Genomic DNA, 55,694 nt, shown 5'->3' on the forward strand with positions numbered 1-55,694 from the left:
CGCACAGGCTTCCGCCGCGCTTTTTTCCTCATCGCTGGCTTCGGTGAACAGAGAGACCAGTGCAAACACCAGAACGTTAGCGGCCAGTGACGCCAGGGCTGCCAAGTGCCAGTTGGTGGCATCGATGTAGTAGGAGAAAGGACCGACTTCGAAGCCTTTCATGAAGCCAAGCGCCGGCAGCAGCATGGTCAGCGTCCACAGGCCCATGCCGGTCAGAAGGCCTGCGATGAAGCCGCGGTGATTGGCGGTCTGCCAGTAGAGAACAGATAATGCGCCTGGTAGAAACTGCACCGTGGCCACAAAGGCAACAATGCCAAGGCTCGACAGGTCGCTATGATTACCGATCAGACGGTAGAACCCATAGGCGGCCATGATGATGGCTGCAATCAATCCGCGGCGCGTCCAGCGTAACCAGCGATAGATATTGCCATCGGTAGGTGGCTGATACAGGGGCAGCACCAGGTGGTTGAGCACCATGCCAGACAAGGCCATGGTCATCACGATGATCACGCCGCTGGCGGCGGACAGGCCTCCTACAAACGCTACCAGCGCCAGCAGCGGTTTATCCAGCGCCATGCCCACACCCAATGTGAAATATTCCGGGCTCGTGGGCGCTCCAAGAGCAAGACCGCCCCAGAGAATCGGTGGAATAGCCAGGCTCATCAATAACAGGAATAACGGAAGGCCCCAGCTGGCGCTGACAAGGGCACGGGGGCTCAGATTTTCCGTGAACGCCATGTGATACATGTGTGGCATCACGATGGCCGCCGCAAAAAAGACAAGGAGCAGGATCCGCCAGGGGCCTTCCTGCAAGGGTGTATGCAGTGTGGAAAGTGCTGTCTGATTCTGGGTCAGCCAGGTTTCAAGCCCAGAGGGACCATCGAACACGGTATAGAGCGTTACCAGGCCAACAGCACCTAGCGCGATGAGCTTGACCAGCGATTCGAAAGCAATCGCTACCACGAGTCCTTCATGACGTTCGCGAGCGGTAATCTGTCGCGCGCCAAACAGCATGGCGAACAGCGTAATCAGAAAGCAGAAGGCCAGTGCCGGGCCGTCCTGTGCCGGTGCGCTGATCAGAATGCCGGTGCTGGTAGCGACCGCCTGGATCTGAAGGGCCAATAATGGCAGAACGGCAACCACCATCAGCAGGGCCGTGAGTGCGCCTGCCCAGGTACTTCGAAAGCGAAAGGCGAAAAGGTCTGCCAGTGAAGACAGCTGATAGACACGGGTCAGCCGCAGAATGGGGTAGAGCAGCACAGGCGCCAGCAGAAATGCGCCACATAGACCCAGATAATAGGAAAGAAAGCCGTACCCATAGTCATAAGCCAGGCCAACCGTTCCATAAAAGGCCCAGGCACTGGTATAGACACCTAACGACAGGGTATAGATGATCGGATGTCTGACCAGGCGGCGGGGGACCCAGCCTCGCTCGGTCATCCAGGCTACGCCAAAGAAAATCAGCAGATAACCTGCGCTAATGGCAAGCAGTTGGGAAATACTAAAGCTCATCGGCATCGCGTTGGCTCTGAAGAATAAAAGTAACCACGATCAGAATCAGCCAGAGCAGGTAAGGGCGATACCAGGCACCAGTCGGGTCGATCCACCAATCCATGATGGCAGGGGAAAACAGGTAGATGCCCACAACCAGGAGCAGGACCAACCGGTAGATATACATACTGCATTCTCAAATAGGCCTTGGCTCGATGGTAGCCGATGGACGGGGGGCCTGCATCCGTTAACGCAGGTCTGCCTTATCCGTTTTGAGACAATCTGCGTTGTTACCGGAGTTCAGCTTCGGCAAGTGTATGGGTATGTGGTATCCGGGCAGGCTGCCAGGATTGTATACCCCAGGTCAGAATCTCTCCGGCGCTGGCGCCATGGAGCTCGGAGGATGGCTGCTGGCCTAGCGCACGCAGGGCTCTGAGCAGTAGCGGTCCGGCTTGATCGTGCGGAAGAGGCGGGGAGCGGTACGATTTGCCCAGCTTGTGTCCGTCAGGCTGAATGATCAGCGGGACGTGCAGGTAGCGAGGCTGGGGAAAGCCCAGCAGTTCCTGCAGATAGAGCTGACGCGGCGTGGAGTCGAGAAGGTCTGCACCTCGGACGATATCGGTAATGCCCTGCCAGGCATCGTCCAGTACCACGGCGAGTTGATACGCAAACAAGCCATCACGCCGACGGATAATAAAGTCGCCTACGTCCCGTCCTAGATGCTGGCGGAATTCGCCTTGTACCCTGTCGGTAAAGGCATATTCGAGCTCAGGAACCCGGATGCGTATCGCGGCCATGTCATGGGCATGCTGGGCGTTACGGCAGTGGCCTGGATACAGTCCCCCATAGCCTTCCAGCTGTTTGCGCGAGCAGGTACAGGCATAGGCCAGGCCGCTATGCAGCAGGCGCGCTACGGTAGCCTCATAGGCATCATGACGATCACTTTGCCGCTCTACGGCGCCATCCCATTCGAAGCCATAGCGTTCCAGCGTGTCGAGAATGGCTGTTTGGGCGCCTGGAACCTCACGAGGCGGATCGAGATCCTCCATGCGTACAAGCCAGCGCCCTCCTGCGGCACGGGCGTCCAGATAAGACGCAACGGCTGCAACCAGTGACCCGAAATGCAGGTAACCGCTAGGTGTCGGGGCAAACCGGCCTATATAGGATGAGGTCGTCATGGTGGGGAATGACAATCGTTAAAAAGCAAGCGGGGCGCCTGAGCGCCCCTTGATCGATCAGGAACCGATCTGCTTTTCCTTGATTTCCGCCAGTGTCTTGCAGTCGATGCACAGACTGGCAGTCGGACGGGCTTCAAGGCGGCGGATACCTATTTCGATACCGCAAGAGTCGCACCAGCCGTATTCGTTGTCTTCGATCAGCTGAAGCGTCTCGTCGATCTTCTTGATCAGCTTGCGCTCACGATCACGGGTACGTAGCTCGAAGCTGAACTCTTCTTCCTGGGTCGCACGGTCGGCCGGGTCGGCATGGCTGCCGGCATCTTCCTTCATGTGACTTACAGTGCGGTCTACTTCTTCCCGCAGTTCCTGCTTCCATTTATTCAGGATGTTAGTGAAATGGGCGCGCATGCGCTCACTCATGTACTCCTCGCCAGACTCCTCCTGATAAGGTTCGAAGCCACGGGTCAAAGGGGTGTTTTGCTGTTTTTCGTCGGTCGCCATGGATGACCCTCTCACTTTCGCTAATCCTGTCCGCAGGCTGGATACGTCTACTGGGCAAGAGGCCCCCGCGGATGCAAGCGGGCGAACTTACCAGAAGCCTTGGTGCGGCGCTACTACCTGAAGTCCTTGTTATCAAGCCCCAAGGCATATCTTGTGGGTCTTGCTCGAGTTATATGTATTGGTGCCGTCTTTATAGCCTTGGTTAGAATCCCCTCTCTCTAACAAGTTCGGATAGACCATGACCAAATCATTTAGTGCGCGTAGCCGTGCCATTGAGCCCTTCCATGTCATGGCCCTGCTGGCTCGTGCCAATCAGTTACAGGCCGCTGGACATGATGTCATTCACCTGGAGATCGGCGAGCCGGATTTCACGACAGCAGAACCCATCGTCCAGGCTGGGCAGGCGGCGCTGGCGAATGGTAATACCCGTTACACCGCTGCGCGAGGTCTGCCTGAGCTGCGCGAAGCCATTGCCGAATTCTATGCCAAGCGCTATGCCGTCAATATTGATCCCGAACGCATTATGATTACGCCCGGAGGCTCAGGCGCACTTCTGCTAACCAGTGCGCTTCTGGTCGACCCGGGCAAGCACTGGCTGATGGCTGATCCCGGTTATCCCTGTAATCGCCATTTCCTGCGCCTGATCGAAGGGGCGGCCCAGTTGGTCCCGGCTGGTCCGCAGACGCGCTACCAGTTGACGCCCGAGCTCGTCGACGCCCATTGGACGCAAGACAGCGTAGGTGCTCTAGTAGCATCGCCTGCCAATCCCACGGGAACGGTCCTGCACAGGGATGAGTTGGAGGCGCTCTCCAGGAGTCTATCCACGCGAGGCGGTCATCTGGTAGTGGATGAGATCTACCATGGTCTGACCTATGGGTTGGACGCGGCAAGCGTGTTGGAAGTCGATGACGAGGCCTTCGTTCTGAACAGTTTTTCCAAATACTTTGGAATGACCGGCTGGCGCCTGGGCTGGCTTGTCGCACCGTCGGAGGCTATTCCAGAGCTCGAGAAGCTCGCACAAAATCTTTATATCAGCGCACCCACGATTGCTCAGCATGCGGCCTTGGCCTGTTTCAAGCCAGACGCGATCGAGATTTTCGAGGCCCGGCGTACAGCGTTTCAGCAGCGTCGCGACTTCCTGCTGCCAGCCTTGCGGGCGCTGGGCTTTAAAGTTGAGGTCGAGCCGGAAGGCGCGTTTTACCTCTACGCCGATATGTCTGCCTTTGGCGGTGATGCGTATGCTTTTTGCCAGCACTTTATCGAGACCGAGCATGTAGCCTTTACTCCGGGGCTCGACTTCGGACGCTACCGTGCCGGTCAGCATGTCCGCTTTGCCTATACCCAAAGCCTGCCGCGGTTGGAGGAGGCCGTCACACGCATTGCTCGCGGCCTCAAAACCTGGCGTCCCTGATCATCGAAGCGGAAGTAGTCCATGCAGTTTGATCCACCTCTGGAAGAGGGGCTTTTGATCCGGCGTTATAAACGTTTTTTAGCTGATATCGAGACGGTGACGGGCGAGACTCTGACGATTCATTGCCCGAATACGGGATCAATGCTCAATTGTCAGGCAGAGGGTGCTCGTGTCTGGTTCAGCCGTTCCAATGATCCCAAGCGCAAGCTTCCTGGGACATGGGAGCTTGTAGAGACGCCTCACGGGCGGCTCGCCTGCATCAATACCAGCAGAGCGAACCGGTTGGTGGAGGAAGCGCTATTGGCTGGGGCAATTCCAGAACTTGCCGGCTTTAGCGCGTTGCGTCGTGAGGTGGCTTATGGCGCTGAAAATAGCCGGGCGGATTTTCGTTTGACGTATCCCTCAGGAGAGGTTTTTGTCGAGGTGAAGAGCGTAACGCTCGGCTACAACATGGACTGTGTGGCAGCTTTCCCGGACGCCGTTACGGTTCGGGGAGCCAAGCATCTACGTGAATTGTCGGCGCTGGCGCGTGAGGGCGCGCGTGCGGTGCTGTTGTATTGCGTCAATCTCACAGGTATCGAGGCGGTTCGTCCTGCCGATGATATCGATCCTGTCTACGGACGTGCATTGCGCGAGGCGCTGGAGGCCGGAGTCGAGATTCTGGCTTACGGTGCTGATGTTACGCCACAGGCCATACAGGTGACTCGTCGGCTTAAGGTCGTGATGTAACTCTCGGTGGGATGAGCTCGACCACGCCGTTGTGCCCTTCACAGGGCACGAATGAGTCATGACGGTGCAGCGACCAATGGATTCAGTAATGTGAGGCCGACTGATTCCGGTGTGCATGGGGAAAATGCGGGCCGGCAGCGGCTCTTGCCTGAATCCTGTTCAGCGAGTCAGGTTTGGCACATCCCGTGCTTACGCTCCCTCCCACTTTACAAACGTATCAATACGTAACCTTTTTGTAATGCGGTTACTCCGTACAGGGTAAAGCTTATGGCCTTCTGCTGTGCCTAATCTGGCGGGTGATGTAACCCTTCGAAGGAGTGCAACATTGGAGTACGCGGTTATTTCTCGTTTCTTCACCTGTTTACCTATGACCAAGCGGACTCAAAAGGTCTTGTTAGGTGTCTCGCTGACTGCAGGCATTGGCATGCCCGTGTTTGGAGCGACGCCACCTGCGCAAGGAGAGGAGAGTGCCCAGGGCGAGGACCTCAGCTACGAAGTCGCTCCGCCGGAGAAAGGAACCTATCTGTCCTCCTGGTATAACCAGAACGTGACACTGATCGGTAGCAAGGACATCAGCTTCGGTCCACGGCCCGTCGATGATATCTATCTCGAATATGAATATTTCGGGCGTAAAGGGCCTTTCGAGCTCTATGGGTATGTCGATATCCCCAAGGTGTTAGGGATCGGTAACAGTCACGACAGCGGTGTATGGGATAAAGGCTCTCCCGTGTTCATGGAGCATGAGCCGCGGGTATCCATCGATGAGCTGCTGGGTCGCAAGCTGGGGTTCGGCCCTTTCAAGGAGTTCTATGTTGCGTTTGACTGGATTTATGATCACGGTCATAACCGCGAGAACCGGGGCAACACGCTTTATAGCGGCCTGGGAACGGATATCGAGACGGGGACGCGTCTCAACCTCTCCGCTAACCTGTATGTGCGCCGTCAGTGGGAAAATTATGGCGCTGCCAATGAAAACTCCTGGGATGGCTACCGGGCGCAGCTAAAGTACATTCTACCCTTGGGGACGTTCGACAACGGAGCGTCCCTAACATATGTCGGCTTTACCAACGTTGACTTCGGCTCGGATCTGCATGACAAGGCAGGCCCTGCTCGTACCGCCAACGCGACCGTTGCTACCAACGTCCTTTTGTATTCCTTTACGCACCTGCGCCTGATGGCAGTGGGGCGCTATTTCCATAATGGCGGACAATGGAAGGATGGCACCGAACTGAATTTTGGTGACGGCCCCTTCAGGGCTCGCTCGAACGGTTGGGGCTATTACTTCGGCGTGGGTTATCAATTCTGATTCATAAAACGAGGCTGGAACGTTTAAAGTGCCGGCCTTTTATCTGCGAGGACCTCCTTATGAGCGAGCATGCCGCCACTGAGCATGAACAATTGTTGGAAGAAGCCAAGCTGGCTGCTGACCAAACTTACTCACCGTATTCTCAGTTCCCCGTGGGCGCAGCACTGCTGACCGAGAACGGACGCGTAATTCGCGGCGTAAACGTCGAAAATATTTCCTACGGCCTCACCAACTGTGCCGAGCGTAGCGCATTGTTTTCGGCCATCAGTCAGGGATTTGCTCCACGCAGCTTCAAGGCAATTGCCGTTTATGCTCCCAAGGTTCCGCTGATCAGCCCGTGCGGTGCCTGCCGTCAGGTCCTGCTCGAACTTATGGCGCCTGATGCAGTGATCATCTGCCAGGGTAGCGACGCGTTGGCCACCAAGGTCTGGACACTCAAGGAATTGCTTCCGGGCGCCTTTGATTCTTTCTAACGTCACCGAAGGCTTGCCGGCGTTCGAGTCGGCGCTTGAGGTCCTATTGTGTTCGGAGACAACACCATGATCAGTCTTGTCGGGATGGCTGTGCTCGTCGCTATTGCCGTCGTGCTATCCAGCCATCGCCGCGCCATCCGGCCGCGTACGGTTCTCTGTGCCTTTGGCATTCAGGTCGCGCTAGGGGCCTTTGCACTCTATATCCCCTGGGGCCAGACCGTGTTGGCATCGATCTCCAGTGGCGTCTCGTCGCTACAGCTCTATGCGGACAAGGGCATCGAGTTTCTCTTCGGCGGGTTGAGCAGTGCCCGCATGTTCGAGGTGTTCGGCAATGGCGGCTTTGTATTTGCCATCAAAGTACTGCCGGTCATTGTCTTCTTTGGAAGCTTTATCTCCGTACTCTACTACCTGGGGATCATGGGTTGGATCATTCGGCTGATCGGAGGGGGCTTGAGGCTGATGCTGGGGACCAGCCGGATTGAGTCGATGGCAGTAACGTCGGCCATCTTTATTGGTCAGTCTGAGGTACCGCTTGTCGTTCGGCCATTTATCGCCGATATGACCCGGTCAGAGTTATTTGCAGTGATGGTTGGCGGGTTTGCAGCCGTTGCCGGATCGGTATTGCTGGGCTATGCCGGGCTGGGTGTTGATCTCAAATATCTGATCGCTGCCAGCTTCATGGCCGCACCGGGAGGCTTGCTTATGGCCAAGCTGATGGAGCCTGAAACCGAGGCGACCCGGGACGAAACCATCGTGGGTAACCTGGGGCAGGGCGAGAATCGGCCAGCCAACGTTATTGATGCTGCCGCAGAAGGCGCTCAGGCGGGTTTGAAGCTTGCCGTGGCCGTAGGCGCAATGTTGCTGTCGTTCATTGCGCTCATTGCCATGCTTAACGGATTGCTCGGCTGGGCTGGCAGTTGGCTGGGTTATCCGCAGATCACGATGCAGCTGATTTTGGGTTATCTGCTGGCGCCTGTCGCATTTCTCCTCGGCGTGCCGTGGAATGAAGCGGTTCAGGCAGGCGGTTTCATCGGCCAGAAAATCGTTCTGAATGAGTTCGTGGCCTATGTGGATCTTGCCAACTATATGGATCCTGCCAAGGCGGCTGCTGCAGGCGTGCAGGTCTTGTCTACCCATACACAAATCATTGTGACTTTTGCTTTGTGCGGCTTCGCCAATTTGGCATCCATTGCCATTCAATTGGGTGGCTTGAGTTCCATTGCTCCGCAACGCCGCTCTGAACTGGCACGGCTTGGACTGCGCGCCATGATTGGCGGGACGCTTTCCAACTTCATGAGCGCAGCGATTGTGGGATTTTTCATCTCGATATGAACCAGGCGGCGCGGTAGTTATATGCTGCGCCTACCTCGTGATGGTGGATTAGCCCGGAGGACTGCCAGGATGTGGTTGGCTCAGGAAGTGATTCGTCGCAAGCGTGACGGCTTGGTACTGGAGCGCTCGGATATCAAGCGTTTCGTTGCAGGAATAACGGACGGAACCCTCAGCGAAGGCCAGATCGCGGCGTTCGCCATGGCTGTTTTTCTCAAGGGCATGACGGTCGACGAGCGCATTTTCCTTACGACTGCCATGCGCGATTCGGGACAAACGCTCTCCTGGATCCTGCCCGGTCCTGTAGTCGACAAGCACTCCACCGGCGGTGTGGGTGATGTGGTAAGCCTCGTTCTTGCGCCATTGCTGGCAGCTTGTGGCTGTTACGTGCCGATGATCTCAGGTCGCGGCTTGGGCCATACCGGCGGTACGCTGGACAAGCTGGACAGTATTCCCGGTTATAACTGCCAGCCATCGCCTGAACAGTTGAGGCGAGTCGTAGCTGAAGTGGGCTGCGCCATCATTGGGCAGACCGCTGACTTGGCACCGGCGGATAAACGGCTTTATGCCATTCGCGATGTGACCGGTACGGTTGAGTCCATTGATCTTATTACCGGGTCGATCCTGGCCAAGAAGCTGGCGGCAGGACTGGATGTTCTGGTCATGGACGTCAAGATGGGTAACGGTGCCTTCATGGCAGAGACTAGCCAGGCGCAAGCGCTGGCACAGAGCATTGTCGCGGTAGCCAACGGGGCAGGTGTCAAAACCCGGGCATTGGTTACCGATATGAACCAGCCGCTGGCACGCAGTGCGGGAAACTCCCTGGAAGTGGCTGAGGCTATCGCGCTTCTCAAAGGCGAGATCCGTAGTCAGCGACTTTGGGAGGTAACAATGGCCTTGGCTGCACAGGCCCTGGTTTTGGCAGGGCAGGCCAATACAATAGTCCAGGCCCATGAACAATTGCTCGGGGTCTGGAGAGACGGTTCCGCCCTAGAGTGTTTCGCTCGTATGGTGGCCGCGCTGGGCGGCCCGGTTAACCTGACCAAAGCACCGGAGCGGTATCTACAGCAAGCGCCTGTCGTCATGCCTGTTTTCAGTGAGCGACCGGGACGTGTGGTGTCCATCGATACACGTTCGGTAGGCCTGGCAGTTGTAGTCCTGGGTGGCGGTCGTCAGCACCCGGCCGATCAGATCGATCTGTCGGTTGGTTTAAGTGAGCTGGCTTTTGTGGGCGAGGCCGTAGACGAGCAGAAACCTCTCTGCTGGGTTCATGCTGCCAATAAGGACAAAGCCCAGGAAGCAGCTGTCTCGATCAAGCGTGCCTACCGCTTGGGAATGGAGAGCCCTGTGCCCGGCAGACTGATTCACGAGTACATCTGAAGGCTGGATAACCAGTTACGCACTCAGCGCAGTCGCTTTTCTCCAGACAAAAAAAGACCCGGCAGAGCCGGGTCGAAACCGTGATTAGCCTGATGAGGAGATAACCTGAAAGGCCGACCTGCTAGTCTCTCAGTTATCAGAGCCAGTCTCGCGACCAGCTGATTCAAATAATAGCTATTCTCATTTCTGTGTCAAGCTATTCGAGAATATTTCTTATTCTCAAATAGGAAGCAGGCTTATGATTTGAGCTGCTGGCGCAACTGCGTGACTTCCTTATTGAGCAGATCGATGCGGCGAGCCATATTCTCAATAAGGTTGTGAGCGATACGGGGCGTGCTGTACATCAGGCTTAAGAACTGATCCTTGGGAATGATCATCACTGTGCAGGGCTCTGTCGCTACTACAGTCGCACTGCGTTTCTCCTGGGTGAAAACCGCCATGGCGCCAAAGATTTCGTCTTTGCACACATCGCCTACCTTCTGATCATTGACCCGCGCCTCGGCGTGGCCTTCGATAATAATGAAGACGTGGTCAGCCTCATCCCCCTGACGGATCAACTCTTCGCCTATGGCAAATTGCTTGAAGCCTGTGCTGGGGCGTACTTCCTGGGGCTTGAGTCGCACCAGTGCATCGGAAAGCAGCGCGTTTTGACCAATAAGGTATTGAAGCAGCAGCTCCTGGCGCTGTTCGCTGCTGTGGATATGGCGAAACACATCCGAGCGCCGATAGGGAATGAGCGTGACGGGCTCGTCGCTTTTATAGGTGCACTCGGGAAGGTCCAGCCCTTGTCTCATGCCAACCAGGTCGCCTTCCTGCAAATAAAACAGGGGACGCCCCTCCACTAAGGCATGCACCATGCCTTTCTGTATCAAAAAAAGATGGTTGGCTGGCTCAAGCTCGCTCAAGCCATACAGGCAGTAAACGGAAATAGGCTCGCCTGAAGGGGAAAGTCCTTCGAGCAACTGCGCCGGAATGCCCTGTAGACGGCTGATCAGCTGGTCGGCATAGGTAGGCTGCTCGCCAAGGAGATACATGGCCCTGAATCCTTTATATCAGAGGTGTGAAATAGCTCGCACAATAAGCAAGCCGGTGGACGGCGTAAATCCTCATCAGCGGAGCTTGTGAGCTATCTCGTGTTCCTGAGCCAAGGCTCTGGCCTGAGCGAGTAGGGCCTGCTTGTGTTGAGGTGTCAGTTCATTCCAGTGAATGTTGAGCAGAGCGCCCTCCAGGGCATAAAGCAGAACTTTCGATGTACGAAAACCGCGTGCACATACCGCCATGTAAGCTCCCGCCGAGCCCCGATTGCGCAACTCGTCTACCGTACGGATACCTACCGCATGTAACCAAAGTACTGACGTCTTGCCGAGATTCTTCAACAACAGTAAGTCATTACTCATCGTGCCCTCCAGGCCCGTTTTGCCTAGTGCTCACTGAATGCACTCGCCTGAGTACCTCTTCAGTGTAGCGGTCTCTCCGGGCGCTGGAGGAGGAAACGATGTGTGGAGCCTGCAGTCAGTTGACCGGTAGCTTGTCTTGCATGGCCTTGACGAGCGCATCCAGGTTGGTCGGATCGGTCATGTCAACATGCCGTGTTCGGATCAATTCCTGCTCTGTCAGTGCTTCACGGCCTTGCTGCTGAGCCTGGACGACCGCCAGGGTTGCATCAGACGGATCACGGCCTTCAGCCTGGCGCTCGGCAAGCCACTGGGCAATCACGGTATCCGGGGCGTGGCAGTCGATAATCAGGAAGGGGACGGCTGCCGTTTCTGCCACCTGAGCAGCTGCTTCGCGCTGGGCCTGTTTCAGATAGGTTGCATCCAGTACTACCGGATAGCCGGCCTGAAGGATATCTGCCGCTAGGTGATGCAGGCGATCATAGGTTGCCTTCCCGGACTCAGCGCTATACAGCACGTCAGGCGTAGCGTCTTGAATCAACCGCTTGCGCTCGACATCCGAGCGAATACGAATCGCGCCCAGTGCCTCCACCAGTTTGAGCGCTGCGCTGCTTTTGCCTACAGCGGATACGCCATGGGTAATGGCCAACAGGCAGTACGGAATGGCGCAGTAACTTTCTGCCAGAGACGCATAATTGCGGTAGCGTGCCAGGATTTCAGCCTTTTGAGCCGGATCGGAGGTCTGTCCGTACTGGAAGAGGTTGACCTTGGCCCGAACCATGGCCCGGTAAGCCTTATAGAACGGCAGAACATGCAGCCCGTCATAATCGCCGGTCATCTCGAAATAGGCATTGATGAAGCGGCGGGCTAGCGTCTTGTGCTTGCGGTCTTCCAGGTCCATCGCCAGGAAGGCGGTATCGGCAATCACATCCGTCATACGGAAAGGCTCGTTGAACTCGATGCAGTCAAAGAGTACGACCTGTCCGTCCAGTTGGGTCACATTGGCAAGGTAGATGTCGCCATGGCATTCACGAATGAAACCCTCCGCCTTGCGCCGCTCGAACAGGGGATGCAGCCGGGCAAAATGTTCCTCTGCCCAGGCCTCCAGGTGATCCAGTTGGGCAAGGTCTTGTGCATGCTCAAGCATCGGGCGGATCTGCTCGAAGTTCTGACGCACAGGTGCCATCACCGCATCGGGCGACCCCAGTTCGTTTGAAGCATCGACAACCGGTGCGCTCAAATGGAAGCGCGCAATCTGCTCGGCCAGTGCATCAATATGCTGCTCGGTGAGTTCGCCGCGCTTTTCAATCTCGCTTAATAGCTGACTCTGAGGAAACTCGCGCATCTTGATGGCATATTCAATAACCGGACCTTCGCCACTTATCTGGGGTGCCTCCGGACGGCCTGTAATGGGAACGACATCCAGATACAGTCCTTTCGTCAGGCGTTGGTTGAGGCGTAGTTCCTCGCTACAGAAATGCTCTCTGGCTTTCAGGTCAGTAAAGTCAAGAAAGCCGAAGTTCACCGGCTTCTTGATCTTGTAGGCATACTCCCCTGTCAGAACAACCCAGGAAATATGCGTCTCGATAACATTGAACGCGGTAACCGGGTGCGGATAGAGGGCCGGGTTCTGCAGCGCAGCGATCAGGGTCTGACTCACAAGCGGTCCTTAGCGTAGCCATGAAAAAGTGATCGCCATTATGGCCGCTGTGAGTGACCCTGCAAACCGCTGGCTGGCGTCTGCCCGCTAGAAGCAAAGTGCGTATAATGCGCCGCCATGAAACGCACCCGATCCTCTCGCTCAAAAAAACCGTCCCGCCAATTCTTCAACTGGCGCTCCCTGTCCGGCTGGGCTCTTAAATTAGGCCTGGTGGGCTTGGTCGTCCTTGCGGGATTTTCCATTTATCTCGACGCTATCGTGCAGGAGAAATTTTCCGGCAAGCGCTGGATGGTTCCTGCCAAGGTATATGCACGGCCGCTTGAGCTGTTTACAGGGCTTAAGCTCAGCAAGGATGACTTCCTGACCGAGCTTGATGCACTAGGCTATCGCCGTGAAAAAGCCATTCAGGGGCCGGGTGACGTCTCGGTAGCAGGCTCCAGCGTTGAGCTGGATACCCGAGGCTTTCAGTTTTACGAGGGTGAGGAACCTCCTCGCTCGATCAAGGTGAACTTCTCTGGCGATTTTGTCTCGGGGCTAAGTAGCAAGGACGGCTCAGATCTGGCTGTGGCGCGTCTTGAGCCTCTGCTGATCGGCGGAATATACCCCGCCCACAACGAAGACCGAATCCTCGTTAAGCTGGATCAGGTTCCGCCTGCACTTATCAATGGACTGGTCTCGGTCGAAGACCGTGAGTTCTGGGATCACCATGGTGTTTCGCTAAAGTCGATTGGGCGAGCCGCCTGGATCAACGTCACCACAGGGCAGTTGCGTCAGGGCGGCAGTACGCTGACTCAGCAGTTGGTCAAGAACTTCTACCTCTCCAGTGAGCGCAGTCTGACGCGTAAGCTTACCGAAGCCCTGATGGCGGTATTGCTGGAGCTGCATTACGACAAGAACGAAATCCTTCAGGCCTACCTCAATGAGGTTTTCCTGGGGCAGGATGGCACCCGCGCCATTCATGGTTTCGGTCTGGCCAGTCAGTATTTCTTTAGCCAGCCGTTGTCCGAGCTTAAACTGCACCAGGTCGCTCTGCTGGTAGGAATGGTAAAAGGACCTTCCTACTACAATCCGCGGCGTTATCCGGAGCGTGCCCTGGCTCGTCGTAATCTGGTCATCGACCTGATGGCCGAACAGGGTGCGGTTACAAAGGAAGATGCGGAAGCGGCCAAGCAGCGGCCCTTGGGGATCAGTAAGGCAGGCTCGCTGACAAACAGCTCCTATCCCGCCTTCATCGATCTGGTTAAGCGTCAGCTCCAACAAGACTACCGGGAAGAAGATTTGACTGGTGAAGGGCTGCGTATTTTCACCAGCTTCGATCCAATTCTTCAGCTCAAGGCCGAGACCTCCATGACCGAGGCCTTGAAGCGCCTCGACGGCCGCAAGGGTGTGGAAGGCATTGAGGCGGCCATGGTGGTCACCAACCCGGAAACCGGTGAAGTTCAGGCATTGCTGGGCGGGCGTGATCCTCGCTTTGCCGGCTATAACCGGGCACTGGATGCAGTTCGGCAGGTCGGCTCCATCATCAAGCCTGCGGTATACCTGACAGCACTGGAAAGGCCGAGTCAGTACACCCTGACCACGTTCATCAAGGACGAACCGTTCTCCGTTAAGACCGGTGATGGTCAGGTTTGGCGTCCGCAAAATTACGAACGTGATTCCCACGGGACGATTTTCCTGTATCAGGGACTGGCTCATTCCTACAACCTGTCTACTGCCCGGCTGGGCCTGGATCTGGGCGTGCCTGAGGTGCTCAAGACCATCGAGCGTCTGGGGGTGAGTCGCTCGTTGCCGCCTTATCCTTCAACGCTTCTGGGTGCTGGTGCGTTGACTCCCATGGAAGTCGCCACCATGTATCAGACGCTGGCCAATGGCGGGTTCAATACACCGCTGCGTAGCATTCGTAGCGTTCTGGCATCTGACGGTGAGCCGCTCAAGCGTTATCCGTTCCAGATTCAGCAGCGTTTCGATCCGGGGGCTATTTACCTGACCCAATACGCGATGCAGCGTGTCGTGCGCGAGGGCACAGCTCGCTCGGTCTATAACCAGCTGCCTTCATCCTTGAATCTGGCGGGCAAGACCGGTACGACCAACGATTCACGAGACAGTTGGTTCTCGGGCTTCAGTCAGGACTTGCTTGCCGTAGTCTGGCTGGGTCGTGATGACAATGGCAAGACGCCGTTGACCGGCGCGACAGGAGCCCTGCAGGTATGGACCGGATTCATGAAGCGTGCCAAGCCAACCTCGCTGGACCTTCCGCTGCCCGATAATGTTGTTCAGGCATGGGTTAATCCGGCCACAGGGCAGGGGACCGATCCAAATTGCCCCGGCGCGGTCCAAATGCCCTATATTCAGGGAAGTGAGCCGCCCCCTGGGCCGGCATGTGGTGGACAGAACCCTTCCGACTCTGTCATGGACTGGGTCCGCGGTTGGTTGAATTAAGAGGGTAGAACGTGACTAAAGCGGTATGGGCGGCACTGGCCGCTACGGTAGTTCTGGCTGGTTGTGCCACGCCACAGCAAGGTGCTATTCCGGTTGTGGATTCAAGCACGCCTGTTTCCAATCAGGAGCTGGCGCGTAGTGGCGGTCGCATGCCGACTAATTCACTGCCGCCTATGGCTGCCCAGGCGCCACAGCAGCAGGATGGCGGTGTAACGGTGATGGTGCCCGGTGATAATCCGGCGCCCATCCAGACCTTTGCGGCAGCTCCGGCTACAGCGCCTATTTCGACGGGGCCTATAACGGTGGGACCCTCTACCGGTGCGCCAGCTGCTCAGGGGTATGACAGCTACTCAGCGCCCCAGCCGGCACCCAGCGCGCCTACGGGAATTCCTTCCGGCCGTAGTAGTGCGCTGTCGGCCGATGAGCAGCTCGATGGTCCCGTATTGGCCTTGCTGACAACAGCACAGCAACAGCAGGGCGGCGGCGATCTTAACGGAGCTTCCTCAAGCTTGGAGCGTGCCATGCGCATCGCGCCTCGCGAGCCGCAAGTGCTATATCGGCTGGCTGAAGTCCGCTTGGCCCAAGGCGATGCCGCGCAGGCTGAGCAGCTGGCTCGACGTGGACTGACGTACGCCAATGGCCGTCCTGCCCTGCAAGCCAGTCTGTGGGAATTAATCGCTCAATCGCGCGAACGCCAAGGCGATGCCGCGGGTGCGGCTACAGCACGTCAGCGTGCCAAGGTGGGTGCCTGATGGATGCTCGCCTGTCTGATCTGGCGGAGCAATTGCTTCTGATCGAGCGAGAGTTGCGTGTACTGGGATGGTGGGAAAGCGTGCCACCCAGCGATCAGGATCTGGCCAGCCAAGAGCCGTTCTGTGTAGACACGTTGAGCTTTGCGCAATGGCTTCAGTGGATTTTTCTACCACGGATGAAGGTCATCATTGAGTCGGACAGCGGGTTACCTGGACGCTCAGGCATCCGTCCTATGGCGGAAGTGGTCTATCAAAACGACATGCGCAACGTGGCAACGCTTTTGGAGGCGCTGGGCGAGTTCGATCGTCTGATCGAACATCGCTAAGGCTTAATTGCAGTTCTGATTGATCGAGAATTCGGCTTCGCTGATACGCTGCTGGCGTTCTTCCTCGGTGAGCCGTCTCATTTGTCCCCGACCCTCTTCGATCATGACCCGAGGATTACTGCGCAGCTGTGCCAGGTTGGTTCGCGCAGCCTTGCAGTACTCCTCACGCTTCTTTTCTTGTTCTCTGACGTCTTGCTGAACCTTCTGCTCGATAGAGCGCTGTTCTGCGTTGTTTACGGCGTCGCCCGTACCATTCCCGGCTCCCGGTGTGTTGGCCTGGCCTGAAAGACTGGGTGCCGGTTTTACCTTCATTTCATCTGCACTGCGGTCAGCAGGCGGTTGCGCGCTGAAGTGGGTGACGCCTTGGGCATCGACCCACTTGTAGACCTGAGCGGCGTGAACGGAGCCCATCAAGACAAAGGCACTGCTAATGGCTAAAAACGTACGCCACATGTTGAATCCTTTAGCGTAAGGGTTAGAGCGCTCTACTATAGCGAAACTTGCCTCTAAAAAATGAGACTTCGATCTGTGCATAAATTAAGTGCATAGACGGCTTGACTTGCACCGGCTGAATGCGAAGAATCCAAAGTTCGCTGTAGAAAGCCGGCCCAAAGCTAGCTTCTCGGCAGACCATGAGGTGCCTACCCGCGCCGCCGCAGTCATACCCGTAACGCGTTACCTCGCGCTGGGTGGAGGAACTCGGTAACTCTAGAGCTCTTCCAACACGGCTTTCTTGGCAGCTGTCCCGTCGGCGATCACCGTCGCCCATGCTCTGCCTTGCAGTCGATCGAACCCCGAAAGCCCACTCGTGGGCGCTCGTATTGCGTTGAGAGGTGAAACGTGGAGCTCTTATCCGGCGCTGAAATGGTCGTCCGTTTTTTGCGTGACGAAGGCGTTAAATACATTTATGGGTATCCTGGTGGTGCCCTGCTGCACATCTACGATGCCCTCTTTAAAGAAAAAGAAGTAACCCATATTCTTGTTCGCCATGAGCAGTCAGCCACGCATATGGCAGACGGCTATGCGCGTGCGACCGGAAAGGCAGGCGTCGTTCTGGTAACGTCAGGCCCCGGTGCCACCAACGCCATTACAGGTATCGCTACGGCGTATATGGATTCCATTCCGATGGTAATCCTGTCTGGGCAGGTTGGCAGCAACATGATCGGCTCCGATGCGTTCCAGGAAGTCGACATGGTGGGGATTTCCCGGCCTATCGTTAAACACAGCTTCATGATCAAGCACCCCTCTGAAATTCCAGAGGTCATGAAAAAGGCCTTCTATCTGGCGGAGTCGGGTCGTCCCGGGCCGGTTGTGGTTGATATCCCGAAGGATATGACCAGCCCCACGGAGAAGTTCGAATACGTATACCCCAAAAAGGTCAAGCTGCGTTCCTATAATCCGGCTGTTCGTGGCCATTCAGGACAGATTCGCAAGGCCGCTGAAATGCTGTTGGCGGCCAAGCGGCCTATCCTGTATTCGGGCGGCGGCGTCATCATGGGGAACGGTGCAGCCCAGCTGACCGAGCTTGCCAAGATGCTCAACCTGCCAGTTACCAACACGTTGATGGGGCTGGGCGGTTTTCCAGGCAGCGATCGTCAGTTCCTGGGTATGCTAGGTATGCACGGCAGTTACACAGCCAACCTGGCAATGCACCATAGCGATGTCATCCTGGCAGTAGGTGCCCGCTTTGATGATCGCGTCATCAATGGCGCCAAACGTTTCTGCCCCAATGCCAAGATCATTCACGTCGATATCGATCCGGCCTCCATCTCCAAAATGATCAAGGCGGATGTTCCGATTGTTGGACCTGTCGATAGCGTTCTGACGGAAATGGTTGCCATCCTCAAGGAAATTGGCGAGAAACCCGCGGCAGAAGCTCAGGCCAATTGGTGGAAGCAGATTGAGGAATGGCGCAGCTCGCAGGGCGGCCTGTTCCCCTATGACAAGGGGGATGGAAGCATCATCAAGCCGCAGACGGTGATCGAGACGCTTTACGAAGTAACCCATGGAGATGCGTTCATCACTTCTGACGTAGGTCAGCATCAGATGTTCGCTGCACAGTACTATCTGTATGACAAGCCAAACCGCTGGATCAACTCCGGAGGCCTGGGCACCATGGGGTTCGGCCTGCCAGCGGCGATGGGCGTCAAGCTGAACTTCCCCGACGTCGACGTCGCTTGTGTAACAGGCGAGGGCAGTATCCAGATGAATATTCAGGAGCTGTCCACCTGTTTGCAGTATGACCTTCCCGTCAAGATCATTACGCTGAACAACCAGGCCCTGGGCATGGTTCGCCAGTGGCAAGACATGCAGTACAACAGCCGTTACTCGCATTCCTATATGGAATCGCTCCCTGACTTCGTCAAGGTGGCTGAGGCATACGGGCATGCCGGTATGCGCATCACGCGTCTGGCTGATCTCAAGCCCATGATGGAAGAGGCCTTTGCCATGAAGGACCGTCTGGTCTTCCTGGATATTCAGGTCGATACCAGCGAGCACGTCTATCCGATGCAGATTAAAGATGGGTCGATGCGCGAAATGTGGCTGAGCAAGACGGAGCGGACTTAATCATGCGGCACATCATTTCCCTTCTACTAGAAAACGAGCCAGGCGCATTGTCCCGTGTGGTCGGCCTGTTCTCGCAGCGCAACTACAACATCGAAAGCCTGACCGTTGCTCCGACAGAAGACCCAACGCTCTCGCGTCTGACACTGACAACCGTGGGGCACGATGAAACCATCGAGCAGATTACCAAGAACCTCAATAAGCTGATCGAGGTTGTAAAGCTGGTGAATCTGTCCGAGGGCTCCCACATTGAGCGTGAGCTTTTGCTGATCAAGGTCAAGGCGACCGGAGCTCAACGCGATGAAGTCAAACGCACCACGGATATCTTCCGTGGACAGATAGTGGATGTAACGAGTAGCGTCTATACGATTCAGCTGGCTGGTACGAGTGAAAAACTCGACAGCTTTATCCAGGCGATCGGTACGACGTCTATTCTGGAAGTCGTACGCAGTGGTGTCACAGGGATTTCCCGTGGCGACAAGGCTCTGAGCATTTAAATTTGATAAAGCCACGCGGCTAATTCTAAGGAGAATTTCATGCGCGTTTATTACGATAAAGATTGTGATCTTTCCATCATTCAGGGCAAGAAAGTCGCCATTATCGGCTATGGCTCTCAGGGCCACGCTCATGCAAACAACCTGAAAGACTCAGGTGTAGACGTTGTCGTCGCGCTGCGCCCGGGCTCTGCCTCTGCCAAGAAGGCCGAAGCGGCTGGACTGGCTGTTAAAAGCGTTCCAGAAGCCGTTAGCTCTTCCGATGTCATCATGATTCTGACGCCTGACGAATTTCAGGCTCAGCTATACAAGAATGAAATCGAACCTAACCTGAAGCAGGGCGCTACCCTGGCCTTCGCTCACGGCTTTGCAATCCATTACAACCAGGTTGTGCCGCGTGCGGATCTGGACGTCATTATGATTGCACCCAAGGCCCCGGGTCATACTGTTCGCTCCGAGTTCGTCAAGGGCGGCGGTATTCCTGACCTGATCGCCGTTTACCAGGATGCCTCCGGCAATGCCAAGAACGTAGCGCTGTCCTACGCTTGCGGCGTGGGTGGTGGGCGTACCGGTATCATCGAAACCACATTCAAGGACGAGACCGAGACCGACCTGTTCGGTGAGCAGGCTGTCCTGTGCGGTGGTACCGTTGAATTGGTTAAAGCAGGTTTCGAAACACTGGTTGAAGCGGGCTACGCTCCTGAGATGGCCTACTTCGAGTGCCTGCACGAGCTGAAGCTGATCGTGGACCTCATGTATGAAGGCGGTATCGCCAACATGAACTACTCCATCTCCAACAATGCGGAGTATGGCGAGTACGTGACAGGTCCTGAAATTATCAATGCCGAATCTCGCCAAGCTATGCGCAATGCGCTCAAGCGTATTCAGGATGGCGAATATGCCAAGATGTTTATCAGCGAAGGCGCAAGCAACTACCCATCCATGACGGCATATCGTCGCAATAATGCGGCGCACGGTATCGAGCAGATCGGTGAAAAACTGCGCGCCATGATGCCTTGGATTGCTGCTAACAAGATCGTCGACAAGAGCAAAAACTAATCATTAGGGCCATTAAAGGTCCTGTTGATCTCAGTTTCGGAAAAACGCGGCCACGGCCGCGTTTTTTCGTTTCAGCTCGTCTTCTGATATAAAAGCTGTAACGTGTTAAGGATGAACCCTGAGAGGAGGGGATCATCCAAGACTTCAAGTCCTATGCAAGGAATTTTCATGAGCGAGCGTCCCGACGAAGCTAACGAAACAGCTTCCTCAAGCACTGAAAGCATTATTCCCGTCGATGAGCATTTCGAAGAAACACACGATGCCCAGGGACGAAAGATTCGCCGTCGAGGCGTCTATTTACTTCCGAACCTCTTCACGACAGCCGCGCTTTTTGCAGGACTTTATTCAATCATCAAGTCCATTGCGGCACAGACTGCGTTTATCCAAGGGCAGTCGGAAGAGGCTGCTGTAGGGTTTGCAGCAGCAGCGGCAGCCATTTTTATCGCCATGATCCTTGATGGACTGGATGGTCGTGTTGCACGCTTGACCAATACCCAGAGTGCTTTTGGGGAACAGTACGATTCGCTGTCCGACATGGTGGCCTTTGGTGTGGCGCCGGCCATTCTTGCATTTGAATGGGCTCTGATCAGTCTAGGTAATGTAGGTTGGGCTGTGGCCTTTATCTATGTGGCAGGTGCAGCACTTCGACTGGCGCGTTTCAACACTCAGATCGGCTCCGTCGATAAGCGTTATTTCATTGGATTAGCCAGTCCGTCCGCCGCTGCGCTAGTTGCCGGAACAGTATGGTGCTTTAGCGACTTTGGTATTCAGGGTTCCAAACTCTCATTCCTGGTTGCGTTCATGGTTGCTGCTGCAGGAATGCTCATGGTTAGTAATTTCAAGTACTGGAGCTTCAAGACCCTGGATATGAAAGGGCGTGTTCCGTTCGTGGGCATCCTCATCGCTGTCCTGATCTTCGCCATTATCTTTACTGATCCGCCACGTGTCCTGCTGCTGGGTTTCCTTGCTTATGCTGTGTCAGGTCCCGTCAAGGCATTAATGCGCTTCCGCCGTCATCGCGACCGCGCGCATTGATTAATTCCCTGATTATCTCCACAGTGAGACTACGTATCGACAGTAGTCGCTGTGGAGATTGCCATGCTGATCAACGTCCCTCCGCGTTCTGCCTGCACGCCATCTGAAATCACTCCAGAAAATATCTATTTGTCTCGCCGTCAATTCATGGGTGCAGCCAGTGCTGCTGTCACTGCTACGATGCTGCCCGGCTGGGCGCTTGCTGACGGATCTGTTTATTCAGATGTGGAACCAGGCAAAGCGCCTGATTGGTTTGCCGAGAAGCAGTCTGCTATTCATTGGAAAGCGGTAGATGTAAAAGGTGAGTCTATAACGCCTTTCAAAGACGCCACGCAATACAATAACTTTTATGAGTTCGGCCCTGATAAAGGGGATCCCTATGCCAATGCAGAGCAGATGGTGATCGAGCCTTGGACAGTTAAGGTAGACGGAGAGGTTGGTAAGCCAGGTACCTATTCGCTGGAGGACATTATCCGGCCTCAGCAGTTGGAGGAAAGGATATACCGCCTGCGTTGTGTCGAAGCTTGGTCCATGGTTATCCCGTGGCTGGGTATTCCACTGGCGGATGTCATTAAACAGTTCCAGCCAACAGCTAATGCCAAATACGTTCGTTTTGAAACATTGAATGATCCCCAGCATATGCCAGGGCAGCGTTCCAGTTTCTCTCTACTGGATTGGCCTTATCGAGAAGGTCTGCGTATGGATGAAGCCATGCATCCATTGGCTATATTGGCGGTAGGCATGTATGGGCGAGTACTGCCTAATCAGAACGGCGCACCCATTAGATTAGTTGTGCCGTGGAAGTATGGATTCAAAAGTATCAAGTCGATTGTTCGCATCAGCTTGGTGAGTGATCAACCGCAGACAACTTGGCAAAGCATGGCGCCAAATGAGTATGGCTTTTACGCCAACGTCAATCCGCAGGTCGATCATCCCCGTTGGAGTCAGGCTAAAGAGCGACGGCTTCCTAGCGGTTTATTTAGTCCTAATATTAAAGAAACACAGATGTTTAACGGTTATGCAGAGGAGGTTGCTGGCCTATACGCCGGAATGGACCTAAGGACGCAGTATTAATGATGTTGCAAGTATGGCGAGTGGTCGTTTTTATCAGTGCGTTTTCGGTGCTTGGTGTTTGGCTGTACGAGGCATGGAGTTCTGCCTTGGGCCCTGACCCTGGTAAAGTAATCATTGATAGGCTTGGCCTGGGGGCGCTAGTGCTCTTACTGATAACGCTCAGCTTGACGCCCTTGCAGAAAATGACGAGCTGGAAAGGATGGGCATTGGTTCGCCGCCAGTTAGGCTTGTGGACATTCACCTATGTAGCGCTTCATTTCTGCTCTTACCTGGCCTTTGTATTAGGCTGGGATTTTTCCCGCTTGGGTATTGAATTGCAGAAGCGTCCCTATGTGATTGTAGGGTTCATTGCCGTGCTGGGGCTGCTTCCTCTAGCTCTGACCTCGAACCGTTACAGCATGCGTAAATTAGGCAAGCAGTGGAAGCGGCTGCATCGCCTCATTTATATAGCATTGGTTATGGCCTTGCTGCACATGTTCTGGATAACTCGCTCGGATATCCGCGAGTGGCTGATATACGCCTCGATAGGAGGCCTGCTGCTTGTGCTTCGCTTACCATTCATCGCCACTCAGCTAAGACAAAAGAAGATTTTTCAGTCCGGTCAAAATAAAGCTTGACCTGTGAGCGGAGGGGCCTATAATGCGCCCCACTTCCGTTGCAACGGAACGGCAAAAAGCCTTGTATATCAATGGCTTAGCTGTTTAGTTAAGGTCAGGCCTCCGGTCTGGCAGAAGCGGAAAGAGGGAAGCGGTAGTTGACAAGCCCCTGGGCTTGTGTAGAATACGCCTCCCGCTGCCAGAACAGGTTTCCTGATCCGGCAGGTCCGGCAAGCGGTTCAGCAGGTTAGACCGGTTGAACAAAATGCTTGACAGGACAAGAGGTTAGCGTAGAATGCGCGCCTCGGTTGAGACAAGGTCTTAACCAACCGCTCTTTAACAAGTTGAATCAAGCAATTCGTGTGGGTGCTTGTGCTGTAAGACTGATGGATCGACAAGATTATCAGCAAGACAAGTAACACTCGTGAATTCGAGAGTTTATTTGCGATTGCTGAGCCAAGTTTAGGGTTTTCTCAAAACCCGGATATGTTTGAACTGAAGAGTTTGATCATGGCTCAGATTGAACGCTGGCGGCAGGCCTAACACATGCAAGTCGAGCGGATGAGGAGAGCTTGCTCTCTGATTCAGCGGCGGACGGGTGAGTAATGCCTAGGAATCTGCCTGGTAGTGGGGGACAACGTTTCGAAAGGAACGCTAATACCGCATACGTCCTACGGGAGAAAGTGGGGGATCTTCGGACCTCACGCTATCAGATGAGCCTAGGTCGGATTAGCTAGTTGGTGGGGTAACGGCTCACCAAGGCGACGATCCGTAACTGGTCTGAGAGGATGATCAGTCACACTGGAACTGAGACACGGTCCAGACTCCTACGGGAGGCAGCAGTGGGGAATATTGGACAATGGGCGAAAGCCTGATCCAGCCATGCCGCGTGTGTGAAGAAGGCCCTCGGGTCGTAAAGCACTTTAAGCTGGGAGGAAGGGTTGTAACCTAATACGTTGCAATTTTGACGTTACCAGCAGAATAAGCACCGGCTAACTCTGTGCCAGCAGCCGCGGTAATACAGAGGGTGCAAGCGTTAATCGGAATTACTGGGCGTAAAGCGCGCGTAGGTGGCTTGGTAAGTTGAATGTGAAATCCCCGGGCTCAACCTGGGAACTGCATCCAAAACTGCCTGGCTAGAGTACGGTAGAGGGTGGTGGAATTTCCTGTGTAGCGGTGAAATGCGTAGATATAGGAAGGAACACCAGTGGCGAAGGCGACCACCTGGACTGATACTGACACTGAGGTGCGAAAGCGTGGGGAGCAAACAGGATTAGATACCCTGGTAGTCCACGCCGTAAACGATGTCAACTAGCCGTTGGGGTCCTTGAGACTTTAGTGGCGCAGCTAACGCAATAAGTTGACCGCCTGGGGAGTACGGCCGCAAGGTTAAAACTCAAATGAATTGACGGGGGCCCGCACAAGCGGTGGAGCATGTGGTTTAATTCGAAGCAACGCGAAGAACCTTACCAGGCCTTGACATGCAGAGAACTTTCCAGAGATGGATTGGTGCCTTCGGGAACTCTGACACAGGTGCTGCATGGCTGTCGTCAGCTCGTGTCGTGAGATGTTGGGTTAAGTCCCGTAACGAGCGCAACCCTTGTCCTTAGTTACCAGCACATCATGGTGGGCACTCTAAGGAGACTGCCGGTGACAAACCGGAGGAAGGTGGGGATGACGTCAAGTCATCATGGCCCTTACGGCCTGGGCTACACACGTGCTACAATGGTCGGTACAAAGGGTTGCCAAACCGCGAGGTGGAGCTAATCCCATAAAACCGATCGTAGTCCGGATCGCAGTCTGCAACTCGACTGCGTGAAGTCGGAATCGCTAGTAATCGTGAATCAGAACGTCACGGTGAATACGTTCCCGGGCCTTGTACACACCGCCCGTCACACCATGGGAGTGGGTTGCACCAGAAGTAGCTAGTCTAACCTTCGGGAGGACGGTTACCACGGTGTGATTCATGACTGGGGTGAAGTCGTAACAAGGTAGCCGTAGGGGAACCTGCGGCTGGATCACCTCCTTAATCGATAGATCCCAGCTTTGGCATAAGCTCCCACACGAATTGCTTGATTCACTGAAATAAAGACGCGAGATGAGTCAAGACTCAAGCGTTAGACGATTGGGTCTGTAGCTCAGTTGGTTAGAGCGCACCCCTGATAAGGGTGAGGTCGGCAGTTCGAATCTGCCCAGACCCACCAATCGATGGGGCCATAGCTCAGCTGGGAGAGCGCCTGCTTTGCACGCAGGAGGTCAGGAGTTCGATCCTCCTTGGCTCCACCATCTAACACCGCGTTAAAGCTCAGAACTGAGTGCTTACCCCCCCCTAAGGGTTGGGTCGGAGCATTGACTTCTGAACTTTGTTTTCAGACTGTTCTTTAAAAATTTGGGTATGTGATAGAAGTACGAACACATAGGCTGTTTCACTGCAGACTATGTGGTCAAGGTAAATTTGCGAGTTCAAGCGCAAGTTTTCGGCGAATGTCGTGTTCCAAGCCAGACATAACTTCAGATTCTTTGGGGTTATATGGTCAAGTGAATAAGCGCATACGGTGGATGCCTTGGCAGTCAGAGGCGATGAAAGACGTGATAGCCTGCGATAAGCTTCGGGGAGTCGGCAAATAGACTGTGATCCGGAGATCTCTGAATGGGGGAACCCACCTGACATAAGTCAGGTATCTCACACTGAATCCATAGGTGTGAGAGGCGAACCAGGGGAACTGAAACATCTAAGTACCCTGAGGAAAAGAAATCAACCGAGATTCCCTAAGTAGTGGCGAGCGAACGGGGACTAGCCCTTAAGCTCAATTGATTTTAACCGAACGCTCTGGAAAGTGCGGCCATAGTGGGTGATAGCCCCGTAGGTGAAAGGATCTTTTGAGTGAAATCGAGTAGGACGGCGCACGTGAAACGTTGTCTGAATATGGGGGGACCATCCTCCAAGGCTAAATACTACTGACTGACCGATAGTGAACCAGTACCGTGAGGGAAAGGCGAAAAGAACCCCGGAGAGGGGAGTGAAATAGAACCTGAAACCGTATGCGTACAAGCAGTGGGAGCCTACTTTGTTGGGTGACTGCGTACCTTTTGTATAATGGGTCAGCGACTTATATTCAGTGGCAAGCTTAACCGTATAGGGAAGGCGTAGCGAAAGCGAGTCTTAATAGGGCGTTTTAGTCGCTGGGTATAGACCCGAAACCGGGCGATCTATCCATGAGCAGGTTGAAGGTTAGGTAACACTGACTGGAGGACCGAACCCACTTCCGTTGAAAAGGCAGGGGATGACTTGTGGATCGGAGTGAAAGGCTAATCAAGCTCGGAGATAGCTGGTTCTCCTCGAAAGCTATTTAGGTAGCGCCTCATGTATCACTCTGGGGGGTAGAGCACTGTTTCGGCTAGGGGGTCATCCCGACTTACCAAACCGATGCAAACTCCGAATACCCAGAAGTGCAAGCATGGGAGACACACGGCGGGTGCTAACGTCCGTCGTGAAAAGGGAAACAACCCAGACCGTCAGCTAAGGTCCCAAAGTTGTAGTTAAGTGGTAAACGATGTGGGAAGGCTTAGACAGCTAGGAGGTTGGCTTAGAAGCAGCCACCCTTTAAAGAAAGCGTAATAGCTCACTAGTCGAGTCGGCCTGCGCGGAAGATGTAACGGGGCTCAAACTACACACCGAAGCTACGGGTTCATCGCAAGATGAGCGGTAGAGGAGCGTTCTGTAAGCCTGTGAAGGTGAGTTGAGAAGCTTGCTGGAGGTATCAGAAGTGCGAATGCTGACATGAGTAACGACAATGCGAGTGAAAAACTCGCACGCCGAAAGACCAAGGGTTCCTGCGCAACGTTAATCGACGCAGGGTGAGTCGACCCCTAAGGCGAGGCTGAAAGGCGTAGTCGATGGGAAACAGGTTAATATTCCTGTACTTCTAATTACTGCGATGGGGGGACGGAGAAGGCTAGGCCAGCTTGGCGTTGGTTGTCCAAGTTTAAGGCGGTAGGCTGACTGTTTAGGTAAATCCGGACAGTTAAGGCCGAGAGCTGATGACGACTCTTCTTATGAAGAGGAAGTGGTTGATGCCATGCTTCCAGGAAAAGCCTCTAAGCTTCAGGTAATTAGAAATCGTACCCCAAACCGACACAGGTGGTCGGGTAGAGAATACCAAGGCGCTTGAGAGAACTCGGGTGAAGGAACTAGGCAAAATGGCACCGTAACTTCGGGAGAAGGTGCGCCGGTGAGGGTGAAGGACTTGCTCCGTAAGCCCATGCCGGTCGAAGATACCAGGCCGCTGCGACTGTTTATTAAAAACACAGCACTCTGCAAACACGAAAGTGGACGTATAGGGTGTGACGCCTGCCCGGTGCCGGAAGGTTAATTGATGGGGTTAGCGCAAGCGAAGCTCTTGATCGAAGCCCCGGTAAACGGCGGCCGTAACTATAACGGTCCTAAGGTAGCGAAATTCCTTGTCGGGTAAGTTCCGACCTGCACGAATGGCGTAACGATGGCGGCGCTGTCTCCACCCGAGACTCAGTGAAATTGAAATCGCTGTGAAGATGCAGTGTATCCGCGGCTAGACGGAAAGACCCCGTGAACCTTTACTGTAGCTTTGCACTGGACTTTGAGCCTGCTTGTGTAGGATAGGTGGGAGGCTTTGAAGCGAGGACGCCAGTTCTCGTGGAGCCATCCTTGAAATACCACCCTGGCATGCTTGAGGTTCTAACTCTGGTCCGTTATCCGGATCGAGGACAGTGTATGGTGGGCAGTTTGACTGGGGCGGTCTCCTCCTAAAGAGTAACGGAGGAGTACGAAGGTGCGCTCAGACCGGTCGGAAATCGGTCGCAGAGTATAAAGGCAAAAGCGCGCTTGACTGCGAGACAGACACGTCGAGCAGGTACGAAAGTAGGTCTTAGTGATCCGGTGGTTCTGTATGGAAGGGCCATCGCTCAACGGATAAAAGGTACTCCGGGGATAACAGGCTGATACCGCCCAAGAGTTCATATCGACGGCGGTGTTTGGCACCTCGATGTCGGCTCATCACATCCTGGGGCTGAAGCCGGTCCCAAGGGTATGGCTGTTCGCCATTTAAAGTGGTACGCGAGCTGGGTTTAGAACGTCGTGAGACAGTTCGGTCCCTATCTGCCGTGGACGTTTGAGATTTGAGAGGGGCTGCTCCTAGTACGAGAGGACCGGAGTGGACGAACCTCTGGTGTTCCGGTTGTCACGCCAGTGGCATTGCCGGGTAGCTATGTTCGGAAAAGATAACCGCTGAAAGCATCTAAGCGGGAAACTTGCCTCAAGATGAGATCTCACTGGAGCCTTGAGCTTCCTGAAGGGCCGTTGAAGACTACAACGTTGATAGGTCGGGTGTGTAAGCGCTGTGAGGCGTTGAGCTAACCGATACTAATTGCCCGTGAGGCTTGACCATATAACACCCAAACAATCTGTTGTTTGGTAAAGACCAGCCGAAAGCTTGGTTGAACCGCAAAATACCAATCACATATCCATTCGGGGAAACGACTAGACACCGGTTCCCCACCCGAATTGCTTGACGACCATAGAGCGTTGGAACCACCTGATCCCTTTCCGAACTCAGAAGTGAAACGATGCATCGCCGATGGTAGTGTGGGGTTTCCCCATGTGAGAGTAGGTCATCGTCAAGCACCTATACCCAAAACCCCCAGGCCTAACCGCCCGGGGGTTTTGCTTTGCGGCAGAAAATAAAAAAGATAGGCTGCTTTTCCTACGCGGCCTACAAGAGCTGCTTATTTGCTGCCACCTGTCTCTCCGCCTGGTTTGCGGATCAGGGATAATGCCTGGTTGGCCGAGGCGATGCACTTCTTGGTATCACCTGCTTGTTGATGCTTTACCGCCTCTTCATGAAGCTCTTTGATACGTTGCACCTGGACATTGGAGTCTGTTGCGGTAGCGGTTGCCATTGATGGTGTGGTTTTCATGGCGTCATCAATTTTTTGCAGCTGAATAGCGCAAAGATCTTCAGCAAAAACAGGTGAAGCCATTAGGGCAGCTACGGCAGCTACTAAAGCGGTGCGTTTCATAGACATCTCCTTGAACATGAATGACGTAAGCGAATTTCCAGGCTAAGTCAGAAGGACCTTGCTGGCTCCATTAAAGGACTAACCAGCCTCATACGAGTGGACTGCTATCGGCCGCTTACGTTTCATTTATCTTTTAAAGAAATACTTCAAATACCCTTACAGAAGCGCGCTCCAAACCGCTATGTAAGTTAAGCATCTTCAATTATTAGGACGACCAAATCCTTGGGACCATGTGCGCCGTACGCTAGTACTTGTTCTATGTCAGCGGTTTTGGATGGCCCGGAGATGAGCAATGCATTGGTAGGCATACTTTCCGGCCACTGGTATTTGTCGTGAAACGTATAAAGGTTGTCTTCGATCTTGCTGGCCTGTAGGAGAGCAATGTGAACGGGTGGAACCAGACTCATTAGTCGAGGTTCTTCACGGGTTGGCCAGAGCACTAGGCTACCTGTTGCTGCTATGGCTCCGAGCGTCCCCGTTAAGCTGGCTGGGGTCTCGTTGAAGAGTTCCGCTTTCCATTCCTCAATTGGGCGGTCATAGGCCTTGAGAAAAGGAAGTCCCGCTTTATCTTTCCAATAGGCCGTAAGCTGGTCGCCATGGGGTGTCTGAGGGGCTATAAGCAGGCTAGGAATTTGTTTGTCGTGAAGAAGTTGTTCGACCAGTGCGGGCCAACGTTCTTTTGTGGTGAGGTGTATCTCTGTATGAACCGCCTCCATAAGTGCTCGTAGTCGACTGATGCGCTCCTCAGGCGCATAGCTCCAGGGTTGGGTTACTAGTGATACGTCATAGTCATCTTTCACAGGCGTTGTGCCAGCCAAGCTTTTCCGAAGTTTGCCTAAAATATTGCTGCGGGCATTCATGCTTTGTCCTCCCCTAGGTGCTCACGAGCCAACTCGTGAAGTGATCTTGAGGCGGGTTTGGGCGCAGCATGGTTCTCGCTCCATGGCCCAACATTTCCGGGAGTAAGATTTCGAAAGCGTGTTGCGAGGTAGGCAAAAGATTTATAGAGCGTTGGGGATGTGTAGAGTGTCTTCCAGCCTTTCCAGGTCAGTCTTTCACGCGGAGAGAACTTGCTGCCTTGGCCGCGCATGAGATAAGGGGTAGCTTCCGGTGGCTTAACGTTTTCTTCCCTTAAGCGGCGTAACAGCGCGGGAATGGGGATTTTTACGGGGCAGACTTCTCCGCAGGCACCACACAGCGATGAAGCACTGGGGTGATCCGGCGTGTTTTCCAGCCCCAGTAAGTGTGGCGATATGATCTTCCCAATAGGGCCAGGGTATACCGTGCCGTAGGCGTGACCACCAATACGGGTATAGACCGGGCAGTGATTCATGCAGGCCCCACAGCGAATGCAGTTAAGTGTCTGTCGCAACTCTCCATCAGCAAAGGCCTGACTGCGGCCATTGTCTAGAAGAACAAGGTGCACTTCTCGTGGCCCATCCAGCTCATCGGATTTGCGTGGGCTTGAGATCATATTCACGTAGGTAGTTATCGGCTGGCCTAATGCTGAGCGTGTCAAAAGCGATAGCAACGGCACGACGTCACGCAGGTTTTCCACAACTTTTTCTATTCCAGTGACAGCGATATGTACGTTAGGAACGCTTGTGGACATGCGGCCGTTCCCTTCGTTTTCAACAAGCAGCAGAGTGCCTGTTTCAGCTACTGCGAAGTTAACGCCTGATATGCCGATATCTGCTTCGAAAAATTTTTGTCGTAATACGCGCCGGCCCGTTTGAATTAGTTCATCGACATCTGTGGTGTATTCGGTGCCAAGGGTGTTGCTGAATAGTGAGGCCACCTGGGCAGCATTCATGTGAATCGCAGGCATGATGATATGCGAAGGTTTCTGCCCGGCCAGCTGGATGATGTACTCACCCATGTCTGACTCAAGGCACTCTATACCTTGCTTTTCCAGCACATGGTTCATGTTCATCTCTTCGCTGACCATGGACTTTCCCTTGATCAGGCGTGTGGCCTTGTGTGCCTCGGCGATTGACTGAACGATAGCGTTGGCTTCGTCTGTCGTTTCTGCCCAATGAACCTGAATACCGTTGCGTGCCAGGTTGGCTTCCAGCTTTTCAAGGAGGTCAGGCAGCTTGGAAAGCGCCCTTGCACGAATGCGATTGCCCATCTCTCGTAGCCGCTCACGCTCATCAGGATCACTCATAATGGCCAGGCGTTTGGTCATCAGTGAATCCATGGCAACACGGAAATTACGGCGCAGCTGCTCATCGTTCAGCGCTTGGCGCGCTCGCGTCTTGAAGGGTGGTGTGGGAATCTCCAGAGCGGGAATTCGGGTCATCTGGTTCATACGCTATCTCCGGTTCGCTGCCAGATGAAACTGGCAAGATGCTGCCCACGCAATGTAGCGTTCTGCTTTTCCAGGGCACCATTGATGTTCATCAGGCAGCCGCAGTCAGCGGTCACGATTTGAGCAGCACCCGATTCCTGAAGAGCACGTGTCTTGTCTGCCACCATGGCACCAGAGATATCTGGCATACGGACCGAGAAAGTGCCGCCAAAGCCGCAGCATTCGCTTTCATGGTCATGATCCACCCGTTGGACCGCCTCTAGCTGAGCGAGTAAGGCTCTGCCATGGAGGTGTGTATTCATCTCGCGGCGTGCGCTGCAGGAGGTATGAAGTGCAACCTTGGTAGGCGCCCCGCGATCCTTGAGGTCAACTTTACAAACGTTGAGCAGGAATTCGGCCAATTCATAGGTTCGGTCGGCCAGTGCTTCGATTTGACGAAGCGTAGCAGGCTCATGTTTGAACAATTCCGAATAGTGATGACGAATCATGCCTGCGCATGATCCCGAAACAACAACCAGCGGCCAGTCCTGACGGAACAGGCCCAGCTGTGCTCGTGCGACTTCGCGTGCTTCCTCGGTATAACCGGAAGTATAGGCAGGCTGCCCGCAGCAACTTTGACTTTGGGGAAAATGGACCGTAATACCTTCACGTTCCAGCAGACGGATACTGTCCATGCCTGCTTCTGGATAAAACAAATCGACAACACAGGTACCAAATAAATAAACGTGTTGCGGCTTCTGCGCGGGGTATTCCCGCTGCTTTGGAATGGGTGGCGCGATGCGGGTGGCATTGGGCGCTGCGTTATAAAAAAGCTCACTCATTCAGGCGTCTCCGGGTTTGCCCGGTTATCCATCCTGTGGGATGGGGTTATGGCAGTGCCGGGACGAGCCCGGCACCGGTGTCTTGGCGGCAACTTCTTAATTCGCCTTTATCTGTTAGTGAAGGATCATGCCGGTGAGTACATAGGCTTGGACCAGCGTGATAAGGCCTACAATAGTGGCGAAGATCAGGCTGTGTTTCAGGGTGAAACGGAACAGGTCAGATTCTTTCCCAACCATGCCGGTAGCAGCACAGGCAACGGCAATCGACTGTGGTGAAATCATTTTGCCTGTTACGCCGCCGCTGCTGTTAGCCGCAACCAGCAGGGTGTCCGATACTCCAATTTGATGGGCAGTGGTGGCCTGTAGAGAGCCGAAGAGAGCGTTTGAAGAGGTATCCGATCCTGTTAGAAAAACCCCGAGCCAACCGAGAAATGGTGAAAAGAATGGGAAGAGCGCTCCTGTTCCCGCCAGTACTAAAGCGAGTGTTGTCGACATGCCGGAATAGTTGGTTACGAACGCAAAGGCCAGCACCATGCCAATCGAAAGGATTGGCCATCGCAACTCCACCAGCGTTTCCTTGAATGTGGACAGTGCTACGCCAGGCTTGATCTTGAGGATTGCCATGGAGATAAGAGCCGAAATCAGGATCGCTGTACCTGTGGCAGAAACAGGATCGAATTTGAAGACCGCAGCTATTGGAGTAGGGTCTGTCGCAATCGGTGCAGTCTTGAGAACAAGCTTGTCCAGGAACGGCACCGAAATATTAATGACCAGACTGTAGAGTGAGCCACCTGCGACAAACATTGCTTTGAAGGGTTTGAGTGTCCAGACGGTAACCAGCGCGGTCAGGATCAGGAAGGGCGACCAGGCTTTGATGATCTGTCCCAGTGTATAGGGCGAAGGTGTGCGGTTGCCTGGTGCTCGGCCAAAGCCGGGGCCGCCGCCCAGGGTTGCTGCCCCGCCTGCACTGACCCCGACCACCTCTTGGGCGACGGCGTGACGGCTTTGACGCAGCTTCAGGTAGGCGGTCAGCGAAGCCATGCTGAACAGGGCCGAGGTGATGTCGGGTAGCTCAGGGCCAATGTAGTTCGAGGTAAAGTACTGGGAAACGGCAAAGCTGCTACCGCATACGAGGGCTGCCTGCCAGGTTTCACGCAGACCACGCATGCCATCCATCATGGCCATGAGCCAAAAGGGGACCAGCAGAGACAGCAGTGGAAGCTGGCGACCGGTCATGGCGCCCAGTTTGAAAGCATCAATGCCGGTTACCTGGCCCGCTACGATTGTTGGAATACCTAGAGCGCCGAATGCAACCGGGGCGGTATTGGCAATCAGGCATAGACCTGCCGCCTTGAGCGGATTATGTCCCAGACCCACCAACAGGGCTGCGGTAATGGCGACGGGTGCGCCAAAGCCTGCGGCGCCTTCAAGAAAGGCTCCAAAGCAGAACCCAATAAGCAGCACCTGCAGACGTTGGTCATCCGTAATGGAAAGGACTGAGCTGCGGATGACATCGAACTGACCGCTTTTGACGGTCAGTTTGTAGAGAAAAACCGCTGCGACGATGATCCAGGCGATTGGCCATAGGCCATAAAGGAATCCATACCCGGCCGCTGCCAGCGCTTTTTCTACCGGCATCCGGTAGACCAGAATGGCAATACCAAGGGATAGCGCCAGGGTAATGGTTCCGGCGAGATGGCCCTTCATGCGAAAGACAGCCAATGCAAGAAAGAAAAACACGATAGGGACAAGTGCTGCCGTCGCGGACAAGCCCAGACTGCCAAGCGGTGTATACAGCTGTTGCCAGGTTTCCATGTAGAGCTCCCTTGATTGTTGTTGTGTAGGGGGCGGTGCTTCCGATAGGCGTATCGGTTTCTTAATGCCTAAATTGGTCATACCAATTTACAATGGCTGACAGTTGAGGTTAAAAGTTGCCTAGCAAGTCTGTCAAACCTTGCTTTTTAAGACTTTAGTCTGGATGCGCGAAGGCCGTTTGGCTCAAAATCAACGCCGCCGCTCTGGCAGGCACATCAGAGGATGGAGATGGGGTTCGATCAGGTACGCCAACGTCGTTTGTCGGATGACATCGTTGAACATATTGAAGCGCTGCTTGTTGAGGGTTCACTGAAGGCCGGTGAGCGGTTGCCGGCCGAGCGGGTGCTGGCGGAGCGCTTTGGTGTGTCACGGCCCTCGCTACGCGAGGCGATTCAGAAGCTGGTTGCTCGGGGAGTATTGATCAGTCGCCAGGGCGGCGGAACTTACGTTGCTGCCTCGTTCGGCTCCACGTTTAGCGATCCCTTGCTTCAGTTACTCGAAAGTCGTGAAGAAACACGGCAGGACCTGCTCGAGTTTCGCCACATGCTTGAGGGTTCTTGCGCTTATTACGCCGCCTTGCGTGCGACCGAACTCGATCATCAGCGTTTGACGCAGGCCTTCAAGGCTTTGCAGGACTGCTATGCGCAACCTGAAACGATCTCCCGCTCGGAAGAGGGATCAGCAGACGCCAGCTTTCACCTGGCTATTGCCGAAGCCAGCCACAATGCTATCCTGCTGCATACCATTCGCGGTCTGTTCGATTTGCTCAAGCGCAATGTAGTGACCAATATCGGCGGTATGTACGCACAGCGTAGCGAGACACGGGATATGTTGATGCAGCAGCACCGGGAGCTGTATCAGGCCATCATCGAGCGGCGTGCTGACGATGCACGGGAAATTGCCAGCCGACACATTCATTATGTGCAGGAAGTGCTGGAAGAAGCACAGGAAGAAGCGCAGCGTATCGCACGCTCACAGCGCCGACAGAAGACGGAAGACTTTTCGAAGGTATAAAAAGGCGCTTGGAGCGCCTTTTATTATTTCTGATCCTTGTGCATAGCACGTTGGATCTCTCGATTCGAGTCGCGCTCTTTCTCTGTCGCACGCTTGTCGAATTCTTTTTTACCTTTCGCCAGGGCAATTTCGCATTTGATCAGGTGCTTTTTCCAGTAAATGGACAACGCAACGCAGGCGAAGCCTTTCTGTTGCACTGCACCAAACAGCTTGCCTAGCTCTCGTTTGTGTAGAAGCAGCTTGCGAGTGCGCTGAGGATCGGCAATGACGTGGGTGCTGGCTGTCTGCAGGGGGGTGATGTGGCTACCAAGCAGCCAGGCCTCGCCATCCTTGAGCAGAACATAGCTGTCTGTCAGTTGTGCCTTGCCTGCGCGCAGGCTTTTGACTTCCCAGCCGGACAGGGCAATGCCTGCCTCGAAGCGGGTTTCGATGAAGTAGTCGTGCAGCGCTTTCTTGTTCTGCACGATGGTTCCGGAAGAGATTTTCTTTTGTTTGGCCATAGACGCGCATTATAGGGGAGTCAGTGGGGCAACCGCCATGTGCTTGAGAGGGAGCGGTGAAAGTCGGACAATAGCCAACTTTTTTGAGTACCGATAACTTCAATGGCAAATGATCAGGTTTCCGTGCATGGCGGGTGGGCTAGCCGCTGGGTGTTTATATTAGCCGCGACCGGCTCCGCTGTAGGCCTGGGGAGCATCTGGAAGTTCCCTTATATGACAGGGATTTATGGTGGCGGTGCATTTGTCATTATGTTCCTTGTCTGCATCGCCTTGATTGGCTTGCCTGTCATGTTGGCGGAAACGCTGATTGGACGGCGTGCCCGGCAAAGTCCGGCCAATGCCATGCGTGATCTGGCAGTAGCCGCTGCCCGATCACCAAGATGGTCCTGGGCAGCGCTGGCCGGCATGGTCAATGCCTTGCTCATCCTATCGTTCTACAGCGTCGTTGGCGGTTGGTCGCTTGACTATATTCTTGGTGTCGGCCGTGGCGATTTTCAAGGTGTCGATGGACCTAAAGCCGGTGCACTGTTTGGTGCGTTGACCTCCGATCCCTGGCGAATGACCTTGTGGCACACCCTGTTCATGGTGTTGTCCGCCTGGGTTATTGCCAAGGGGGTGGTGAATGGCCTGGAAAAAACCTTGCGTATCCTGATGCCGCTGTTGTTTGTGCTGTTGCTGCTTCTGCTGGGCTATAGCATGACAACGGGACATTTCATGGAAGGGCTGCACTTCATGTTCCATTTTGATACCTCGCGGCTCATGGAGGGCCTGCTTCCTGCGATGGGGCATGCGTTCTTTTCGCTGAGCGTAGGCGTAGGTTCGTTGATGATCTACGGTGCGTACATGCCGAAGTCCTCTTCTTTGGGCAAGACCGTCGTAGCGGTTGCCTTGCTGGATACATTCGTCTCGCTCCTGGCGGGTGTGGCGCTCTTTCCAATCGTCTTTGCGGCAGGCCTGAATCCTGGTGAGGGACCGGGATTGATGTTCGTGACGCTGCCGTTGGCGTTCGGCAGTGTGACCATGGGGCAGATCGTGGGTCTGGTGTTCTTTGTTCTGGTGGCGATTGCCGCTTGGACCTCGGCAATCTCTTTGCTTGAGCCGATGGTGGCCTACCTGATCGAGCGCACCCGACTGAGCCGCGTCTGGGTGACTGTCATTCTGGCTTTCATCTGCTGGCTGGTCGGGCTAGGCACAGTGTTATCGTTCAACCTGTGGGAGCAGGCCAAGTTCTTCGTAAGCGAGGCGGGGCACTTCCACTTGTATCAATGGGGCGCTGAAGGCGGGTTGAATTTCTTTGGCGTCATCGACTTTCTGACGTCGCGAATCATGTTGCCGCTCGGCGGTCTGTTCTTTGTAGTGTTCGCAGCGTGGGTAATGGGGCGTGAGCAGGTGAGGGATGAGTTGTCGGTGCGCAGCCCGGCCTTATTCGCTCTGGCGCTTTTCCTGATGCGCTACGTTGCCCCTCTAGGCATTCTCATTGTGTTTGCCGCACAGTTTTGGAATTGAGGTACCAATGACTACGCATATACAACGCTCGGCTTTATTGCCTTACCCCGCCTCGGCGCTCTATGCGCTGGTAAATGACGTGGAGCGTTACCCGGAATTTCTGCCCTGGTGTTCGTCTGCCCAGATACTGGAGCAGGGCGAAAACGAAATGCGTGCAGGATTGACGGTCGCCAAAGGTGGGCTTAGCCAGCAGTTCACGACACGCAATACGCTGACGCCGGATCAATGCATCGTCATGGATCTGGAAAAGGGGCCTTTTAGTCAGCTGCATGGCGTCTGGCAGTTCAAGGCACTGGGTGAGAAAGCCTGCAAGATCTCGCTGGACCTGTCGTTCGAGTATCAGGGCGCTTTGATTCGGGCTACCTTGGGCCCGCTGTTCAATCAGGCTGCAAACACCATGGTTGATGCCTTCTGCCAACGGGCTAAGCAGCTGTATGGCTGAGCGGATAACCATCGAGGTTGCGCTGGCCTTGCCTGACGAGCAGGCCCTGATTGCGCAGGAGGTTCCGGTAGGTACCACCGTACGTGAAGCCTTGGAGCTGTCCGGAATGGCTGAGCGCTTTCCAAAGGTGCCGATCGATACCTTAGCTGTCGGGCTCTTTGGAAAGGTCATTCCTGATGCAGATACGCGCGTACTGGAGGCAGGTGATCGGATTGAGCTTTATCGACCGCTGATTGCAGACCCCAAGGAAGCCCGCAAGCGGCGCGCCGAGTTGGCAAAGGCCAGGAAGGAAGGCGGGGCGGATTAGCCAAGAATAAAAAGGCCTTCATATGAAGGCCTTTTTGCCGGGTACTGATTAGAACTTGTAGCCCAGACCTACCATGTAGACCCAGGGATCGATATCGACATCAACCTTTACGCGACCCAGCGCCGAGTCGGCGGTCGCCTTGGTGTCGATATCGGCGTACCAGACGGCGGCGTTGAACAGCAGATGATCCGTTAACTGATAATCCACGCCTGCCTGAAACGCATAACCCCAGGAATCGTCCAGGCTCAGATTGCTGAAGCCGCCACCGGCTGCGGATTTGCGGCTGCTGGTCAGATCCTCGTCAAAGAAGAGGGTGTAGTTGATACCGGCGCCTACGTACGGCTGAATACGGGACTGAGGGTTCAGCGGATAGTATTGAAGCGAAAGGGTGGGTGGCAGCTGCTTGACATCTGCCAGCTTGCCATCCAGAGCGCCCAGGCCTTTTACACCGATCCGATGATTGAACGGCGTTGCGGCCAGCAGCTCGATGCCGACGTGGTCTGTGATCATATAGGCCGCTGCCAAGCCAAGCTGAGTATCGGAGTCAACGGTGGCCTTGGTCCCTGCAACCTTGCCGCCCGCTGCTGCGGCCGAGATATTGCCGCTGTCTTCATGTGGATCCACGGTCGCTGCGCCAGCACGGATGATGATGTCACCGGCCTGGTGGGCAAGGGCGAGCGGAGAAACAGCGGTGAGGGCCAGCAGGGCGGCGGTTAGGGGCAGCTTGCGCATGATGCACTCCAAAGCATGTTGTTTAGTTGGCTAACGACATGTTAAGGATGAGAGATGCATCATATGTTGACTTGGCTCAACGAAACGCTGATTACAGCGAATAATGAGTTACCTGAGTGGCTTGCATCTGATAACCGACTTCAGCCATGTCCGTACTGGCTGAATCAACATGCAACGTACCTTCTACCCAGTACGGAAGATGTAGCTGGGCCAGTTCAACGCCCTTGGCGCCTTTGACATAGACGATCTGGTTGGACGGAGGCGGAGGTACATGAATGCAGGCACCGTAATAAGGTACAAGCAGGAACTCGGTGACTTCCCCTTCCTCAGTCACCATGATTGGCACGATGTAGCCTGGGAGCTTGACCTCCTGACCTTCCAGCGCTTTTACCACGGGAGCATTGGGTGATTGCTGCAAGGCGGCAGGCCCACTTTCATCCAGTGAGCCCTGATGCAAGGGTACAGGTGGCGGAGGCGGCGGTGCGCCCTCCGGGATCAGCTCCCCCCAGGAAAGCGCGCGAGGCGCTGCCCAGATGGAGGAGGTGAACAGCAGGGCAAGCACCAACAGCACGCGATACATGGACGCTCCGGTCTTTGAGGCTATAAGCGAACGGACAGGCCGTCGGCCAGGGATTGACGGTAAGCGCGCCAGGCAGGAACACAGCCCATCAACAGCGCAGCGATCAGGATACCGCCCAGTAACGTCCACTCGTAACGTGAAGGCCATTCCAGAGGCAGATACAGGCCATAATAAGCCTGTACGGGTGCCTGCGCGATAGCAATCGCCACATAGAGAAGGGCAAGCCCGGCCACGACACCTGCCAGTGCCAGCGCGAAGGCTTCGGCTACCAGCAGACTGAAGATATGCCACGGGCGGGCGCCCACCGAACGCAGGATAGCCATCTCTCGCCGCCGCTCATTAAGGCTGGTCAGAATAGCCGTCAGCATGCCGATCAGGCCGGTTAGAACCACAAACAACGAAACGATGAACAGCGCCTGCTCGGCGGTGCCCATCAGGCTCCAGAGTTCCTGGAGCGCAACACCGGGCAATATGGCCATCAACGGCTCTCCCCGGTATTCATTGATGGCGCGCTGGAGACCAAAAGTGGCGACTTTACTATTGAGGCCGAGTAGCACGGCGGTAATGGCCTTGGGTGTCAGGTCCATCTGGCGGGCTTGGTCTGCGCTAATCTTGCCTGCGCCACGTGCCGGTGCACCGTTCTGCCAGTCCACATGAAGAGCCTCCATGCCCTGAAGGGAGATATGCAGTGTTCTATCCACTGGCGTGCCCGTCCGCGCGAGGATACCCACTACCGTGAACGGCTTGTCCCCATGCTCGACCAGGCTGATTGTGCTGACTCCATGGGCCAGGACAATGTGGTCGCCCAGCTTGTAATGCAGGGCTTGAGCGACTTCGGCACCGAGCACTACATCATAGATATCCTGGAAAGGCTTGCCTTCGCTGAGCGTGAGCGCCTGGTTGCGCCCATAGTGGTAATGCTCGAAATAGGCCTGGCTGGTACCCAGCACCCGATAGCCGCGGTGGGAGTCGCCCAGTGAAAGCGGAATGGCCCATTTGACTTTGGGGTTTTCGGCCAGCTGGGTATAGCTGTCCCAGCGAATGTTGTTGGTAGCGTTGCCAATGCGAAACACCGAATACAGGAGCAGGTTGACCGCTCCGGAGCGTGCGCCAACCACTAGGTCAGTTCCGGAAATGGTACTGGCAAAGCTGGCCTTGGCCTCGGTGCGAACACGTTCGACTGCCAGCAAAAGACAGGCTGATAGCGCGATGGCGAATACGGTCAGGAGGGCAGTAAAGCGACGATTGGAAAGGCTGGCGAGTGCCAGGCGAAACAAGTACATCTCACACCTCTGCCGGTCGCGCCGCGCGGTTGAGTTCAAGCAGGGACAGGCTTCGGTCAAAAAGCGGAGCCAATCCCTGGTCATGGCTGACAAAGAGCAGGCTTGAGCCGGCGGCGCGGCATTCGGCGAATAACAGGTTCAAAAAGGCCTCTCGAGTATCGGCATCAAGCGCTGAAGTGGGTTCGTCTGCAATAACCAGTTCGGGTTGACCGATCAGGGCGCGCGCTGCCGCTACACGTTGCTGTTGCCCAATCGAAAGAGCTCCTGCGCGACGCTCTCCCAGGGTACGCTCACCCAGCCCCAGAGCGGAAAGCAGGGCACGCGCCGCTTCTGCCTGGCTGCCATGGCGCTCTTTGGCGCGCTGCGAGCGCAGGGCCGAAAAATGGCAGGGGAGTTCGACATTCTCCTGAACAGATAGAAAGGGCAGCAGGTTGAACTGCTGAAAGATATAGCCGGTATGGTCGACGCGGAAGTGATCACGACGCGCAGAAGACAGGCTGGAGAGGTCTTCTCCTAATAACCTGACGTGTCCACGGTTTGGCTTGTTTACACCGCCGAGCAGGCCCAGCAGGGTAGTCTTGCCACTACCTGAGGGGCCTTTTAGAAAGGCGGCTTCGCCGCGCTGCAACTGAAAATGAGGGATATCCAGTAGCTCGGGCTGATCGGGCCAGGCGAAGCCCAAGTCGTTGAGTTCGATTAATGCGCTCATGGTGGCCTTGGCATAAAAAGAACGGGCAGCAAAGTAGGGAGGCTACCCGTTTTAAGGGGAACGGTTATAGCGCGAGGCGAGTTTGGGCAGGCGTCAGCTCTTCACCTTTCTGGCCTTGAGCGGTAATGGCTTGGACATTGACCTTGTGTGTGGCCGGGAATTGCTTGAACAGGCCCGCCAGGTCCAGCGCAGTCAGCGCTTTTGGATTTTCACAGGCGAGGGTGTAGTCCGCGTCGATGTCGCTATGAGCGTGCTCGTGCTCGCCCTTGGCATGGCTATCATGATCGTCATGGTCATGGTCATGGTCATGGTCATGGTGCTCTTCAGAACCAAATAGGGGGCTGTCCAGATCAGTCTTGCTTACTTTGCAGCCTGCGGCGGCTGGGATGCCAAACAAGGTAATCGGGTTGGCCAGCTGCTGCTTGGCCATTTCGACGGCTTTCTTGTCCTGATCGGACTGGGCCTTATGCTCAAAGCCCACCAGGTTCATGGCAGGGCTGTGTAGTTCCAGTTCCAGCGAGTTGCCATCCAGCGCGACGTTGAGTTGTGCGACGCCATGCTCATGGGCGCTCAGGCTTCCATGTGAGTGATCATGTTCATCGTGGGCAAAGGCAGCAGTAAGAGGCAATACGGCAAACGGCAGGGCAAGCAGCAACGAACGCATGGTCAGCTCCATTGATGGATTTGACTGTATGTTATGTCGTAACAAAAGATGACCGCAATAGAAATGCTCTCACTCGATGGCACGTGGCATCATAAGACATGGTTCAAAAAAGGCGATAACGATGATCCGTATCCAAGGGAAAATAGGCACGTGGCCAGTGGATCTGACGGTCGAATTGGAAGCAGAAGACTGGACGCGTCTTGCCGAGGGGCTTAACCATGCTCAGCCTGTGCCGTCCAATACACTTGTTCCGGTGCCAAAGACCCATAGCGATCCCCTGTGGGAGTCGGTGCTTGCGTTGGTTGAGCAGGAGCGGCGTATCGAGGGGCCTCATCTGCTGAGTGCGCTGGAAAAGCTGGCGGGTAACGTGGGGTCAGCCAAGCAGCTGATTGTACGGCTGCGGCATAACCCGAATATCCGGATCGAGAAAACAGACGAGGCACAGGTGTTTGTGTGGGCGGGCACCGGCCAGGAGCCAGCGCCCGACGGGCATCAGTAAAGCGCCTGATAGAGACGACGACGGTAGGTTGCAACCAGCGGGTGTTCGTTGCCGAGTAGATCGAACACCTGCACCATGGTCTTGCGAGGAAGGTCCTCACCATAGGTGCGGTTGCGCATGAATAGCTTGAGCAGGGCATCCAGGGCCGCTTCATATTGCTGGCGCGCCAGTTGCTGGACGGCAAGCTGATAGGTGGCTTCGTCATCGGATGGATCCTGAGCCAGGCGCGCCTTCAGATCGGCTGCATCAGGCAGGCTGGCAGCTTGGCGCAGGAACGTCAGCTGTGCCTTTGCACCTGCCAGCGCCTGCTTGTGATCGTCACCAGTGACTGCACCCAGTACCGTTTCAGCCTCATCCAGTTCGCCGCGCTCGGCAAGGCAGCGCGCATAGAGAATCAGCGCGGGCGCATTGGTATTGTCTTCACCTAAGAGCTGCTTGAGTACGGCCTCCGCTTCGCCAGCACGACCTTCATCAAACAGCAACTGTGCGGCGTCCAGCGGGTTCTCGGCCTCGGGTGCAGGCGCCTGTACATGCGGCTCCAGCATGGCGCGAACGGCAGATTCAGGCTGTGCACCCGCAAAGCCGTCAACCGGTTGGCCGTCCTTGAACAGGACGACCGTCGGCAGGCTGCGAATGCCGAAACGCATTACCAGTTCCTGCTCGATATCACAGTTGACCTTGGCCAGATGCAGTGCACCGCCAAAGGACTCGGTGATGCTGGCCAGCATAGGCATCAGTACCTTGCAGGGCGCACACCACTCGGCCCAGAAATCAACCAGTACGGGCGTGTTGAACGACTGCTCCATGACCTTCTGTTCGAAGTTCTCAAGCGTCGCATCAAAAATGTAGGACGTGTCCTGGCTCATAGACAGACTCGGGTAACGAAAAGATGAACTATATGTGGAGACGCGCCTGCCGAAAACAACCTTCAGCAAGTACGTTGTGCGTGGTAGAGATTAACCCATCTGAATTCAGCCGGCTCGGCAAGGTCCGGCCAGGTGCAGGCCTCCCGGCTTGCTAGCGCTGTATACCTAGGGTGGTCAAAATTCTTGACTCGGGAATCCGCTATCAGCACGCTTTGTCCGCGGCTCAGAAAATCGTCCAGCAAGGGCAGGTTCGCACGGTCGTACAGCACATCGGCCACAATGATCAAATCGAAACGGTCGGCCTCAGCAAAGAAGTCGTCGAAGTATTCCAGCGTCACCTGATTCAGGTCCGCATTCGCTCGGCTGGCGGCCAAGGCCAGCGGATCGCAGTCACAGGCCACTACTTCAGCGGCCCCCGCCTTGGCAGCAGCAATCGCGGCAACCCCTGACCCGCTGCCAAAATCGAGCACGCGCCTGCCTTGTACCCACTCCGGCTGCTCGGCCAGCCAACGGGCCAGTACCAGACCGCTGGCCCAGCAAAAACTCCAGTAGGGTGGGGACGCCAGCAGTCGTTGTGTTTCTTCGGGTGAAAAGGCCCGCTCCATGTTGGCGGGATCGATCAACCAGAGCGCGATGTCGCATCCCGGCAGGGATTGAATACTCAGTTCAGCATCACCCAGCAGATCCCTTAGCGCTGCTCGCAGGGTGGCGGGTGGGGTCATGGAGTCTGATCCAGCACTAATTCGCCCAGAACCTGGGTATTAGGCTGACTGATCTTGACGGGAGACAGGTAGCAGACCAGCTGACCGGATTGACTGACGCGAGCGTGCAGTTCGACCTTGGCGTTCTGGGGAAATACCTCTGGATTAAAGGGCAGGCGGAACGCCAGGGCCTTGCCATTGCCTGTCAATGTCTCGCTGGCGAGCAGCCGCTGGGGACGGTCCTGACTGTCGATCACCAGCATGGCCACTTCAACTTGTGCACCTGGTGCGATGGCGCCGTCTGGTGTCCGTAACGTTCCAGAGACCTCCCGCAGATTTCCGGGACGCGGCGCACCGGCCACCGGCTCGGGTTCTTTGGCAGGTTCTGCCGGTGCAACAGGCTTTTCAGAGCAGGCTGCAAGCAGGCTTATCAACAACACGGGCAACAGCGGGCGCAACGACATGGTAACGGCTCCAGGGCAGATTCGGCGGCGCATTCTTATACAACCCACGACCGGCGGGAAGAGGATTGTGTCACGGAGCCGCCAGACGTGTTCTGTCGATTCTTGAGGCCTTGCAAGGTTCCTTCTCAGGCAGGATGCGCTACCATGGCCCTCCGTTTATTTCGGCTGCTTCTGACATGCACTGTCCTTTTTGCGGTGCCCACGATACCAAGGTCATCGACTCACGCCTGGTTGCAGCAGGCGAGCAGGTGCGCCGTCGTCGTGAGTGCCTGAACTGCCAGGAACGTTTTACAACGTTCGAGACCGCTGAGCTGGTCATGCCGCGCCTGATCAAGCAGGACGGTACTCGCCAGCCTTTCGACGAAGAAAAACTCAGGGCCGGTATGCAGCGTGCGCTGGAAAAGCGCCCGGTCAGTATCGAGCGTCTGGAAGAGGCGATTGCCTATATCAAGCACAAGCTGCGCGCGACGGGCGAACGCGAGATCAAATCCCGTGTCGTGGGTGAATTGGTGATGGAAGAGCTACGCAAGCTTGATGAGGTTGCCTTTATCCGCTTCGCGTCCGTTTATCGTCAGTTTCAGGACCTGTCCGAGTTTCGTGAGGAAATTGATCGGCTGGCCCGTGATCCGAGTAAAGCCTGACCGCTGCAGTGGGTCATTTGTCGCTAGCCCATTGCTGGCAGAGGCTCTACTTCGCTATAGTCGCTCCGGTCTTCAGGGCGGGGCGAGATTCCCCACCGGCGGTAAACCACGTGGTGGCAAGCCCGCGAGCGCTCCGATGCGTCGGAGGTCAGCAGATCTGGTGTGATTCCAGGGCCGACGGTCATAGTCCGGATGAAAGAAGATGCGTCTGTCTGCGCGTGCCGGAAAGCGTACGCGTGCAGCTTTTGCCTATTTGCCCTGAAACGTTCACTCATGTTTAGCGAGGACGTTTCATGTCTACTGTCGATTCCTCTGATCATGCTGGCGCCGCCGGCCGCGGAGGCAATCCCAACGCTTCGGAACCGGCCGATCAGTTCTACATGACCCGTGCGCTTGAGTTGGCGCGTCAGGGTTTGTACTCCACCCATCCCAACCCCCGCGTGGGCTGTGTCATCGTCAAAGATGGCCAGGTCATTGGTGAGGGCTGGCATGTGCGTGCTGGCGAACCCCATGCCGAAGTCCATGCGCTGCGTCAGGCAGGCGCGCGTGCACAGGGCGCGTCCGCCTATGTCACGCTGGAACCCTGCAGTCACTTTGGCCGTACGCCGCCCTGTGCCGACGCCTTGGTCAGTGCTCGGGTCGGACGCGTGGTGGCTGCCATGCAGGATCCGAATCCACAGGTGGCCGGCCGTGGTCTCAAGCGGCTCGCAGAGGCAGGTATTCAGGTGGCCTGTGGCGTACTCGAAAATGAAGCCAGGGCGCTTAACCAGGGATTTATCAAGCGTATGGTCACGGGCCTTCCGTTCGTACGCGTTAAGCTCGCCATGAGTCTGGATGGCCGAACAGCGATGGCCAGCGGTGAAAGCCAATGGATTACCGGCCCGGCCGCTCGTACTCAGGTGCAGCGGTTGCGTGCGCAGTCCAGCGTCGTATTGACCGGTGCCGATACGGTATTGATGGACAAGGCTCGGCTGACCGTGCGCGCTGAAGAGCTTGGCGAGACGGTGGAGCAGGCTGCGCTTGCCATGGGCCGCCAACCCCAGCGTGTACTGGTGGACAGCCGATATCGCGTCCCGCTGGATGCGGCGTTCTTTCAAGCAGGACCTGCCTGGGTCGCGGCCCTTTCAACTGAGCGAGCAGCGCAGTACCAGTCCCAAGGGCATGAGCTGCTGGCGCTTCCCGGGGATCAGGGGCATATCGCCCTGCTGCCGTTATTACAGCTTCTGGCTGACCGTGGCGTGAATGAGGTGCTGGTCGAGGCTGGCCCCCAGCTGGCCGGTGCGTTCGCGCGGCAGGGGTTGGTCGACGAATTCCATTTCTTCATGGCGCCCAAGCTGCTGGGCTCGACGGCGCGTCCGTTGCTGGCGTGGCCGCTCGAGATCATGAGCGAAGCGCCTGAGCTTGAAATCATCGAGATCACGCCCGTGGGCCGTGACTGGCATATCGTGGCCAAACCCATTTCAGGCGCCCCGGCGCCCCTTATTTCTGACGTTTCGAGGTAGACATGTTCACTGGCATCATCGAAGCCATAGGCTCGATCGCCGCGCTGACGCCTAAAGGTGGCGACATGCGCGTGTATGTACAGACCGGCAAGCTGGATCTTGCCGATGTAAAGCTGGGTGACAGTATTGCCGTCAGTGGCGTATGCCTGACGGCCGTAGAGCTTCCCGGTGATGGCTTCTGGGCGGACGTAAGCCGCGAGACACTGGCGCGTACGGCCTTTGTTGATCTGAAGATTGGCAGTCGGGTCAATCTTGAGAAGGCTCTGATGCCAACCAGCCGTCTGGGTGGTCATCTGGTTAGCGGGCATGTGGATGGCGTGGGTGAAGTGGTTTCACGCCAGGATAATGCCCGCGCCGTACAGTTCCGTATCCGTGCTCCTCGCGAGCTGGCGCGCTATATTGCCCTGAAGGGGTCGATCACCGTTGATGGCACCAGCCTGACCGTTAATGCGGTGGATGGCGCCGAGTTTGAACTGACCATCGTACCGCATACCCTGGCCGAGACCATCATGGCGGACTATCGCCCCGGCCGTAAGGTCAACCTGGAGGTAGATCTGCTGGCCCGCTACCTGGAGCGCCTGCTCATGGGTGACAAGGCTGCCGAACCGCAGAAGGGTAGCGGTATTACCGAACAATTCCTGGCCCAACACGGCTATCTCAACTCCTGAGCGTAAAGGAAGACCTCCGTGGCACTGAACAGTATCGAAGAAATTATCCAGGACATCCGTGAAGGCAAGATGGTCATCCTCATGGATGATGAGGATCGCGAGAACGAAGGCGATATCATCATGGCGTCTGAATGCGTGCAGGCTGAGCACATCAACTTCATGGCCAAGCATGCTCGTGGTTTGATCTGCATGCCGATGAGCAAGGAGCGCTGCGAGGCGCTGAACCTGCCGTTGATGGCAGCCCGCAATGGCTCGGGTTTCGGCACCAAGTTCACCATCTCCATCGAGGCGGCCGAAGGGGTGACGACAGGTATTTCCGCTGCAGACCGCGCACGTACCGTACAGGTGGCTGCGGCTAAAAAAGCAACGGCCGCCGATATCGTCAGCCCAGGCCATATCTTCCCGCTCATGGCTCAGCCGGGCGGTGTGCTGGCCCGTGCCGGACATACCGAGGCGGCTTGCGATCTGGCGCGCATGGCAGGCTTTGAGCCGACCGGGGTGATCTGTGAGGTCATGAACGATGACGGCACCATGGCCCGTCGTCCGGAGCTCGAAGCCTTTGCCGAAGAGCATGGGCTGAAGATCGGTACGATTGCCGATTTGATCCACTATCGTCTGCTGCACGAGCATACCGTCAAGCGGATCGACGAACAGCCACTGGAAACCGAGCTGGGACGCTTTAATCTGGTCACCTACCGTGACGAGGTGGAAGGTGACGTTCATCTGGCGCTGACTATGGGTACCATCAAGAGTGATGAACCGACCCTGGTGCGCGTGCATAATATGGACCCGCTGCGCGATCTGCTGCTGGTGAATCAGGAAGGCCGTTGGAGTCTGCGCGATGCCATGACCAAGGTCGCGGAAGCTGGCAAAGGCGTGGTGTTACTGCTGGGGCATTCCCTGGCAGGCGACGACTTGCTCACTCACCTGCGCGAGCCGGTCAGCAAGCCCAAGCCGCAGAGCACATACAGCACCGTAGGCGCTGGTTCGCAGATCCTGCGTGACCTGGGCATACGTAAGCTTCGTCTGCTCAGTGCACCGATGAAGTTCAATGCCATATCCGGCTTTGACCTTGAAGTTGTAGAATACCTGCCTCCCGTATAAACCGGCCTACGGATGGCCTGAACGGTGCGATGGTTGATGACCGTCGCGCCGACGATCGGATTTATTTGCGGGGCGTACGAAAACGCCCCGGTTCTTTAACAGACGAGACCTGCTCATGACCGTGAAGACCATTGAAGGTACTTTCATTGCCCCAAAAGGCCGCTTTGCCCTGGTGGTTGGCCGCTTCAACAGCTTTGTGGTTGAAAGCTTGGTTGAAGGTGCCGTAGATGCCCTGGTACGCCATGGTATCCGCAAGGAAGACATCACCATTATCCGCGTTCCTGGCGCCTTTGAAATTCCGCTGGCTACCCTGAAGGCTGCTCAGCGTGACGAATATTCCGCCATCATCGCGCTGGGCGCTGTGATTCGTGGTAGCACTCCGCATTTTGACTACGTTGCTGGCGAGTGCACCAAGGGCCTGGCGCAGGTTTCCATGGAGTTCGGTGTGCCGGTCTCCTTTGGCGTGTTGACGGTTGATTCTATCGAGCAGGCCATCGAGCGTTCGGGCACCAAGGCGGGTAACAAGGGTGCCGAAGCGGCGCTGTCTGCTCTTGAAATGGTGAGCCTGCTGTCGCAGCTGGAGGCCAAGTGAGCGCTGTAGACGGCCAAAAGCCCAAAGCTCCGCGCGGCAAGATTGCTGCGCGTCGTGAAGCCCGCAGCCTTTCGGTTCAGGCGTTGTATCAGTGGCATATGGCGGGGCAGGCGATCAACGAGATCGAAGCCCAGTTCCGTGTGGACAACGATTTCGCCAATGTTGATGGCGCTTATTTCCATGAGATCCTGCATGGCATTCCCGGCCTGAAAACCGAGATCGATGATCTGATCACCCCTTGCCTGGACCGCCCACTGGAAGACGTTGATCCGGTTGAACTTGCGATCCTGCGCATGTCCTGCTACGAACTGCGCAACCGTATCGATGTTCCCTATAAGGTCGTTATCAACGAGGGTATCGAGCTGGCGAAGGTGTTTGGTGCAACCGACGGGCACAAGTTCGTCAACGGTGTACTGGATAAGTTGGCGCCCAAGCTGCGCGCTGCTGAATTACGCGCCAAGCGTTGACTGTAGCCATGACCGAGTTCGAGTTGATCCGCCGTTATTTTGCTGCCGCGCGCTGCGCACAGCCACGTAAGGATATCGCGCTCGGTCTGGGCGACGATTGTGCCTTGCTGATGCCTCGCCCGGGCGAGCAACTAGCGATTTCTACCGATACGCTGACAGCCGGGGTGCATTTTCCTGAAGTCTGCGATGGCTTTCTGCTGGGGCAACGTGCCCTGGCTGTCAGCGCCAGCGATCTGGCCGCCATGGGGGCCGCACCCCTTGGTTTCACCCTGGCGTTGACGCTGCCGGATGTTGATCCAGGCTGGCTGGAGCGGTTTGCTCAAGGACTCGATCACATGGCTGCGGCCTGTGGCCTGGCCTTGATCGGCGGTGATACAACCCGTGGGCCGCTCTCTCTGACCCTGACTGTCTTTGGCTCCGTACCCCACATGCAGGCGTTGACGCGGTCGGGTGCCCAGCCGGGCAATTTACTCTGTGTCGGCGGTGCGCCTGGAGAGGCTGGCGGAGCCTTGCCCTTTGTCTTGGGACAACGCCAGGAGCGGGGCGCCTACGTTGATACGCTCGTGGCGCGCTACTGGTCGCCGGCGCCTCAGTTCGAGTTGGGGCTTGCGCTAAGAGGTCGGGCTACCGCAGCGCTGGATATATCCGATGGACTCCTAGCTGACTGCGGTCATATCGCGGCCGCTTCGAACGTCAAGCTGATCATTGAGAATGAAAGGTTGCCGGTCAGCCCTGCATTGGCGGCACTGTTCGAGCCTGAGCAGATTCGCTCACTGGCAATGTCCGCCGGTGATGATTACCTGCTTGCCTTTACATTGCCTGCACAGTATCTCAAGTCATTGCAGGCAGACTTCCCCCAGGTAGGTGTCATTGGGCGCGTTGCCTCTGGGCAGGGGGTCCAGGTACAGGACGCCATTGGCCGGGATGTCACACCCTTGCGGGGCGGTTATCAACATTTTGCGATGAAGCCATGACGTATCGTGCTGGTGATTTATCTGTCCTGGGAGCCCTCTCGTGAACAGACCTGTTACCTCAGGGCCGGCTACACCGGCGGTGTGGCGTAATCCCTGGCATTTTCTAGCCTTTGGCTTTGGCTCAGGTACGTTGCCTAAGGCACCTGGTACCTGGGGCTCCCTGGTGGCGTTGCCCTTTGTCCCGCTTTGGCATCTGTTGCCGGACTGGGGCTATTGGCTGCTGCTGGTTGCGCTGATGATATTCGGTTTCTGGCTGTGTGGCCGTGTTGCGGATGACATGGGTGTGCACGATCACGAAGGTATCGTCTGGGACGAAATGGTAGGCATCTGGATCACTTTCTGGATGGCTCCGGCCGGCTGGGCCTGGTGGCTGGTGGGGTTTGCCGTGTTTCGTTTCATGGATATTCTGAAGCCCTGGCCGATCAGCTGGCTTGATCGTCATGTTCAAGGCGGCGTCGGTATCATGATTGATGATGTGCTGGCCGGTGTGTTTGCCTGGGCAGTTATGCAGGGACTGGGCTGGAGCTGGGCGCATATCGGGACGCTGTCCTGATCGCAGGCGCTACAAGGAGGCGGTGTGGTGCGCAAATGGATCGGTATCGGTGTATTGAGTCTGCTGCCTGCGCTGGTAACTGCCGCGCCTCAGGTTCAGGTGGTAGGTCTGTTCAACGGCGCAGCCGTAATCAATATCGATGGTCAGCGCAAAATGCTCAAAGTCGGTCAGCGACAGGGCGAGGTCGAGCTGGTCAGCGCGACGAGCCGGGAAGCGGTGCTGCGGATTGGAGAAACCAATCAAACGTTCATGCTTTCACGTGAATACAGTGACGGCTTTGCTGCGCCGCATAAGCGCCAACTTAGCATTGCTCGCCGAAATGACGGCCACTATTGGACGTCGGGCTCTATAAATGGCCAGCCTATCGAGTTTCTGATCGACACCGGCGCTTCGACTGTTGCCATGAACGAAGAGCAGGCGAACCGTCTTGGGTTGGATTACCAGAAAGGGCGGCCGGTACAGGTCAACACGGCAGGCGGAACCCGAAGGGCCTGGCTTGTACGCCTGGATCGCGTCAAGGTTGGCACCATTGAGGTGCTGGGTGTCGAGGCCATGGTGTTGGCAGGCGGTCATCCGACAGAAACGCTACTGGGCATGAGTTTTCTCAACCGGGTTGGCTGGCGCGAGGATCAGGGCGTTCTGTATGTCGAGGCCAAGAACTGACGTGATAGCTTCAAGCGCAATAGCCTCATAGCCTTTATGACTGAGCCGTCTCTGTTCATGGATGGTATACTATAACCCTCTTTCCGATAGGAGCCTGACGGTGTCTGTCGTTTTCGTCGCCGCATCCCAATTACCTACGCCCTTTGGCATTTTTACCATGCATGGCTTTCTCGATGAGTCCGATGGTAAGGAGCACGTGGCGCTGACCTTTGGCGATATTGCCAACGGTGAGCCGGTGCTGGGGCGTCTACATTCCGAGTGTCTGACGGGTGATGCCCTGTTCAGCCTACGCTGCGACTGCGGCTTTCAGCTGGAGGCGGCAATGCGGGCCATTGCTGAAGAAGGCCGTGGCGTTATCCTGTACTTGCGTCAGGAGGGGCGTGGTATTGGTCTCTTGAACAAGATCCGCGCGTATGAGCTGCAGGACGCAGGAGCTGATACGGTTGAGGCCAATGAACGTTTGGGATTTGGTGCAGACCAGCGTAACTACAGCCTGTGCAAACCAATGCTCAAGCATCTGGGCGTCAATGCATTGAAGCTGATGACCAATAACCCTCGCAAGGTCAAAGCCCTAGAGGATCTGGGAATTACCGTAGCACAGCGTGTACCGCTGCAGACGGGCCTCAACCCTCATAACAAGCGTTACCTGGCCACCAAGGCTGGCAAGCTGGGCCATATGCTCGGCAATATCCATCAAGGCGAAGTCCTTCCTTCCTGATGAAGGCAGGCAGGCGCTGTTCGGTTCTGACCGGCGTCTGCCTGCTGTTCTGCTGCGTTCTCTCCCAGGCCGCCGAACGCGTCATCAGTCTGGCGCCTTCGATGACCGATATCATGCTGGAGCTGGGCGTAGAGAGCCGCTTGGTAGGTGTACTGGATGCAGGCAAGCGTCCTGCTTCCTTGTCCGGGCTGCCTTCCGTTGGGCGTTATGGTCAGGTCAACATCGAAAAGATTGTCTCATTGCACCCTGACCTTATTCTGCTCTGGCCTGGTGCAGTTCCGCTTGCCCAGCGCGAGCAGCTCAGGCAGTTGGGCTATACCATTGAAACCCTGGATGTTCATCGGTTGGATGACCTGGCAGACGGGCTCGCTCGAATCGCTCAGGTGGTAGGTGTTCCTGATAAAGGGCAGCACTTGGCGATCCAGTTTCGTGAGCGACTCGCCGATATGCACGAGCGCTACAGGCAATTACCGACAGTGCGCGTGTTCTATCAAGTCTGGGACAAACCACTGTATACCGTAGGAAGCACGCAAATTATCAGCGATGCCATACAGGTATGTGGGGGCAGGAATATATTCGCTAATCTCTCACAACCGGCGCCGCAGGTGGGTGTAGAAGCTGTGCTCACAAGAAACCCCGAGGTGATACTGGCCATGGATCAGGCTCAGCTCGAACCATGGCGACAGTGGCCAACATTAAAGGCGGTGGCACACCACCAACTCTGGGCTGTAGGTGACAAGCGGCTTGAACGGCCCAGCTATGGCATGCTGGACGCAGTGGTCAGGCTGTGTGAGCTGATAGACAAGGCCCGCTAAGCGGGCCTGTCCCAACGTGTCCCGTCAGGGATTGCGTGAAGCGAGTACAAGCGGAACGGGCTCGGAAGCTGTATTGGCTTCAAGCTGTGCCAGGCGCTGCGTAACGGCCTTTTCGATGCCAAGTGCATCCAGTCCGCATTCAGCCAACATTTCACTCGGCTTGGCATGCTCGACGTAGTAATCGGGCAGGCCCAGATTCAAGATCGGCTTGAGCAGGTTTTCTCGGGCAAGGAACTCATTCACGGCGCTGCCTGCACCGCCCATGATGCTGTTTTCCTCGATCGTAACCAGCAGGTCGTGGCTGTCTGCGAGTGCCCGGATCAGGGCTTCGTCCAATGGCTTGACGAAGCGCATGTCGGCCACGCTTGCATCAAGGCCTTCTGCTACCTGCAAGGCCTCTTTCAACTGTACGCCAAATACCAGGAAAGCAACCCTGTGGCCTTGACGGCGAAGAACGCCTTTGCCGATTTCCAGTGGCTCAAGCCCTGGCTCAATGGCTGCGTTAGGGCCGCTGCCCCGTGGATAGCGAACAGCCGCAGGCCCCTTGAACTGGTAACCCGTTGTCAGCATACGGCGCATTTCGTTCTCATCGCTGGGCGCCATGATCACCATACCGGGAATACAGCGCAGGAACGACAGGTCGAAACTGCCGGCATGTGTAGGGCCGTCTTCACCCACCAGACCGGCGCGATCGATGGCAAACAGCACATCGAGGTTCTGTACGGCTACGTCATGGATCAGCTGGTCGTAGGCGCGCTGCAGGAAGGTGGAGTAGATCGCCACTACCGGCTTGGCACCATCACAGGCCAGACCAGCTGCCAGCGTCACGGCGTGCTGTTCGGCGATCGCAACATCGAAATAGCGGTCTGGATACTGCTCGCTGAAGCGGATGAGGTCGGAGCCTTCCTTCATGGCAGGTGTTATACCTACCAGTTTTGGGTCAGCTGCCGCCATGTCACATAGCCAGTCGCCGAAGATGTTCGAATATTTAGGACTACTAGGCTTCTTGGGTGCCGCATTTAAGGGCTCAAGCTTGGTGATGGCGTGATATTCGATAGGTGCTGCTTCGGCAGCGCTGAAACCCTTGCCTTTCTTGGTCACGATATGCAGGAACTGCGGACCTTTGGCGTCACGCAGGTTGCGCAGGGTAGTGATCAGCGTCGGCAGGTCATGCCCATCGACGGGGCCAATGTAGTTCCAGCCCAGCTCTTCAAACAGGGTGCCCGGAACCAGCATTCCTTTGGCAGCCTCTTCGGTACGGCGGGCGATTTCCCACGCACCAGGCAGCTTGGCCAGTACCTTTTTCCCACCCTCGCGCATGTTCTGATACGTGCGACTGGACAGGAGCTTGGCAAGGTAATTCGACAGACCTCCCACGTTATGGGAGATCGACATGTCGTTGTCATTGAGAACGACGAGCATGTCGGCTTCTACGTCGGAGGCGTGATTGAGCGCTTCGAATGCCATGCCTGCGGTCAGGGCGCCATCACCGATCACCGCAACGGACTTGCGCTTGCTGCCTTGCATGCGGGCAGCAATGGCCATGCCCAGCGCCGCGCTTATCGAGGTGCTGGAGTGGCCAACCCCAAAGGTGTCGTACTCACTTTCAGAGCGACGCGGAAAGGCAGCGACCCCGCCTTTCTGGCGCAGTGTACCCATCTGGTCACGGCGTCCGGTCAGGATTTTGTGCGGGTAAGCCTGATGGCCGACATCCCAGACAAGGCGGTCGTCGGGTGTATCGAACACATAATGCAGCGCAACGGTCAGTTCGATGACCCCGAGGCCGGCACCAAAATGCCCGCCGGTCTGCCCGACGGTATAGAGCAGATAGTGGCGCAACTCATCGGCGAGCGTTTCCAGCTCGTGCTCGCTCAGGTGGCGCAGCGCAGCCGGGGTGTCGATGCGGTCGAGCAATGGCGTGGCGGGCCGCTCGCGTGGAATCTCGTGCAGCGTCTTGGGCATCAGGTCATCGTTATAAGGTATGAAAGATCGAAGTTTACCCGAAGCCCTCCAGTCACCCAACAGTGAACCGTCATATAGAGCTTCGAGCTGTTCTGTGTGTGACTAGTGGCGGCGTTGGACGATGTAGAGTGCTAATGCCCGCAAGGGTTCGGCAGACTCGCCAAAGTGCTGCAAGGCCTGCTGGGCTTGTTCACACAATAGCTGCGCATAATGCTTGGCCTCATCCAGGCCCAGCAGGGCCGGGTAGGTTGGCTTGTCCCGCGCAACATCTGCGCCCTGGCGCTTGCCCAAGGTGGCGGTGTCGCTTTCTACATCCAGCACATCGTCCTGTACCTGAAAGGCCAATCCTACTGCGCGGGCATAGTGGCTCAGGGCATCCAGCTGCTCGAGCGTGGCCTTGCCGCTGGCCAATGCACCCAGGCGGACACTGGCCTCGATCAGTGCGCCAGTCTTGTGACGATGCATGATTTCAAGCGCCGTCTGGTCTATCTGTCTACCAACGGACTCAAGGTCAATGGCCTGACCGCCTACCATGCCGGCAGGGCCAGAAGCCTGAGCCAGGACATTAAGCATTT

55 protein-coding genes, 2 tRNA genes, 3 rRNA genes and 1 riboswitch (2 of these 61 cut by a window edge) are annotated in these 55,694 nt (G+C 55.9%); of the genes, 36 read left to right on the forward strand and 24 right to left on the reverse strand.

The genetic code is table 11. From position 1 onward, the window contains the following. From JQR90_RS02495 to dksA, 4 genes are all read right to left on the reverse strand, one after another. Positions 1-1,518, reverse strand: partial view of a sensor histidine kinase gene (locus JQR90_RS02495; protein WP_074829436.1) — the 5' portion only. It extends 1,440 nt beyond the left edge of the window; only the first 1,518 of its 2,958 coding nucleotides appear in the window; the start codon lies at positions 1,516-1,518; its stop codon lies beyond the left edge, outside the window. Next, positions 1,502-1,678, reverse strand: coding sequence for a hypothetical protein (locus tag JQR90_RS02500; protein ID WP_010796831.1), 177 nt, complete (start codon positions 1,676-1,678; stop codon positions 1,502-1,504). Before JQR90_RS02500 ends, JQR90_RS02495 begins: the two co-directional genes overlap by 17 nt. Before the next feature lie 103 nt (positions 1,679-1,781). Then, entirely contained in the window at positions 1,782-2,669 is an 888-nt protein-coding gene (gluQRS, locus tag JQR90_RS02505) for a tRNA glutamyl-Q(34) synthetase GluQRS (protein ID WP_434140373.1), read from the reverse strand. 57 nt (positions 2,670-2,726) lie between these two features. Beyond that, the gene (dksA, locus tag JQR90_RS02510) at positions 2,727-3,170 is read right to left on the reverse strand and encodes an RNA polymerase-binding protein DksA (protein ID WP_010796833.1); all 444 of its coding nucleotides are present in this window, start codon (positions 3,168-3,170) and stop codon (positions 2,727-2,729) included. Positions 3,171-3,408: 238 nt separating this feature from the next. On the opposite strand from dksA, the gene JQR90_RS02515 reads away from it, so the two are divergent. The 6 genes from JQR90_RS02515 to deoA all read left to right on the forward strand — a co-directional run bounded on the left by JQR90_RS02515 (position 3,409) and on the right by deoA (position 9,798). Then, positions 3,409-4,581 carry a pyridoxal phosphate-dependent aminotransferase gene (locus JQR90_RS02515; RefSeq protein WP_010796834.1) on the forward strand — a complete coding sequence of 391 codons (1,173 nt, stop codon included), beginning with the start codon at positions 3,409-3,411 and terminating at the stop codon, positions 4,579-4,581. Positions 4,582-4,602: 21 nt separating this feature from the next. Then, complete coding sequence (gene sfsA, locus JQR90_RS02520; RefSeq protein ID WP_010796835.1) at positions 4,603-5,310, forward strand: DNA/RNA nuclease SfsA; 708 nt, start codon at positions 4,603-4,605, stop codon at positions 5,308-5,310. Between the two features lie 367 nt (positions 5,311-5,677). Further along, a complete protein-coding gene (locus tag JQR90_RS02525; protein ID WP_037030719.1) occupies positions 5,678-6,616 on the forward strand; it encodes a nucleoside-specific channel-forming protein Tsx in 939 nt (312 codons plus the stop codon). A gap of 59 nt (positions 6,617-6,675) precedes the next feature. After that, on the forward strand, positions 6,676-7,089 hold the full coding sequence (locus JQR90_RS02530) for a cytidine deaminase (RefSeq protein WP_010796837.1): 414 nt from the start codon (positions 6,676-6,678) through the stop codon (positions 7,087-7,089). Positions 7,090-7,155: 66 nt separating this feature from the next. Next, the gene (locus JQR90_RS02535) at positions 7,156-8,421 is read left to right on the forward strand and encodes a NupC/NupG family nucleoside CNT transporter (RefSeq protein ID WP_010796838.1); all 1,266 of its coding nucleotides are present in this window, start codon (positions 7,156-7,158) and stop codon (positions 8,419-8,421) included. Between the two features lie 69 nt (positions 8,422-8,490). Then, entirely contained in the window at positions 8,491-9,798 is a 1,308-nt protein-coding gene (gene deoA / locus JQR90_RS02540; RefSeq protein ID WP_010796839.1) for a thymidine phosphorylase, read from the forward strand. Positions 9,799-10,034: 236 nt separating this feature from the next. Here the strand turns inward: deoA and JQR90_RS02545 are convergent, their stop codons facing one another. From JQR90_RS02545 to JQR90_RS02555, 3 genes are all read right to left on the reverse strand, one after another. Continuing rightward, positions 10,035-10,832, reverse strand: a complete 798-nt coding sequence (locus JQR90_RS02545) for a Crp/Fnr family transcriptional regulator (protein ID WP_010796840.1) — start codon at positions 10,830-10,832, stop codon at positions 10,035-10,037. A 75-nt stretch (positions 10,833-10,907) separates the two neighbouring features. Next, positions 10,908-11,195: a TfoX/Sxy family protein gene (locus JQR90_RS02550; RefSeq protein ID WP_010796841.1), complete on the reverse strand. Its 288-nt coding sequence runs from the start codon at positions 11,193-11,195 to the stop codon at positions 10,908-10,910. Positions 11,196-11,310: 115 nt separating this feature from the next. Then, on the reverse strand, positions 11,311-12,852 hold the full coding sequence (locus JQR90_RS02555; RefSeq protein WP_010796842.1) for an AAA family ATPase: 1,542 nt from the start codon (positions 12,850-12,852) through the stop codon (positions 11,311-11,313). Positions 12,853-12,969: 117 nt separating this feature from the next. Here JQR90_RS02555 and mrcB point away from each other — a divergent pair, with 117 nt between their 5' ends. From mrcB to JQR90_RS02570, 3 genes are read left to right on the forward strand one after another with little or no spacing between them, the layout of a single operon-like run. Continuing rightward, positions 12,970-15,291, forward strand: a complete 2,322-nt coding sequence (gene mrcB, locus JQR90_RS02560; protein ID WP_010796843.1) for a penicillin-binding protein 1B — start codon at positions 12,970-12,972, stop codon at positions 15,289-15,291. Positions 15,292-15,302: 11 nt separating this feature from the next. Further along, positions 15,303-16,043 carry a tetratricopeptide repeat protein gene (locus JQR90_RS02565; RefSeq protein WP_010796844.1) on the forward strand — a complete coding sequence of 247 codons (741 nt, stop codon included), beginning with the start codon at positions 15,303-15,305 and terminating at the stop codon, positions 16,041-16,043. Further along, positions 16,043-16,369 (forward strand): YqcC family protein, encoded by a 327-nt coding sequence (locus tag JQR90_RS02570; protein ID WP_010796845.1) that lies wholly within the window; start codon positions 16,043-16,045, stop codon positions 16,367-16,369. The genes JQR90_RS02565 and JQR90_RS02570 overlap by 1 nt, the downstream gene beginning before the upstream one ends. 3 nt (positions 16,370-16,372) lie before the next feature. Here JQR90_RS02570 and JQR90_RS02575 read toward each other — a convergent pair whose 3' ends face one another. Next, positions 16,373-16,822, reverse strand: a complete 450-nt coding sequence (locus JQR90_RS02575) for a DUF4124 domain-containing protein (protein WP_010796846.1) — start codon at positions 16,820-16,822, stop codon at positions 16,373-16,375. A 387-nt stretch (positions 16,823-17,209) separates the two neighbouring features. Here JQR90_RS02575 and JQR90_RS02580 point away from each other — a divergent pair, with 387 nt between their 5' ends. The 11 genes from JQR90_RS02580 to rrf all read left to right on the forward strand — a co-directional run bounded on the left by JQR90_RS02580 (position 17,210) and on the right by rrf (position 28,850). Beyond that, positions 17,210-18,937 carry an acetolactate synthase 3 large subunit gene (locus tag JQR90_RS02580; protein WP_010796848.1) on the forward strand — a complete coding sequence of 576 codons (1,728 nt, stop codon included), beginning with the start codon at positions 17,210-17,212 and terminating at the stop codon, positions 18,935-18,937. A gap of 2 nt (positions 18,938-18,939) precedes the next feature. Next, positions 18,940-19,431 (forward strand): acetolactate synthase small subunit, encoded by a 492-nt coding sequence (ilvN, locus tag JQR90_RS02585; RefSeq protein WP_010796849.1) that lies wholly within the window; start codon positions 18,940-18,942, stop codon positions 19,429-19,431. Positions 19,432-19,470: 39 nt separating this feature from the next. Next, positions 19,471-20,487 (forward strand): ketol-acid reductoisomerase, encoded by a 1,017-nt coding sequence (gene ilvC, locus JQR90_RS02590; RefSeq protein WP_010796850.1) that lies wholly within the window; start codon positions 19,471-19,473, stop codon positions 20,485-20,487. Between the two features lie 168 nt (positions 20,488-20,655). Then, a complete protein-coding gene (gene pssA, locus JQR90_RS02595; protein ID WP_010796851.1) occupies positions 20,656-21,522 on the forward strand; it encodes a CDP-diacylglycerol--serine O-phosphatidyltransferase in 867 nt (288 codons plus the stop codon). Between the two features lie 63 nt (positions 21,523-21,585). Further along, positions 21,586-22,596: a protein-methionine-sulfoxide reductase catalytic subunit MsrP gene (gene msrP, locus JQR90_RS02600; RefSeq protein ID WP_010796852.1), complete on the forward strand. Its 1,011-nt coding sequence runs from the start codon at positions 21,586-21,588 to the stop codon at positions 22,594-22,596. Continuing rightward, on the forward strand, positions 22,596-23,213 hold the full coding sequence (msrQ, locus tag JQR90_RS02605) for a protein-methionine-sulfoxide reductase heme-binding subunit MsrQ (RefSeq protein ID WP_010796853.1): 618 nt from the start codon (positions 22,596-22,598) through the stop codon (positions 23,211-23,213). The genes msrP and msrQ overlap by 1 nt, the downstream gene beginning before the upstream one ends. Before the next feature lie 471 nt (positions 23,214-23,684). After that, positions 23,685-25,221, forward strand: a 16S ribosomal RNA gene (locus JQR90_RS02610). Between the two features lie 98 nt (positions 25,222-25,319). Further along, positions 25,320-25,396, forward strand: a tRNA-Ile gene (locus tag JQR90_RS02615). A gap of 6 nt (positions 25,397-25,402) precedes the next feature. Next, a tRNA-Ala gene (locus JQR90_RS02620) sits at positions 25,403-25,478 on the forward strand. 246 nt (positions 25,479-25,724) lie between these two features. After that, positions 25,725-28,615, forward strand: a 23S ribosomal RNA gene (locus JQR90_RS02625). Between the two features lie 119 nt (positions 28,616-28,734). Continuing rightward, positions 28,735-28,850: ribosomal RNA gene (gene rrf / locus JQR90_RS02630) — 5S ribosomal RNA — on the forward strand. Together the 16S, 23S and 5S rRNA genes with 2 tRNA genes alongside form the textbook arrangement of a ribosomal RNA operon. A 102-nt stretch (positions 28,851-28,952) precedes the next feature. Here the strand turns inward: rrf and JQR90_RS02635 are convergent. From JQR90_RS02635 to JQR90_RS02655, 5 genes are all read right to left on the reverse strand, one after another. Next, positions 28,953-29,246, reverse strand: coding sequence for a hypothetical protein (locus JQR90_RS02635; RefSeq protein WP_010796854.1), 294 nt, complete (start codon positions 29,244-29,246; stop codon positions 28,953-28,955). Positions 29,247-29,434: 188 nt separating this feature from the next. Further along, positions 29,435-30,106: a LutC/YkgG family protein gene (locus tag JQR90_RS02640; protein ID WP_010796855.1), complete on the reverse strand. Its 672-nt coding sequence runs from the start codon at positions 30,104-30,106 to the stop codon at positions 29,435-29,437. Continuing rightward, positions 30,103-31,557, reverse strand: a complete 1,455-nt coding sequence (locus JQR90_RS02645; protein WP_010796856.1) for a LutB/LldF family L-lactate oxidation iron-sulfur protein — start codon at positions 31,555-31,557, stop codon at positions 30,103-30,105. The genes JQR90_RS02640 and JQR90_RS02645 overlap by 4 nt, the downstream gene beginning before the upstream one ends. Further along, entirely contained in the window at positions 31,554-32,378 is an 825-nt protein-coding gene (locus JQR90_RS02650; protein ID WP_010796857.1) for a (Fe-S)-binding protein, read from the reverse strand. Before JQR90_RS02650 ends, JQR90_RS02645 begins: the two co-directional genes overlap by 4 nt. A 114-nt stretch (positions 32,379-32,492) precedes the next feature. Beyond that, on the reverse strand, positions 32,493-34,193 hold the full coding sequence (locus tag JQR90_RS02655; RefSeq protein ID WP_010796858.1) for a lactate permease LctP family transporter: 1,701 nt from the start codon (positions 34,191-34,193) through the stop codon (positions 32,493-32,495). 228 nt (positions 34,194-34,421) lie between these two features. Between JQR90_RS02655 and JQR90_RS02660 the strand changes: the two genes are divergently transcribed. Then, on the forward strand, positions 34,422-35,207 hold the full coding sequence (locus tag JQR90_RS02660; protein ID WP_010796859.1) for an FCD domain-containing protein: 786 nt from the start codon (positions 34,422-34,424) through the stop codon (positions 35,205-35,207). Positions 35,208-35,230: 23 nt separating this feature from the next. On the opposite strand, the gene smpB is transcribed toward JQR90_RS02660, so the two are convergent. Further along, a complete protein-coding gene (smpB, locus tag JQR90_RS02665; protein ID WP_010796860.1) occupies positions 35,231-35,707 on the reverse strand; it encodes an SsrA-binding protein SmpB in 477 nt (158 codons plus the stop codon). Positions 35,708-35,809: 102 nt separating this feature from the next. Here smpB and JQR90_RS02670 point away from each other — a divergent pair, with 102 nt between their 5' ends. The 3 genes from JQR90_RS02670 to JQR90_RS02680 are packed head-to-tail and all read left to right on the forward strand — an operon-like array spanning position 35,810 to position 37,962. Next, the gene (locus JQR90_RS02670; RefSeq protein WP_010796861.1) at positions 35,810-37,213 is read left to right on the forward strand and encodes a sodium-dependent transporter; all 1,404 of its coding nucleotides are present in this window, start codon (positions 35,810-35,812) and stop codon (positions 37,211-37,213) included. 7 nt (positions 37,214-37,220) lie between these two features. Then, on the forward strand, positions 37,221-37,655 hold the full coding sequence (locus JQR90_RS02675) for a type II toxin-antitoxin system RatA family toxin (protein WP_010796862.1): 435 nt from the start codon (positions 37,221-37,223) through the stop codon (positions 37,653-37,655). Then, positions 37,648-37,962: an RnfH family protein gene (locus JQR90_RS02680; protein ID WP_073449601.1), complete on the forward strand. Its 315-nt coding sequence runs from the start codon at positions 37,648-37,650 to the stop codon at positions 37,960-37,962. Before JQR90_RS02675 ends, JQR90_RS02680 begins: the two co-directional genes overlap by 8 nt. Positions 37,963-38,010: 48 nt before the next feature. Here the strand turns inward: JQR90_RS02680 and JQR90_RS02685 are convergent, their stop codons facing one another. The 5 genes from JQR90_RS02685 to JQR90_RS02705 form a co-directional block, all read right to left on the reverse strand. Further along, complete coding sequence (locus tag JQR90_RS02685; RefSeq protein ID WP_010796864.1) at positions 38,011-38,694, reverse strand: OmpW/AlkL family protein; 684 nt, start codon at positions 38,692-38,694, stop codon at positions 38,011-38,013. Positions 38,695-38,785: 91 nt separating this feature from the next. Then, a complete protein-coding gene (locus JQR90_RS02690) occupies positions 38,786-39,274 on the reverse strand; it encodes a DUF3299 domain-containing protein (RefSeq protein WP_010796865.1) in 489 nt (162 codons plus the stop codon). Positions 39,275-39,294: 20 nt separating this feature from the next. Next, positions 39,295-40,557, reverse strand: coding sequence for an ABC transporter permease (locus JQR90_RS02695; RefSeq protein ID WP_010796866.1), 1,263 nt, complete (start codon positions 40,555-40,557; stop codon positions 39,295-39,297). Position 40,558: 1 nt separating this feature from the next. Continuing rightward, the gene (locus JQR90_RS02700; RefSeq protein WP_010796867.1) at positions 40,559-41,266 is read right to left on the reverse strand and encodes an ABC transporter ATP-binding protein; all 708 of its coding nucleotides are present in this window, start codon (positions 41,264-41,266) and stop codon (positions 40,559-40,561) included. 64 nt (positions 41,267-41,330) lie between these two features. Further along, positions 41,331-41,930, reverse strand: coding sequence for a DUF2796 domain-containing protein (locus tag JQR90_RS02705; protein ID WP_434140383.1), 600 nt, complete (start codon positions 41,928-41,930; stop codon positions 41,331-41,333). 121 nt (positions 41,931-42,051) lie between these two features. Here JQR90_RS02705 and JQR90_RS02710 point away from each other — a divergent pair, with 121 nt between their 5' ends. After that, positions 42,052-42,429: a hypothetical protein gene (locus JQR90_RS02710; protein ID WP_010796869.1), complete on the forward strand. Its 378-nt coding sequence runs from the start codon at positions 42,052-42,054 to the stop codon at positions 42,427-42,429. On the opposite strand, the gene trxA is transcribed toward JQR90_RS02710, so the two are convergent. The 3 genes from trxA to JQR90_RS02725 all read right to left on the reverse strand — a co-directional run bounded on the left by trxA (position 42,423) and on the right by JQR90_RS02725 (position 44,460). Continuing rightward, complete coding sequence (trxA, locus tag JQR90_RS02715; protein WP_010796870.1) at positions 42,423-43,295, reverse strand: thioredoxin; 873 nt, start codon at positions 43,293-43,295, stop codon at positions 42,423-42,425. The genes JQR90_RS02710 and trxA overlap by 7 nt on opposite strands. A gap of 62 nt (positions 43,296-43,357) precedes the next feature. Continuing rightward, the gene (locus tag JQR90_RS02720) at positions 43,358-44,017 is read right to left on the reverse strand and encodes a class I SAM-dependent methyltransferase (RefSeq protein WP_010796871.1); all 660 of its coding nucleotides are present in this window, start codon (positions 44,015-44,017) and stop codon (positions 43,358-43,360) included. Next, complete coding sequence (locus tag JQR90_RS02725; protein WP_010796872.1) at positions 44,014-44,460, reverse strand: YbaY family lipoprotein; 447 nt, start codon at positions 44,458-44,460, stop codon at positions 44,014-44,016. Before JQR90_RS02725 ends, JQR90_RS02720 begins: the two co-directional genes overlap by 4 nt. A 176-nt stretch (positions 44,461-44,636) precedes the next feature. Between JQR90_RS02725 and nrdR the strand changes: the two genes are divergently transcribed. From nrdR to JQR90_RS02780, 11 genes are all read left to right on the forward strand, one after another. Beyond that, on the forward strand, positions 44,637-45,101 hold the full coding sequence (nrdR, locus tag JQR90_RS02730; protein ID WP_010796873.1) for a transcriptional regulator NrdR: 465 nt from the start codon (positions 44,637-44,639) through the stop codon (positions 45,099-45,101). Positions 45,102-45,165: 64 nt separating this feature from the next. After that, a riboswitch (FMN riboswitch) is annotated at positions 45,166-45,309 on the forward strand. A 172-nt stretch (positions 45,310-45,481) separates the two neighbouring features. After that, entirely contained in the window at positions 45,482-46,603 is a 1,122-nt protein-coding gene (ribD, locus tag JQR90_RS02735) for a bifunctional diaminohydroxyphosphoribosylaminopyrimidine deaminase/5-amino-6-(5-phosphoribosylamino)uracil reductase RibD (RefSeq protein ID WP_037030721.1), read from the forward strand. A 2-nt stretch (positions 46,604-46,605) separates the two neighbouring features. Next, on the forward strand, positions 46,606-47,271 hold the full coding sequence (locus tag JQR90_RS02740; protein WP_010796875.1) for a riboflavin synthase: 666 nt from the start codon (positions 46,606-46,608) through the stop codon (positions 47,269-47,271). An 18-nt stretch (positions 47,272-47,289) separates the two neighbouring features. After that, positions 47,290-48,375 (forward strand): bifunctional 3,4-dihydroxy-2-butanone-4-phosphate synthase/GTP cyclohydrolase II, encoded by a 1,086-nt coding sequence (ribBA, locus tag JQR90_RS02745; protein WP_010796876.1) that lies wholly within the window; start codon positions 47,290-47,292, stop codon positions 48,373-48,375. A gap of 115 nt (positions 48,376-48,490) precedes the next feature. Beyond that, the gene (ribH, locus tag JQR90_RS02750; RefSeq protein WP_010796877.1) at positions 48,491-48,967 is read left to right on the forward strand and encodes a 6,7-dimethyl-8-ribityllumazine synthase; all 477 of its coding nucleotides are present in this window, start codon (positions 48,491-48,493) and stop codon (positions 48,965-48,967) included. Continuing rightward, the gene (gene nusB / locus JQR90_RS02755) at positions 48,964-49,434 is read left to right on the forward strand and encodes a transcription antitermination factor NusB (protein WP_010796878.1); all 471 of its coding nucleotides are present in this window, start codon (positions 48,964-48,966) and stop codon (positions 49,432-49,434) included. The genes ribH and nusB overlap by 4 nt, the downstream gene beginning before the upstream one ends. Positions 49,435-49,442: 8 nt before the next feature. Beyond that, positions 49,443-50,408 (forward strand): thiamine-phosphate kinase, encoded by a 966-nt coding sequence (gene thiL, locus JQR90_RS02760; protein ID WP_010796879.1) that lies wholly within the window; start codon positions 49,443-49,445, stop codon positions 50,406-50,408. A gap of 40 nt (positions 50,409-50,448) precedes the next feature. Beyond that, a complete protein-coding gene (locus tag JQR90_RS02765; protein ID WP_010796880.1) occupies positions 50,449-50,961 on the forward strand; it encodes a phosphatidylglycerophosphatase A family protein in 513 nt (170 codons plus the stop codon). A gap of 24 nt (positions 50,962-50,985) precedes the next feature. Continuing rightward, positions 50,986-51,624, forward strand: a complete 639-nt coding sequence (locus JQR90_RS02770) for a retropepsin-like aspartic protease family protein (protein ID WP_010796881.1) — start codon at positions 50,986-50,988, stop codon at positions 51,622-51,624. 100 nt (positions 51,625-51,724) lie between these two features. Then, positions 51,725-52,342 carry a GTP cyclohydrolase II gene (gene ribA / locus JQR90_RS02775; RefSeq protein WP_010796882.1) on the forward strand — a complete coding sequence of 206 codons (618 nt, stop codon included), beginning with the start codon at positions 51,725-51,727 and terminating at the stop codon, positions 52,340-52,342. Then, a complete protein-coding gene (locus tag JQR90_RS02780) occupies positions 52,342-53,157 on the forward strand; it encodes a cobalamin-binding protein (RefSeq protein WP_010796883.1) in 816 nt (271 codons plus the stop codon). Before ribA ends, JQR90_RS02780 begins: the two co-directional genes overlap by 1 nt. Positions 53,158-53,181: 24 nt before the next feature. Here the strand turns inward: JQR90_RS02780 and dxs are convergent, their stop codons facing one another. Both dxs and ispA read right to left on the reverse strand, forming a co-directional pair. Further along, positions 53,182-55,119, reverse strand: coding sequence for a 1-deoxy-D-xylulose-5-phosphate synthase (gene dxs / locus JQR90_RS02785; RefSeq protein ID WP_010796884.1), 1,938 nt, complete (start codon positions 55,117-55,119; stop codon positions 53,182-53,184). A 102-nt stretch (positions 55,120-55,221) separates the two neighbouring features. Next, on the reverse strand, positions 55,222-55,694 hold the 3' portion of the coding sequence (gene ispA / locus JQR90_RS02790; RefSeq protein ID WP_010796885.1) for a (2E,6E)-farnesyl diphosphate synthase. Its footprint extends 406 nt past the window's final position; 473 of the gene's 879 nt are visible here — the last part of the coding sequence; the start codon falls outside the window, past its right edge; it ends in the stop codon at positions 55,222-55,224.

This window comes from Pseudomonas sp. JZ114 (assembly GCF_051027705.1).
In the GTDB taxonomy this organism is placed as follows: domain Bacteria; phylum Pseudomonadota; class Gammaproteobacteria; order Pseudomonadales; family Pseudomonadaceae; genus Chryseomonas; species Chryseomonas luteola.

Excerpts from the sequence above, each read along its gene's own strand:
- JQR90_RS02500 (WP_010796831.1), bottom strand. The coding sequence starts at position 1,678 with ATGTATATCTACCGGTTGGTCCTGCTCCTGGTTGTGGGCATCTACCTG.
- gluQRS (WP_434140373.1), bottom strand. The coding sequence starts at position 2,669 with ATGACGACCTCATCCTATATAGGCCGGTTTGCCCCGACACCTAGCGGT.
- dksA (WP_010796833.1), bottom strand. The coding sequence starts at position 3,170 with ATGGCGACCGACGAAAAACAGCAAAACACCCCTTTGACCCGTGGCTTC.
- JQR90_RS02515 (WP_010796834.1), top strand. The coding sequence starts at position 3,409 with ATGACCAAATCATTTAGTGCGCGTAGCCGTGCCATTGAGCCCTTCCAT.
- sfsA (WP_010796835.1), top strand. The coding sequence starts at position 4,603 with ATGCAGTTTGATCCACCTCTGGAAGAGGGGCTTTTGATCCGGCGTTAT.
- JQR90_RS02525 (WP_037030719.1), top strand. The coding sequence starts at position 5,678 with ATGACCAAGCGGACTCAAAAGGTCTTGTTAGGTGTCTCGCTGACTGCA.
- JQR90_RS02530 (WP_010796837.1), top strand. The coding sequence starts at position 6,676 with ATGAGCGAGCATGCCGCCACTGAGCATGAACAATTGTTGGAAGAAGCC.
- JQR90_RS02535 (WP_010796838.1), top strand. The coding sequence starts at position 7,156 with ATGATCAGTCTTGTCGGGATGGCTGTGCTCGTCGCTATTGCCGTCGTG.
- deoA (WP_010796839.1), top strand. The coding sequence starts at position 8,491 with ATGTGGTTGGCTCAGGAAGTGATTCGTCGCAAGCGTGACGGCTTGGTA.
- JQR90_RS02545 (WP_010796840.1), bottom strand. The coding sequence starts at position 10,832 with ATGTATCTCCTTGGCGAGCAGCCTACCTATGCCGACCAGCTGATCAGC.
- JQR90_RS02550 (WP_010796841.1), bottom strand. The coding sequence starts at position 11,195 with ATGAGTAATGACTTACTGTTGTTGAAGAATCTCGGCAAGACGTCAGTA.
- mrcB (WP_010796843.1), top strand. The coding sequence starts at position 12,970 with ATGAAACGCACCCGATCCTCTCGCTCAAAAAAACCGTCCCGCCAATTC.
- JQR90_RS02570 (WP_010796845.1), top strand. The coding sequence starts at position 16,043 with ATGGATGCTCGCCTGTCTGATCTGGCGGAGCAATTGCTTCTGATCGAG.
- JQR90_RS02575 (WP_010796846.1), bottom strand. The coding sequence starts at position 16,822 with ATGTGGCGTACGTTTTTAGCCATTAGCAGTGCCTTTGTCTTGATGGGC.
- ilvN (WP_010796849.1), top strand. The coding sequence starts at position 18,940 with ATGCGGCACATCATTTCCCTTCTACTAGAAAACGAGCCAGGCGCATTG.
- ilvC (WP_010796850.1), top strand. The coding sequence starts at position 19,471 with ATGCGCGTTTATTACGATAAAGATTGTGATCTTTCCATCATTCAGGGC.
- pssA (WP_010796851.1), top strand. The coding sequence starts at position 20,656 with ATGAGCGAGCGTCCCGACGAAGCTAACGAAACAGCTTCCTCAAGCACT.
- msrP (WP_010796852.1), top strand. The coding sequence starts at position 21,586 with ATGCTGATCAACGTCCCTCCGCGTTCTGCCTGCACGCCATCTGAAATC.
- msrQ (WP_010796853.1), top strand. The coding sequence starts at position 22,596 with ATGATGTTGCAAGTATGGCGAGTGGTCGTTTTTATCAGTGCGTTTTCG.
- JQR90_RS02635 (WP_010796854.1), bottom strand. The coding sequence starts at position 29,246 with ATGAAACGCACCGCTTTAGTAGCTGCCGTAGCTGCCCTAATGGCTTCA.
- JQR90_RS02640 (WP_010796855.1), bottom strand. The coding sequence starts at position 30,106 with ATGAATGCCCGCAGCAATATTTTAGGCAAACTTCGGAAAAGCTTGGCT.
- JQR90_RS02645 (WP_010796856.1), bottom strand. The coding sequence starts at position 31,557 with ATGAACCAGATGACCCGAATTCCCGCTCTGGAGATTCCCACACCACCC.
- JQR90_RS02650 (WP_010796857.1), bottom strand. The coding sequence starts at position 32,378 with ATGAGTGAGCTTTTTTATAACGCAGCGCCCAATGCCACCCGCATCGCG.
- JQR90_RS02655 (WP_010796858.1), bottom strand. The coding sequence starts at position 34,193 with ATGGAAACCTGGCAACAGCTGTATACACCGCTTGGCAGTCTGGGCTTG.
- JQR90_RS02660 (WP_010796859.1), top strand. The coding sequence starts at position 34,422 with ATGGGGTTCGATCAGGTACGCCAACGTCGTTTGTCGGATGACATCGTT.
- smpB (WP_010796860.1), bottom strand. The coding sequence starts at position 35,707 with ATGGCCAAACAAAAGAAAATCTCTTCCGGAACCATCGTGCAGAACAAG.
- JQR90_RS02670 (WP_010796861.1), top strand. The coding sequence starts at position 35,810 with ATGGCAAATGATCAGGTTTCCGTGCATGGCGGGTGGGCTAGCCGCTGG.
- JQR90_RS02675 (WP_010796862.1), top strand. The coding sequence starts at position 37,221 with ATGACTACGCATATACAACGCTCGGCTTTATTGCCTTACCCCGCCTCG.
- JQR90_RS02680 (WP_073449601.1), top strand. The coding sequence starts at position 37,648 with ATGGCTGAGCGGATAACCATCGAGGTTGCGCTGGCCTTGCCTGACGAG.
- JQR90_RS02685 (WP_010796864.1), bottom strand. The coding sequence starts at position 38,694 with ATGCGCAAGCTGCCCCTAACCGCCGCCCTGCTGGCCCTCACCGCTGTT.
- JQR90_RS02690 (WP_010796865.1), bottom strand. The coding sequence starts at position 39,274 with ATGTATCGCGTGCTGTTGGTGCTTGCCCTGCTGTTCACCTCCTCCATC.
- JQR90_RS02695 (WP_010796866.1), bottom strand. The coding sequence starts at position 40,557 with ATGTACTTGTTTCGCCTGGCACTCGCCAGCCTTTCCAATCGTCGCTTT.
- JQR90_RS02700 (WP_010796867.1), bottom strand. The coding sequence starts at position 41,266 with ATGAGCGCATTAATCGAACTCAACGACTTGGGCTTCGCCTGGCCCGAT.
- JQR90_RS02705 (WP_434140383.1), bottom strand. The coding sequence starts at position 41,930 with ATGCGTTCGTTGCTGCTTGCCCTGCCGTTTGCCGTATTGCCTCTTACT.
- JQR90_RS02710 (WP_010796869.1), top strand. The coding sequence starts at position 42,052 with ATGATCCGTATCCAAGGGAAAATAGGCACGTGGCCAGTGGATCTGACG.
- trxA (WP_010796870.1), bottom strand. The coding sequence starts at position 43,295 with ATGAGCCAGGACACGTCCTACATTTTTGATGCGACGCTTGAGAACTTC.
- JQR90_RS02720 (WP_010796871.1), bottom strand. The coding sequence starts at position 44,017 with ATGACCCCACCCGCCACCCTGCGAGCAGCGCTAAGGGATCTGCTGGGT.
- JQR90_RS02725 (WP_010796872.1), bottom strand. The coding sequence starts at position 44,460 with ATGTCGTTGCGCCCGCTGTTGCCCGTGTTGTTGATAAGCCTGCTTGCA.
- nrdR (WP_010796873.1), top strand. The coding sequence starts at position 44,637 with ATGCACTGTCCTTTTTGCGGTGCCCACGATACCAAGGTCATCGACTCA.
- ribD (WP_037030721.1), top strand. The coding sequence starts at position 45,482 with ATGACCCGTGCGCTTGAGTTGGCGCGTCAGGGTTTGTACTCCACCCAT.
- JQR90_RS02740 (WP_010796875.1), top strand. The coding sequence starts at position 46,606 with ATGTTCACTGGCATCATCGAAGCCATAGGCTCGATCGCCGCGCTGACG.
- ribH (WP_010796877.1), top strand. The coding sequence starts at position 48,491 with ATGACCGTGAAGACCATTGAAGGTACTTTCATTGCCCCAAAAGGCCGC.
- thiL (WP_010796879.1), top strand. The coding sequence starts at position 49,443 with ATGACCGAGTTCGAGTTGATCCGCCGTTATTTTGCTGCCGCGCGCTGC.
- JQR90_RS02780 (WP_010796883.1), top strand. The coding sequence starts at position 52,342 with ATGAAGGCAGGCAGGCGCTGTTCGGTTCTGACCGGCGTCTGCCTGCTG.
- dxs (WP_010796884.1), bottom strand. The coding sequence starts at position 55,119 with ATGCCCAAGACGCTGCACGAGATTCCACGCGAGCGGCCCGCCACGCCA.